62 protein-coding genes, 1 tRNA gene and 2 riboswitches (2 of these 65 only partly in view) are annotated in these 56074 nt (G+C 46.1%); of the genes, 28 read left to right on the top strand and 35 right to left on the bottom strand.

Translation table 11 applies throughout. The features are described 5' to 3' along the window. The 3 genes from KNO87_RS08115 to KNO87_RS08105 form a co-directional block, all read left to right on the top strand. On the top strand, positions 1–384 hold the 3' end of the coding sequence (locus tag KNO87_RS08115; protein ID WP_214794903.1) for a sensor histidine kinase. It extends 963 nt beyond the left edge of the window; the window shows 384 of its 1347 coding nt (coding positions 964–1347); its start codon lies off the left edge, out of view; it ends in the stop codon at positions 382–384. A gap of 68 nt (positions 385–452) precedes the next feature. Further along, complete coding sequence (locus tag KNO87_RS08110; RefSeq protein WP_214794901.1) at positions 453–1466, top strand: FtsX-like permease family protein; 1014 nt, start codon at positions 453–455, stop codon at positions 1464–1466. Beyond that, a complete protein-coding gene (locus tag KNO87_RS08105; RefSeq protein ID WP_214794899.1) occupies positions 1463–2101 on the top strand; it encodes an ABC transporter ATP-binding protein in 639 nt (212 codons plus the stop codon). Before KNO87_RS08110 ends, KNO87_RS08105 begins: the two co-directional genes overlap by 4 nt. On the opposite strand, the gene KNO87_RS08100 is transcribed toward KNO87_RS08105, so the two are convergent. Next, positions 2091–2501, bottom strand: coding sequence for a hypothetical protein (locus tag KNO87_RS08100; protein WP_214794897.1), 411 nt, complete (start codon positions 2499–2501; stop codon positions 2091–2093). The genes KNO87_RS08105 and KNO87_RS08100 overlap by 11 nt on opposite strands. A 178-nt stretch (positions 2502–2679) precedes the next feature. On the opposite strand from KNO87_RS08100, the gene KNO87_RS08095 reads away from it, so the two are divergent. Further along, a complete protein-coding gene (locus KNO87_RS08095) occupies positions 2680–3603 on the top strand; it encodes an alpha/beta hydrolase (RefSeq protein WP_214787893.1) in 924 nt (307 codons plus the stop codon). Here KNO87_RS08095 and KNO87_RS08090 read toward each other — a convergent pair. Continuing rightward, the gene (locus tag KNO87_RS08090) at positions 3536–4231 is read right to left on the bottom strand and encodes a CPBP family intramembrane glutamic endopeptidase (RefSeq protein ID WP_214794895.1); all 696 of its coding nucleotides are present in this window, start codon (positions 4229–4231) and stop codon (positions 3536–3538) included. The genes KNO87_RS08095 and KNO87_RS08090 overlap by 68 nt on opposite strands. 86 nt (positions 4232–4317) lie before the next feature. Between KNO87_RS08090 and KNO87_RS08085 the strand changes: the two genes are divergently transcribed. After that, on the top strand, positions 4318–5001 hold the full coding sequence (locus KNO87_RS08085; protein ID WP_251126120.1) for a lytic transglycosylase domain-containing protein: 684 nt from the start codon (positions 4318–4320) through the stop codon (positions 4999–5001). A 28-nt stretch (positions 5002–5029) separates the two neighbouring features. Continuing rightward, positions 5030–5617: a DUF1643 domain-containing protein gene (locus KNO87_RS08080; RefSeq protein ID WP_214787884.1), complete on the top strand. Its 588-nt coding sequence runs from the start codon at positions 5030–5032 to the stop codon at positions 5615–5617. A gap of 193 nt (positions 5618–5810) precedes the next feature. On the opposite strand, the gene KNO87_RS08075 is transcribed toward KNO87_RS08080, so the two are convergent. From KNO87_RS08075 to KNO87_RS08045, 7 genes are all read right to left on the bottom strand, one after another. After that, on the bottom strand, positions 5811–6545 hold the full coding sequence (locus KNO87_RS08075; RefSeq protein WP_214794893.1) for an energy-coupling factor transporter transmembrane component T family protein: 735 nt from the start codon (positions 6543–6545) through the stop codon (positions 5811–5813). Further along, positions 6527–7870: an ABC transporter ATP-binding protein gene (locus KNO87_RS08070; protein WP_214794891.1), complete on the bottom strand. Its 1344-nt coding sequence runs from the start codon at positions 7868–7870 to the stop codon at positions 6527–6529. Before KNO87_RS08070 ends, KNO87_RS08075 begins: the two co-directional genes overlap by 19 nt. Continuing rightward, the gene (locus KNO87_RS08065) at positions 7863–8438 is read right to left on the bottom strand and encodes an ECF transporter S component (protein ID WP_074034359.1); all 576 of its coding nucleotides are present in this window, start codon (positions 8436–8438) and stop codon (positions 7863–7865) included. Before KNO87_RS08065 ends, KNO87_RS08070 begins: the two co-directional genes overlap by 8 nt. Further along, positions 8431–9021, bottom strand: coding sequence for a YkoF family thiamine/hydroxymethylpyrimidine-binding protein (locus KNO87_RS08060; protein ID WP_214794889.1), 591 nt, complete (start codon positions 9019–9021; stop codon positions 8431–8433). Before KNO87_RS08060 ends, KNO87_RS08065 begins: the two co-directional genes overlap by 8 nt. An 82-nt stretch (positions 9022–9103) precedes the next feature. Then, positions 9104–9204: riboswitch (TPP riboswitch) on the bottom strand. Between the two features lie 59 nt (positions 9205–9263). Then, positions 9264–10463, bottom strand: a complete 1200-nt coding sequence (locus tag KNO87_RS08055) for a GTP-binding protein (RefSeq protein ID WP_214794887.1) — start codon at positions 10461–10463, stop codon at positions 9264–9266. A gap of 108 nt (positions 10464–10571) precedes the next feature. Beyond that, positions 10572–10838 carry a hypothetical protein gene (locus KNO87_RS08050; RefSeq protein ID WP_214787868.1) on the bottom strand — a complete coding sequence of 89 codons (267 nt, stop codon included), beginning with the start codon at positions 10836–10838 and terminating at the stop codon, positions 10572–10574. 12 nt (positions 10839–10850) lie between these two features. Further along, a complete protein-coding gene (locus KNO87_RS08045) occupies positions 10851–11732 on the bottom strand; it encodes an SMP-30/gluconolactonase/LRE family protein (protein ID WP_214794885.1) in 882 nt (293 codons plus the stop codon). A gap of 137 nt (positions 11733–11869) precedes the next feature. Here KNO87_RS08045 and KNO87_RS08040 point away from each other — a divergent pair, with 137 nt between their 5' ends. After that, positions 11870–12478 carry a class I SAM-dependent methyltransferase gene (locus KNO87_RS08040; protein ID WP_353047458.1) on the top strand — a complete coding sequence of 203 codons (609 nt, stop codon included), beginning with the start codon at positions 11870–11872 and terminating at the stop codon, positions 12476–12478. A gap of 35 nt (positions 12479–12513) precedes the next feature. On the opposite strand, the gene rlmN is transcribed toward KNO87_RS08040, so the two are convergent. Both rlmN and KNO87_RS08030 read right to left on the bottom strand, forming a co-directional pair. Continuing rightward, entirely contained in the window at positions 12514–13575 is a 1062-nt protein-coding gene (gene rlmN, locus KNO87_RS08035; RefSeq protein ID WP_214794881.1) for a dual-specificity RNA methyltransferase RlmN, read from the bottom strand. Positions 13576–13640: 65 nt separating this feature from the next. Continuing rightward, positions 13641–15047, bottom strand: a complete 1407-nt coding sequence (locus tag KNO87_RS08030) for an amidase family protein (RefSeq protein WP_214794879.1) — start codon at positions 15045–15047, stop codon at positions 13641–13643. Positions 15048–15160: 113 nt separating this feature from the next. On the opposite strand from KNO87_RS08030, the gene KNO87_RS08025 reads away from it, so the two are divergent. The 4 genes from KNO87_RS08025 (at position 15161) to KNO87_RS08010 (ending at position 17054) form a co-directional block, all read left to right on the top strand. Further along, positions 15161–15322 carry a hypothetical protein gene (locus KNO87_RS08025; protein WP_214794877.1) on the top strand — a complete coding sequence of 54 codons (162 nt, stop codon included), beginning with the start codon at positions 15161–15163 and terminating at the stop codon, positions 15320–15322. 44 nt (positions 15323–15366) lie between these two features. Continuing rightward, positions 15367–15466, top strand: a riboswitch (SAM riboswitch). Positions 15467–15533: 67 nt separating this feature from the next. Continuing rightward, positions 15534–16058, top strand: a complete 525-nt coding sequence (gene msrA, locus KNO87_RS08020) for a peptide-methionine (S)-S-oxide reductase MsrA (RefSeq protein ID WP_214794876.1) — start codon at positions 15534–15536, stop codon at positions 16056–16058. A gap of 101 nt (positions 16059–16159) precedes the next feature. Further along, positions 16160–16684 carry a DM13 domain-containing protein gene (locus KNO87_RS08015; protein ID WP_214794874.1) on the top strand — a complete coding sequence of 175 codons (525 nt, stop codon included), beginning with the start codon at positions 16160–16162 and terminating at the stop codon, positions 16682–16684. Positions 16685–16829: 145 nt separating this feature from the next. Then, positions 16830–17054, top strand: a complete 225-nt coding sequence (locus KNO87_RS08010; protein ID WP_214814650.1) for a hypothetical protein — start codon at positions 16830–16832, stop codon at positions 17052–17054. A gap of 348 nt (positions 17055–17402) precedes the next feature. Here KNO87_RS08010 and KNO87_RS08005 read toward each other — a convergent pair whose 3' ends face one another. Further along, positions 17403–17825: an SRPBCC family protein gene (locus tag KNO87_RS08005; RefSeq protein ID WP_214794871.1), complete on the bottom strand. Its 423-nt coding sequence runs from the start codon at positions 17823–17825 to the stop codon at positions 17403–17405. A gap of 210 nt (positions 17826–18035) precedes the next feature. Continuing rightward, positions 18036–18899, bottom strand: coding sequence for a GRP family sugar transporter (locus KNO87_RS08000; protein WP_214794869.1), 864 nt, complete (start codon positions 18897–18899; stop codon positions 18036–18038). Positions 18900–19022: 123 nt separating this feature from the next. Here KNO87_RS08000 and KNO87_RS07995 point away from each other — a divergent pair. The 3 genes from KNO87_RS07995 to KNO87_RS07985 all read left to right on the top strand — a co-directional run bounded on the left by KNO87_RS07995 (position 19023) and on the right by KNO87_RS07985 (position 20171). After that, a tRNA-Ala gene (locus tag KNO87_RS07995) sits at positions 19023–19095 on the top strand. Positions 19096–19208: 113 nt separating this feature from the next. Further along, the gene (locus tag KNO87_RS07990; protein WP_214787842.1) at positions 19209–19541 is read left to right on the top strand and encodes a four-helix bundle copper-binding protein; all 333 of its coding nucleotides are present in this window, start codon (positions 19209–19211) and stop codon (positions 19539–19541) included. A 63-nt stretch (positions 19542–19604) separates the two neighbouring features. Continuing rightward, positions 19605–20171 (top strand): 3'-5' exonuclease, encoded by a 567-nt coding sequence (locus tag KNO87_RS07985; protein WP_214787840.1) that lies wholly within the window; start codon positions 19605–19607, stop codon positions 20169–20171. A 23-nt stretch (positions 20172–20194) separates the two neighbouring features. Here KNO87_RS07985 and KNO87_RS07980 read toward each other — a convergent pair whose 3' ends face one another. The 5 genes from KNO87_RS07980 to KNO87_RS07960 form a co-directional block, all read right to left on the bottom strand. Beyond that, positions 20195–21256, bottom strand: a complete 1062-nt coding sequence (locus tag KNO87_RS07980; protein WP_214794867.1) for a bifunctional glycosyltransferase family 2/GtrA family protein — start codon at positions 21254–21256, stop codon at positions 20195–20197. 90 nt (positions 21257–21346) lie between these two features. Then, on the bottom strand, positions 21347–22336 hold the full coding sequence (locus tag KNO87_RS07975) for a sodium:calcium antiporter (protein ID WP_214794865.1): 990 nt from the start codon (positions 22334–22336) through the stop codon (positions 21347–21349). A gap of 187 nt (positions 22337–22523) precedes the next feature. After that, positions 22524–23372, bottom strand: coding sequence for an HD domain-containing protein (locus KNO87_RS07970; RefSeq protein ID WP_214794863.1), 849 nt, complete (start codon positions 23370–23372; stop codon positions 22524–22526). Between the two features lie 100 nt (positions 23373–23472). Beyond that, positions 23473–24177 carry an SDR family NAD(P)-dependent oxidoreductase gene (locus KNO87_RS07965; protein WP_214794861.1) on the bottom strand — a complete coding sequence of 235 codons (705 nt, stop codon included), beginning with the start codon at positions 24175–24177 and terminating at the stop codon, positions 23473–23475. A gap of 40 nt (positions 24178–24217) precedes the next feature. Beyond that, positions 24218–24763 (bottom strand): glycerol-3-phosphate responsive antiterminator, encoded by a 546-nt coding sequence (locus KNO87_RS07960; protein ID WP_214794859.1) that lies wholly within the window; start codon positions 24761–24763, stop codon positions 24218–24220. Positions 24764–24879: 116 nt separating this feature from the next. Between KNO87_RS07960 and KNO87_RS07955 the strand changes: the two genes are divergently transcribed. Then, a complete protein-coding gene (locus KNO87_RS07955) occupies positions 24880–25305 on the top strand; it encodes a GNAT family N-acetyltransferase (protein ID WP_214787827.1) in 426 nt (141 codons plus the stop codon). Between the two features lie 25 nt (positions 25306–25330). Further along, positions 25331–26500, top strand: a complete 1170-nt coding sequence (locus KNO87_RS07950; protein ID WP_214787824.1) for a cation:proton antiporter — start codon at positions 25331–25333, stop codon at positions 26498–26500. A 38-nt stretch (positions 26501–26538) separates the two neighbouring features. On the opposite strand, the gene KNO87_RS07945 is transcribed toward KNO87_RS07950, so the two are convergent. After that, positions 26539–27156 (bottom strand): DedA family protein, encoded by a 618-nt coding sequence (locus KNO87_RS07945; RefSeq protein ID WP_214794857.1) that lies wholly within the window; start codon positions 27154–27156, stop codon positions 26539–26541. A 92-nt stretch (positions 27157–27248) separates the two neighbouring features. On the opposite strand from KNO87_RS07945, the gene KNO87_RS07940 reads away from it, so the two are divergent. From KNO87_RS07940 to argH, 5 genes are all read left to right on the top strand, one after another. Next, complete coding sequence (locus KNO87_RS07940) at positions 27249–27806, top strand: DNA-3-methyladenine glycosylase I (protein WP_214787819.1); 558 nt, start codon at positions 27249–27251, stop codon at positions 27804–27806. A 120-nt stretch (positions 27807–27926) separates the two neighbouring features. Beyond that, on the top strand, positions 27927–29414 hold the full coding sequence (gene putP, locus KNO87_RS07935; protein WP_285800645.1) for a sodium/proline symporter PutP: 1488 nt from the start codon (positions 27927–27929) through the stop codon (positions 29412–29414). A gap of 114 nt (positions 29415–29528) precedes the next feature. Beyond that, entirely contained in the window at positions 29529–30671 is a 1143-nt protein-coding gene (locus tag KNO87_RS07930) for a CapA family protein (RefSeq protein ID WP_214794855.1), read from the top strand. A 126-nt stretch (positions 30672–30797) separates the two neighbouring features. Further along, positions 30798–32012, top strand: coding sequence for an argininosuccinate synthase (locus KNO87_RS07925; RefSeq protein WP_214795365.1), 1215 nt, complete (start codon positions 30798–30800; stop codon positions 32010–32012). Then, complete coding sequence (argH, locus tag KNO87_RS07920; protein WP_214794853.1) at positions 32005–33393, top strand: argininosuccinate lyase; 1389 nt, start codon at positions 32005–32007, stop codon at positions 33391–33393. The genes KNO87_RS07925 and argH overlap by 8 nt, the downstream gene beginning before the upstream one ends. Positions 33394–33432: 39 nt before the next feature. Here argH and KNO87_RS07915 read toward each other — a convergent pair whose 3' ends face one another. Continuing rightward, positions 33433–34038 carry a TetR/AcrR family transcriptional regulator gene (locus tag KNO87_RS07915; protein ID WP_251126784.1) on the bottom strand — a complete coding sequence of 202 codons (606 nt, stop codon included), beginning with the start codon at positions 34036–34038 and terminating at the stop codon, positions 33433–33435. Between the two features lie 160 nt (positions 34039–34198). On the opposite strand from KNO87_RS07915, the gene KNO87_RS07910 reads away from it, so the two are divergent. The 4 genes from KNO87_RS07910 (at position 34199) to KNO87_RS07895 (ending at position 36899) form a co-directional block, all read left to right on the top strand. After that, a complete protein-coding gene (locus KNO87_RS07910; protein WP_214794849.1) occupies positions 34199–35017 on the top strand; it encodes a hypothetical protein in 819 nt (272 codons plus the stop codon). Between the two features lie 75 nt (positions 35018–35092). After that, complete coding sequence (locus KNO87_RS07905; protein ID WP_214794847.1) at positions 35093–36034, top strand: DUF5692 family protein; 942 nt, start codon at positions 35093–35095, stop codon at positions 36032–36034. A 73-nt stretch (positions 36035–36107) separates the two neighbouring features. Then, positions 36108–36638: a biotin transporter BioY gene (locus tag KNO87_RS07900; protein WP_214794845.1), complete on the top strand. Its 531-nt coding sequence runs from the start codon at positions 36108–36110 to the stop codon at positions 36636–36638. A gap of 63 nt (positions 36639–36701) precedes the next feature. Further along, positions 36702–36899 carry a hypothetical protein gene (locus KNO87_RS07895; RefSeq protein ID WP_214692645.1) on the top strand — a complete coding sequence of 66 codons (198 nt, stop codon included), beginning with the start codon at positions 36702–36704 and terminating at the stop codon, positions 36897–36899. 21 nt (positions 36900–36920) lie between these two features. On the opposite strand, the gene KNO87_RS07890 is transcribed toward KNO87_RS07895, so the two are convergent. From KNO87_RS07890 to KNO87_RS07870, 5 genes are all read right to left on the bottom strand, one after another. Next, a complete protein-coding gene (locus KNO87_RS07890) occupies positions 36921–37769 on the bottom strand; it encodes a sulfite exporter TauE/SafE family protein (RefSeq protein WP_214794843.1) in 849 nt (282 codons plus the stop codon). Positions 37770–37838: 69 nt separating this feature from the next. Beyond that, complete coding sequence (locus KNO87_RS07885) at positions 37839–38726, bottom strand: alpha/beta hydrolase (RefSeq protein ID WP_214794835.1); 888 nt, start codon at positions 38724–38726, stop codon at positions 37839–37841. 28 nt (positions 38727–38754) lie between these two features. Continuing rightward, a complete protein-coding gene (locus KNO87_RS07880) occupies positions 38755–39528 on the bottom strand; it encodes an AAC(3) family N-acetyltransferase (protein ID WP_214795364.1) in 774 nt (257 codons plus the stop codon). A 15-nt stretch (positions 39529–39543) separates the two neighbouring features. Then, positions 39544–42552: an SbcC/MukB-like Walker B domain-containing protein gene (locus tag KNO87_RS07875; protein ID WP_214794833.1), complete on the bottom strand. Its 3009-nt coding sequence runs from the start codon at positions 42550–42552 to the stop codon at positions 39544–39546. Next, entirely contained in the window at positions 42549–43655 is a 1107-nt protein-coding gene (locus tag KNO87_RS07870) for an exonuclease SbcCD subunit D (protein WP_214787795.1), read from the bottom strand. The genes KNO87_RS07875 and KNO87_RS07870 overlap by 4 nt, the downstream gene beginning before the upstream one ends. A gap of 108 nt (positions 43656–43763) precedes the next feature. On the opposite strand from KNO87_RS07870, the gene KNO87_RS07865 reads away from it, so the two are divergent. Genes KNO87_RS07865 through KNO87_RS07855 form a run of 3 tightly spaced genes read left to right on the top strand, consistent with a single transcriptional unit; the run spans position 43764 to position 46636 of the window. Then, complete coding sequence (locus KNO87_RS07865) at positions 43764–45494, top strand: ABC transporter ATP-binding protein (protein ID WP_214794831.1); 1731 nt, start codon at positions 43764–43766, stop codon at positions 45492–45494. Next, positions 45491–46363 carry an NAD(P)-dependent oxidoreductase gene (locus tag KNO87_RS07860; protein WP_214794829.1) on the top strand — a complete coding sequence of 291 codons (873 nt, stop codon included), beginning with the start codon at positions 45491–45493 and terminating at the stop codon, positions 46361–46363. The genes KNO87_RS07865 and KNO87_RS07860 overlap by 4 nt, the downstream gene beginning before the upstream one ends. 45 nt (positions 46364–46408) lie before the next feature. Then, positions 46409–46636: a DUF2188 domain-containing protein gene (locus tag KNO87_RS07855; protein WP_214787786.1), complete on the top strand. Its 228-nt coding sequence runs from the start codon at positions 46409–46411 to the stop codon at positions 46634–46636. Between the two features lie 19 nt (positions 46637–46655). On the opposite strand, the gene KNO87_RS07850 is transcribed toward KNO87_RS07855, so the two are convergent. The 10 genes from KNO87_RS07850 to KNO87_RS07805 form a co-directional block, all read right to left on the bottom strand. Next, entirely contained in the window at positions 46656–47300 is a 645-nt protein-coding gene (locus KNO87_RS07850; RefSeq protein ID WP_214794827.1) for a DUF975 family protein, read from the bottom strand. Between the two features lie 72 nt (positions 47301–47372). After that, complete coding sequence (locus KNO87_RS07845; protein WP_214794825.1) at positions 47373–48026, bottom strand: copper homeostasis protein CutC; 654 nt, start codon at positions 48024–48026, stop codon at positions 47373–47375. 13 nt (positions 48027–48039) lie between these two features. Then, positions 48040–48810 carry a DeoR/GlpR family DNA-binding transcription regulator gene (locus KNO87_RS07840; RefSeq protein ID WP_214787778.1) on the bottom strand — a complete coding sequence of 257 codons (771 nt, stop codon included), beginning with the start codon at positions 48808–48810 and terminating at the stop codon, positions 48040–48042. 173 nt (positions 48811–48983) lie between these two features. Then, positions 48984–49604 (bottom strand): glycerol-3-phosphate 1-O-acyltransferase PlsY, encoded by a 621-nt coding sequence (gene plsY / locus KNO87_RS07835; protein WP_214794823.1) that lies wholly within the window; start codon positions 49602–49604, stop codon positions 48984–48986. 11 nt (positions 49605–49615) lie between these two features. Next, positions 49616–50494 carry a M15 family metallopeptidase gene (locus KNO87_RS07830; protein WP_214794821.1) on the bottom strand — a complete coding sequence of 293 codons (879 nt, stop codon included), beginning with the start codon at positions 50492–50494 and terminating at the stop codon, positions 49616–49618. Positions 50495–50572: 78 nt separating this feature from the next. Continuing rightward, positions 50573–50989, bottom strand: coding sequence for an acyl-CoA thioesterase (locus KNO87_RS07825; protein WP_214787769.1), 417 nt, complete (start codon positions 50987–50989; stop codon positions 50573–50575). Positions 50990–51020: 31 nt separating this feature from the next. Then, complete coding sequence (locus tag KNO87_RS07820; protein WP_214794819.1) at positions 51021–53279, bottom strand: AAA family ATPase; 2259 nt, start codon at positions 53277–53279, stop codon at positions 51021–51023. A 56-nt stretch (positions 53280–53335) separates the two neighbouring features. Continuing rightward, complete coding sequence (locus tag KNO87_RS07815; protein ID WP_214794818.1) at positions 53336–54013, bottom strand: hypothetical protein; 678 nt, start codon at positions 54011–54013, stop codon at positions 53336–53338. A 102-nt stretch (positions 54014–54115) separates the two neighbouring features. Then, positions 54116–55681, bottom strand: a complete 1566-nt coding sequence (locus tag KNO87_RS07810; RefSeq protein ID WP_214787760.1) for a BCCT family transporter — start codon at positions 55679–55681, stop codon at positions 54116–54118. Between the two features lie 125 nt (positions 55682–55806). After that, positions 55807–56074: the 3' portion of a DUF3939 domain-containing protein gene (locus tag KNO87_RS07805; RefSeq protein WP_214794816.1), read on the bottom strand. The gene runs 227 nt beyond the window's last position; the window shows 268 of its 495 coding nt (coding positions 228–495); its start codon lies off the right edge, out of view — the gene reads right to left on this strand; its stop codon occupies positions 55807–55809.

The following is a 56074-nucleotide window of genomic DNA, read 5'->3' as shown; positions in this document are numbered from 1 at the left end:
TTTCTGCTCGACCAAAAAGGACTCGCCGTCATGACCGATATCCCGACCGACACCATACTAAAAAGTGACCCGGTCCTTCTCGCCCAAGTATGGAACAATCTATTGGTGAATGCCGTTCACGCCTCTCACGAGGGCGGAACGATTCGTATCACCTGCTCCACCGACCCACGTATCACCGTTTCCTTTACCGATGAAGGGATCGGAATGGATGAAGAGACGAAACGACATTTGTTCGACCGATTCTTCAGAGGCGACGTCGCGAGGTCGAGTCAAGGAACCGGTTTAGGTCTTGCCATCACTTCAGACATCATCGCCTTACACGGTGGGCAGATCACGCTCGAATCCACAAAAGGAAAAGGGACGACGATTCATCTTCATTTTTGAAGCTGTTCATATTCTGTTCATATTAAACGATTACACTTCCTTCATAAGAACTTGAAGGAGGTTTTTTTATGCAATTAGGATGGAAAGAGATGTGGAGACAAAAACGAAAGTTTTCCATGCTCTTTGTGATTACACTTTTGATTGTTATGTTGACAACTTTGATCACTGGGCTTGCCGACGGACTCGCATACGATAATGGCTCTGCCCTGCACGAATTAAACGCTTCGACGTATCGATTAGACAAGGATTCGGATGGACAGTTGACGCGGTCCTTCTTAGACGTCCCTGCCGATTCTTCTATCGCGACGATGAGTGTACGTCCCCTCACAATCACGCTGAATGGAAAAAAGGAAGAGGTGACACTGTTTGCTCTTCCAAAAGGAAGCGATATCGGCCCAGTCGATCATCTACAAAAAGGAGAAGTCCTGTACGATTCTAGTCTTTCTGAGAACCTTCGAGCAGGTGATGTTTTGACAGACTTCGTGTCGGAATATGACTTTACAATCGCCGGTGAGTCAATCGGAAGATACAGTCATGGACCTGTTCTCTACACGACGAATGAAACATGGTTCGACTATTTACGATATTCTGAACAACGCCCATATGTATCTGCTGAAATTGGTACAAATCACTCAGCATCCGATACGCTCATGATGAGTCAACAGGAGCTCATCGAGTCCGTTCCTGGCTATAGTGCCGAACAGAGTACCTTTACGATGATGCGAGCATTCCTACTCGTAATCGGTACATTTATTTTGACTGCTTTTTTCTATTTGTTCACCTTACAAAAACTACCGGAACTCGGTATTTTAAAAGCGATTGGTCTGTCACCTCGTATCATCGGGCAAGCTTTGCTCTTTCAGGTCATCGTAATCGTTTCATCCGCTGTTGTTACGTCTATCGGGATTATGTACATCGCTGATATAGTGATTCCGTCGTCCATGCCGTTTATCGTCGACATCGGTCACGTTTTACGATTCGGCTTCATGTTCATCATCTTATCGATTCTTGGCGCGTTGCTCCCCCTTTGGAAACTTCGCCAAGTTGACGCAATTGAAATCATAGGAGGAAAAGCATCATGAGACTACAACACGTATCCCATCAATTCGATGGTCAACTCGTTTTAAACAATATCAATTTAAACGTGTCTCCGGGAGAATGTATCGCCATTGTCGGCCCAAGTGGTAGTGGGAAAAGCACATTGTTATACATTCTCGGACTGCTTCGTAAACCGGAACATGGAACATTCTTGCTGAATGAACGAGACGTGTCTGATTTAGATGAGGAACAACGGCGTCTTCTAAGACTTCATGAGGTCGGGTTCGTATTTCAACAGGCTCATCTCCTTCCCTATTTGACGGTGCTCGAGCAACTCGAACTCATTCAAGAAAACAGAAACGTCGATGCTAAAGAACTGTTACAAGAACTCGGATTAGAACATCGGCTGCATCATCTCCCGATGACACTGTCAGGAGGAGAAAAACAAAGAGTTGCCGTCGCAAGAGCTTTGGTCAATTCTCCACGACTGATTCTGGCAGATGAGCCAACGGCGAGCCTGGATTATGAGAACGGACGTCGAGTGATGGAATTACTGTCACAACAGGCACACCGTAAAGGGCGCAGCGTTGTCGTCATCACGCACGACGAGCGCATGCTTGATGTGTGTGACCGTGTCTTACGCGTCATTGATGGCACGCTGACAGAGATTAGAAACTAAGTATCTTCTCATGCTGACAGATTTGTTGGAGCTGATATGTGAGCCAACCGCCGAAACGTACTGTGACTCCGATTTCTCCGCTTTGAGAGATCATCGCTTCTTCGATCACCATGAACCGCTCCACTATATGATTGGATTCGAGTCGAATCCCCGAGAGACAGGCAAACGCCCGGACGACCTCTTCTGGTCTACATCCGGTTGACATTGCGATTTCCTGTACCTCGGTGGATAGACTCGTTTTGTTGTGTAAAAAATAGCGGTCTAGCAACAAATCAAACACGAGTCCGACGACTCGTATGTTTCCATCGCTTGTCCACTTAAAAGTTACTCCCCGATCAAGTGTGCCGTTTGGATTGCTCAATATGCTTTGAATCATTCGAAAGATATCCGTTCGCTCCATCGTGATTCCCACTCCCTTGTATATTGTTTACTAATCATAGCGTTGGCTCACATCTAAAACGAGTGAATATATGTTATCCAACCTAAGGAGTTATTGTGCGTATGCGTTCTTCTTATGTATGAAAATAGGACGATTTGTCTTCATTTCGGGTACAATAACGGTGAAAGGAGTCGGTATTATGCAACGGAAATGGCAAATCGGATTAGCTTCACTTTTCACAAGTTATTACGCAATCAGCTACTATGCCTTCAAACGGATGACTCGAGGGAAACGGAAAACACCGGAGATGTTACTCGCTCCGTACACAGAAGAGGATCGCGCCTTCTATCATGATGTCCCGTTCGAGCACGTCTCGATTCAGTCGAGGGACGATTATCGACTCTACGGACGGATTTATCGAAATGACGCATCGACGAAGTGGATTGTATTCGTTCATGGGTATACTGCTTCTCATAGTTTCATGGCTCCTCATCTTGCCATGTTCCATCGCCTCGGTTATAACTTGCTCGCTGTCGATTTGAGGTCTCATGGGGAATCCGAAGGTATTTATGCTTCTTACGGATATCATGAAAAAATCGATATGATTGATTGGATCGAATGGTTGAAAATAAATGAATCGGTCGACCAAATTGGTCTTCACGGAGTCTCGATGGGTGCCGCGACGGTCCTTCAGACGACCCCTCTCACAGATGTCGATTTCGTCATCGCGGAATGTCCGTTTGACGATATGGGTCACCTGATGCGATACCAGTTGAAGGAGTTACACCGGATACCGGCAGAACTTTTCCTTCCCGGCATCAATTATTTCCTATGGTCACGTGCCGGGTTCACGATGAAGCAAGTACAACCGAAAAAGGCCGTCACCGAAACGACGACCCCGATCTTATTCGTACACGGATCAAAAGATGATTTCGTCCCAACGTGGATGTCAGTCGAGATGAACGCTCTGAACCGACAAAATGACTTGCTATTGATTGACGGGGCGGAACATACGGATTGTATGATCAAAGACGCGCCTGCATATGAAGACGCGGTTAATCGTTTTTTACGTCGACATGGATTGGTCCAGCAATCAAGTCAAGCAGTACATGCAAGACCATGACCGGCCACAGGACACCAATCCCTAGATATAAGAGACCGAGACCGAAACCGACAATGCCTGTCGTAACGACACCTTTGATCCCTTGATAGGCATGTGCCATACCGAACAGGGCACCTCCGATCAAGGCAATTGTCAGATTCGGTACTTCTATATAGAGGGAGATTGTGTACAAGAGCACTCCTCTGAAAATAAACTCTTCGGTCACGCCGGCCGTGACCGAGACGGCGCTCCATGCCTGCTCCTCATTCTTCGTTCTTGGCAGGAGCAGTTTTTCTAAATCGAGCTCATAATAAGGACGCAATGCTCGACGAAGTTTTGATGAGGTCTTGACCAATAAATAAAAGACGAGCGTAAATGCAACGAGGATACATGATAGGAAAAAGACTTGCCACGCCTGTTCGTTGCCCGTTTCTGGCGCGAATGTTAAACCAACTTCGGATGGCGGTACTTGAAATAAGAATATGAGGGCGACAATCAACAAGGTCAGTCCCCATGCTGATTTTACGGTTTGATCGTACACCCACGCCCGTCCCTTCGTCTCAATCAATGGACGGATCAATTTTGCGTTGAAGATTTGGACAATCAACATGTATCCAATAATTGCCGTAAAAATCAATCGTTCGAGCATCCATATCCACTCCTGTCCTTACTCTTAGCTATATGCTACACTATTCGGGTATTGTCTAAAAGCTAGGAGGCGGTATCTTGAAACGTATGATGCTGCGATTGACCGGTTTTATCATTGTGCTCGTGCTTTTGCTCGGGGCAATCGGCTGGCTCGGTCAACACGATAAAGTAAACAATGGATTGTATCGAACCTATTATGGTGAGCATGGCGTACCGAACGCTCACATCGCTGTCTATCAGGACGCTGCTGACGCATACGATGTGGACTGGCATTTGCTTGCCGCCGTACATCGCGTCGAGACGATTTTCTCTCACAGTTCTTCCATGCGCTCATCCGTTGGTGCGATCGGACCATTCCAATTCATGCCTCGTACTTGGCTCGGTTGGGAATATGATACGGATGACCAAAAAGGTGACGTCCCAGAAGACGAAGTCGATTTGACAGACCTTGCATTGATCGACCAGTACGGTGGTCTCGGTCGTGACGGGAATGGAGACGGGAAAGCAGACCCACATAGTCTTATTGATTCCGCACATACCGCGGCGTATTATTTAAGTGAACACGGTGGGAAGAAAACGGATTCTACCACATCTATTCGAAATGCTATCTTCGAGTACAACCGGAGTGAGCAGTATGTTAACGATGTTATGACATACTATGAAAATTACGAAACAAACGTGACGTACATCCCTGAAGAACGGGATACAATCAGTCAACATGTCGCCTATTATACGATTCGATACATCGAGTGGTTCAAAACACTCGGCTGATGCTTACATGAAAAAGTGAGGAATGGAAATGAATACGCATGTAGAAGAAGTAACCATCCGCGTAAAATCAATCTTCAATGAAGATAAAACAAAACGCTATATGCGAACGTATGAGTTCACGGATGTGGAAGACGGGGTCATTTGTGCCGTCATCATTTATTCACCGCGAATGAGCGATGCTTTCTTATCAGGTACGACAACGCAACGTGCCTATATGTTGATGCAAAATCATTTGTCACAGCCGATTCGGGAGATGCGTGTCATCAGCCTTGTGCCGACACTTGCCATCAATGATAATCTTCCGTATGTGGAATCACAACTCGACGAGACAAACTATCACTATGTCGAAGAGACGTTGCAAGAGGTAGCAGCAAGCAATGGCATGATCATCGTCGGTTGGGGTTCACCTGGTCGATTGATGCACCATGCGACATCCTATAAGTCGCTCTTTGCCGATTACGAGTCAAACATGTACTGCATTGGTACGACGGCCAAAGGTGAACCACAACAGATCCGTATGGCCAACGAGAACACAGTGCTCGAGGCGTTCAACAATGAATCAATCAAACCAAAGTTTCGAATCGTAAAAGAAACAAAAAAAGACGACTCCGAGTGAGTCGTCACAGCTTGTTGACAAATAACATGTTCGTACTCGTCCTTTCGGCGCCCACGCTTTCCGCAGGCAATCCCGGAGCCGCATCGCGACTCAAGTCGCTGCTGGGTCTCCATCGGATTGTTTTCCTGCAGGCGTCGGGGCGCCGTGGGACGAGCCGCACGAATGGCCGCCCCTTGTGGCGGCCATTCGTTTTTTATATTCCTGCCCAGATGGCAAATCCAAACAACGCGAAAAAGACACCTGACCATATAAAATCACTTGATTTGACTTCAACCCTGTCATAAATCGTCCGTTTTCCGCCTGTAAACCCTCTCGCTTCCATCGAGAAGGCGACACGCTCCGCTCTTCGAATCGATCCGGCAAGGAGTGGCAACAGTAATTTCGGCACGTGCCGTAGACGTTCCCATCTCGTATCGAGTGGGACACCCCGTAGGCGATGTGCATATTGAAGTTGTTGCAGTTCCCGTTTTAAAAGAGGAATGAAACGGAACCCGACGAGCGCGCTATATGCGATTGTCGGTGACAACTTCGCCTGTTGCATCAGACTCATGACGAACCGCTTTGAATCCGTCGTCAACATGAAAAGAAGCGAGAGGACCGTGAACGCCAATACGCGAAGGCTGAGGGCAATCGCGACATCCCTCTCCTCAATTGTGACTTCCTGACTCAGAATGGTCACCCATGTCTCTCCCCCGAGGTCTTTTCCGAAAACGAGCGTTGTCCAAAACGTTCCGAGCGCCGTGATGAGAAAAGGGATCAAGAAAAGTAGCCATCTTTTCCATGAGACATTGGTTGCCATCCATTGAATCAGTACCGTCCCTACTATGATCACGAGCGGGGTCCATGGATTGTAAAACAATGCGATACCGAACATGACGAACGTCAATGTCAGAAATTTCACCGTCGGATTCATGTCATGGAGTGACATCGCGCTCTCCTCCCTTGCAACCGATAATGACGAAGTGTCTCCGTGTCCTGCCAGAGTTCATCTTTAAATGGTCCTGAAAGTTCCCCGTCCTTCATCAAATAAAACGTGTTGGCGATGCGGGCGAACGACAAGTCGTGGGTCACGAATAGAATCGTTCGACCCATTTCAGCATGTCGCTTCATCAACAGCTCGAGCGCATGCAATGACGGTTCGTCTTGACCCGCTGTCGGTTCATCGAATGCGAGCAACTGTTTGTTCGTTAGCGACTGGATTGCAACTGCGAGCCTCCGTTTTTGTCCGTGACTGAGAGATAACGGATGGAGATGTCGCTGATCAAGAAGCGACATGTCAGATAAAACGCTCTCAATCGAATCTTCATGACCAAACTGTAACTCACTTTCGACAGAATTCATGAAAAATAAATGTTCCGGCGATTGCGGTACGAGCCCAACCCGTCGGTCATGTTCCGTTAAGCTTCTTAAAAACGTGGACTTCCCGCTCCCATTCGGACCAAGTATGGCAATCACTTCTCCTGCTCGGACATGAAGCTCCGATCTTTTCAGCTGAAATGAATCACGTCTGACCTCTTCGATTGTGTAGTGATAAGGATTTTTTAGCGAAGCGTTTGACTTTATAAATGCAAAGTCATCGACCGGGCAAAAGGATTCATTCCGAACGATACGCCCTCGCTCTAATTCAATATGCCAGTCAAAGTAATCACCCCATAGGTGAGGACGATGTTCAACGACGATGACGTTCAGTCCTGTCACTCGATCGAGCCATTCCACAAATTCGTACGCGGTCACCGGGTCAAGATGAGTCAACGGTTCATCGAGCAGCAGCCATTCAGGTCTTCCGACTAAAGCACATGCGACGGCGATTCGCTGTTTCTCCCCACCTGATAACGAATCGATTTCACGGGTTCGATAGGCACTTAACTGTAATGATTCGAGGATCTCCGTCACGCGTCGTTCGATTTCTGAGATAGGTGTCGACAAGTTCTCAAGCGTGAAGATGAGTTCTTCATCCACACGCTCCATGACAAATTGCGTGTCCGGATCTTGGAACACCGTCCCGACACGTTGATTGATTTCGCCTGGTACATAATCGTCGTGCAACCTCCCGAACAGTTTGAGTCTACCTTGGAGAATGCCGTCACAATTCTCGGGGAAGAGACGGTTGCATAGCGCAAGAAAGGTCGACTTCCCGCTCCCGCTCGCTCCACTTAACATCGTACGACCTGGTCGGATCGATACGGTGACATCTTCAAGAATCGCATCTAAACTCTCTGGGAATTGAAAGTGGAGTGATTCGGTCTCAACCATGGACGTTCCCACTTCGTGAAATCGCATAGCCGCGAAGGGAACCTGTCTTTAGCAACAAATCACTAAGTAACTTTCCTCCGATTCCTGCGATAACCATCCCACTGACAGCTCGAAGTCCGAACATCGTCGCCACATAACCAGGTTCTAGCATCGCGAACCCACTCATGAAATATGTATAGACGAAACTCGTGACGGCGGACCCGAATCCTGCAAGCATGAGTACCCACAGCTCATAGCGGCGGTAACCCGTCATCGCAAAGACAGCTTCCGCTCCTAAACCTTGAACGATTCCGACCAAGATGATGCGCGGTCCAATCGCGTTTCCAATCAACATCTCGATTGTCGCAGCCATCACTTCTGAGATGAAGGCGGCACCAGGCTTCCGGATGATGTACGCCGAGATGATCGACACGATGAACCAGATACCGAAGATCCACTCGTAGGCGATCGGTCCGATCAATCCTGCCCATAAGTTCCCAATATGGACGAACAATAAGTAGACGACGGCAAAGACGACAGACAATACGGAGACGAGGACGACTTCTTTTAATTTCCACGATTTAAGCATGTCGACCTCCGTGTGACGGACTGTTCACGCTGAACGTCACCGTCATGACGACATGTTGATTCTTCTCGCGCGTCCGTTTGAACGCCGCCTCGTAATACGAGAACACATCATCCAAATTCCCATGAATACCTGACGCATAGTGCATAGAGTCATTATAGACACCGACCTGTTTCGCTTGCTCGATTTCCTCGTAGATGAGCTCCATGTAATGTTCAGTACCCATCGGATAAAGTGCGAACTGTGAAGAGACATACTGTTCTCTTGAGGATCCGTTCAGTGGTTGTGGCGGTGCCTCGAGCGCTTCATCCCCAATCGAATCTCCCGGACATCCAACGGAGAACGTTCCGCTCATCGAAACATGCTTTCCTTCCTCTGAGGCAAAACTCAAAACTGTTCGGGCGACGTCAAATACATGCTCGGCTCGCCCACGGATAACCGTCGACACATCGTCCGTATGGCGCCACACGCCTGATAGATCCGTTCGTTTTAGTGCACCTTTGATTGTTCCGACGAAGTCGTCTGTCATCGGGCTCAGTGTGAATCGAAACCCGACGATTGGGCTCGTACCACATGATTCATTCATTTTGTTTCCCCCTCTAAATGTGTTTGCATAAAAAAAGCCGCATTCATGAGAATGCAGCAACAAAATCTATACAAACTTGCATAGAGAAAGTGCCGCACTTCCTCACGCCAGTATTACCTGGATCGAGTTATAAGGGATCGGAGCCATGCTCTCATCTCAGCCGAAGCACCCCTAGTGCAGTCATTGATATGCGGTTACTTATGCAGTCACAGTATAGCGATGTTTCAATCTTTTGTAAACGGTCAATCTGAATATGTGACGAGATGACCTGAACCCGGAAGTGGGTCATGGAACGTATCCCACGATGACGACATCTCTTCGTCCGTCAATAAACAGGCATCAAGCGATTGCTCAACCGCTTCCCGTTCCATTCGTTGACCGATGAGCACCAACTCGTTTTGCCGATCCCCGTATGGCTCGATGTAATCCTCACGAAGCTCAGGTTCAGCTGCAAACATCTCCTCACGTTCACTTGCAGGTAACGTCGCAAGCCAACGACCTGCATGTTCGAGCGTTGATGCATACCCTGCCTGTGAAAACAGACAAGCGAGGTCGTTTCTTGTCGCAATCCATAAAAATCCTTTTGCACGGACGATTTCTTCTGGATAATGTTCCATCCAGTGCATCAAACGTTCAGGGTGGAACGGTCGACGGCGCCGGTAGACAAATGAGCTGATACCATACTCTTCCGTTTCCGGCGTATGTTCTTCCGACTCGAGTTCTTGGATCCACCCTGCAGCGCGCATCGCCTGATCAAAATCGAATAACTGGACGTCTAGAAGGTCTTCTAACGCGACGTTCGAGTATGTCGACGTCAACAATCTCGCACTCGGGTTCAGTGTTTGGAGTAACCCCTTCATCTCCTGTAGTTCCCCTTCGGACACACGGTCCGCCTTATTCAATACGATGATATCCGCAAATTCGACTTGGTCGACGAGCAAATCGACTACTTCACGGACGTCACCGGTGTCGACGGCTTGTTGACGCTCCATGAGCGATTCACCAGAATTGAAATCTTTGAAGAAACGGTACGCATCGACGACCGTGACCATCGCATCGATGTACACACGGCTCGTCAAATCAATCCCAAGAGCGTCATCGGCATACGTGAATGTCTGCGCGACAGGAATCGGTTCAGAGATTCCTGATGACTCGATGATGATCCCGTCGAGCTCACGGTCTTTTGTTAAGTCATAGACAGCCGTCAACAAATCTTCCCGCAGCGTGCAACAGATACACCCGTTCGAGAGTTCGACTAGCTTTTCATCGGTCCGCGAGAACCCGCCCTGATCAATCAGCTTCTCGTCGATATTCAACTCGCTCATATCATTCACGATGACCGCATATTTTTTATGTTCTCGGTTATGTAAGATGTGGTTGAGCAGTGTCGTCTTCCCGCTACCGAGATAACCCGAAAGTACTGTAATTGGAATTCGTTTCATGATGGACCTCCATTAAATCGTAATCATTACTCTTTGTATAATGGAGTCGTTCCTTACTTTTGTCAATAAAAAACACGCCACATGGACGTGTTTTTGAAGAACATACAATTATTCTTCCAATGCTTTTCGTTCTGCCTCCGAGCGTGGATAAGCATTCGCCTGCCATTCAGCCCGATAAATCGAATCGAGTTGAGTCAATCCGACCTCATCCTCATCTTTATCCGAATCAATACTTGGCACTTCATCCCACTTCGGATCGAGATACGAATGATCTTCTTCACGCGTTCGATTTTCTTGTAACTTTTGAATCCCAATCTTGACCGCTGCAGCAACTGCCAACCCAATTCCAGCTCGAACTAACAGTCGTTTCACCATCGTACTTCCTCCTCAGCGACCGAAACGATACAATGGCATCCCTTTCACTTCTGTGTCGATGATAAATACCGATCCCGCTTCCGGATATTCAGAAAGCGCCTCCTCATCCATTCCTTCACGAGCCGTCGTGATAGCTAATCGATTGAGTCCATCTCCGATAAAGGCACATGAAGTGACATTTGGTGCGGGAACATGGACTTCAAGTAACTTTTTGCCTGTTGACGGGTCCCACCGCGATACTCTTCCACCCGCGTAATGCGCAATCCATAGACAACCTTCAGAATCGGACGTCATCCCGTCAGGAAAACCTTCTTCCTCCGAAAAATCGATGACGACCTCTCCGTTCGAAATTGTTCCTGTCTTCAAATCAAAATCATACTTCCGGATTTTTTCAGTCGGTGTATCGATATGATAAAAAACGGAATGGTCAGGAGACCACGTCAATCCGTTCGAAAGCGTCAACTCATCCATCAATGATGTAGTCGTTCCATCACGATCGACCCGATACAATGTCGCTTGATTTTCTTCATCTTCGAGGTGGAGTGTGCCCGCAAAAATACGACCATATGGATCGGCTTTCCCATCATTAAAACGTAATCGACCGTCGGGATCATCCAATTCGACAATTTTATTTAGCTCCCGATTGATTTCATCCCATTCATAAATCCCGTCTTTTAGACCAAGGACGACACCGTCCGTCACTTTTGGAATGACGAAACCGACTTGTTTCCCGACCTCAAAAGAAGAAATTTCATCTTCTTGTTCGTCATACCACCACAACGTATGATCTTCGATATCCACCCAATAAAAACGCTTCAACTCAGCATCCCAACAAGGACCTTCACCAAGCGTATTTCGTACCCGAATCCACAACGACGCATCTACTCTCTCCATTACTTAGCCTCCACTCTATCCATTAGTTCAGAAATCTATTCCCCTCTCCCAACTGGACTAAGCATGAATTCAGAAAATCGTGAAGGATTTCCATCTGAGTCTCATTGTTTTGCTATATTTAAGGAAAAGTGAGAGGAGTGGATGGTTTGTCGAAATGGGATGAACGCTTTAGCTCGGAAGATTATGTGTACGGTACAGCGCCAAACAAGTTTTTACGCGAATGGATCACGTCTTATCCACCTGAAGGAAAGCGTGTGCTGGCGATTGCGGAGGGTGAAGGTCGAAATGCGGTATGGCTCGCTTCGCTTGGCTTCGAAGTCGAGATGTGGGACGCTTCGAAAGTAGGGCTCGAAAAAGCGGAGCGCTTGGCGATTTCGCGAAACGTCTCCCTTCAGACGAAACAGATTGACTTGAATGAAGCGGATTGGTCGCAAGATGCGTATGATGTGGTCATCTGTATCTTCGGTCACTTTCCTCAACATGTCAGAGAAAAGGTGTTCGCCGGAATTCAAAGAACGCTTCGACCTGGTGGTGTATTCCTGACCGAAGTGTACTCTACAAATCAACTCGCTTACGGCACAGGCGGACCACAAGACGTCTCACTTCTCTATTCTGAAGAAATGTTCCACAAACTAGAGGACGATTTCGTACCGCTCATCTTACATGAGGTGGTTGTATGGCGCGAAGAAGGGTCACTCCATCACGGTGACTCTTCCGTCATCGAGTATGTCGGTCAAAAAAGGTAAACAAAAGGCCTCTCCGCTATCGGAGAGGCCTCTCGTCACTTCGCACCCTCGACGTTCATATGCTTACTGCGGAGCTGACCGCAAGCTGCATCGATGTCTGTCCCGTGCTCGAGACGGACACCCGTGTTGACGCCACGTTTCTTCAAGATATCATAGAATGCCATGATATCTTCCGGTGTGCTTCGTTCATATTGAATATGCTCGTTGACCGGGTTATACGGAATCAAGTTGATGTAAGACTTGTCTTTGATGTCTTCAATCAGATCCGCCAATTCTTCCGCATGTTCCGGTAGATCGTTCACTTTCGATAGCAAGATGTACTCGAACGTGATGCGTTTATTCGTCTTCTCGACGTAATAACGAATCGATGGCATGAGTTTATCAAGCGGGAACGCACGGTTGATTTTCATGATGCGAGTCCGAAGCTCATCGTTCGGTGCATGAAGTGAAAGTGCCAAGTTGATCCGCAAGTCGAGGTCTGCGAACTTGTAAATCTTGTCCGCGAGACCACTCGTCGACACGTTGATTTTACGCGGGGCGATCGCAAGACCACGCTCATCTTTGACGACGCGCAAGAAGTCGACCAAGTTGTCAAAGTTATCGAACGGTTCACCGATTCCCATGACGACGATATGACTGACGCGATCCCCTTCTCCTTCTTCATCGAGGAAATGTTGGACGGTCATGATTTGTTCGACGACCTCACCAGCCGTCAAGTCACGCGTCTTCTTCAACAAGCCGCTCGCACAGAAGCTACAGCCGATGTTACAACCGACCTGTGTCGTTACACAGACCGAACGCCCATATTTATGACGCATAAGCACCGTCTCGATGTAGTGCCCGTCATGAAGTTTAAGTAAGAATTTGACCGTTCCATCGCCCGCTTCTTGTTTGACGAACAGTTCTTGTGTCGAGATGACATATTTCTCTGTTAAGTAATCGCGTACCTCGTCACGGACGTTTAGCGCGTCCATCGATTTGACTCGATCGATGTAGAGCGAGTCCCAGACTTGTCGTGCGTGGAAGGCACCATATCCTGCTTCCATGCACTCGTTTGTGAGTTGATTGAACGTCAACCCGTATATAGATGATTTCATTCTAACCTGTCCTTTCTCTAATCCGCATACGTACCATTGTAGCGGACGTCAGAGACGGGTGCAACTTACGAATAATCAGGAGGCGTCGGACGAGTGATGAACTGTTCGAACGCATAGGCGACACGAATCAAATCACGTTCCGAATAGCTCGTCCCCGTGAATGATAGACCGAACGGGGCACCGCTCTCTTTTCGTTTATAGGGTATTGTGATCGTCGGATGCCCTGCTTTCGCTGCCATGTCATAGTTCGCATCATGTGGTAAGACGATCGCATCAAGTTTATGCGACGCAAGCAACGCGTCAATCCCTTCTGTTTTCGCTAAACGAACGTCCTCGATGCGACGGTCGAGATAGCTCGCTTCAATCAGTTTCCCAGATCGGGCGTTCGCTTCTTCAAAAATGGTTTGACCGTGCGGAATCGATTCAGGGTGTTCTGCGTTCCACTCGATCAAGTCAGAAAGCGTCTTAAAAGGCACGGTTGTGTTCGCAAGATACGCCTCGATCCCGAGCTTGAATTCGTCGAACAGAATGTCTGCTTGTTCAAGCCCCGTATGCTTTGGTAGCGTGACCTCGACGAGTTCTACCTCGGCTTGACGCAACAAGCGAAGCGCCTGTTCATACAACCCGACTTCTTCTTCCGAAATGTCCGGTCTGATGAACCCGACACGCATCCCGACCGCCTGCCTCACATCGAGACATGTCACATAAGGCGGTCCGACAGGAGTCTCTAGAGTCGCCGGATCCGATTCATCCTCACTACATATCGTCTGTAAAGCGATGACCGCATCACGGAGTGTCCGCGCCATCGGTCCAGCCGTATCTTGAGAACGTGAAATCGGGATGATTCCCGAGCGGCTGATCAGTCCAACGGTCGGCTTGATTCCGACGATGCCATTATGCACGCTCGGGTGTACGATTGAACCACTCGTCTCAGATCCAACTGCAAGAAGCGTTAAATTTGCCGCAACCGCAGATGCCGACCCTGAACTTGATCCTCCGACATCTAGTTGGTCCCCATACGGATTCATCGTCTGGCCACCGACGGCACTCCAACCGTTCGGCATGTCTTCTGTCAAGAAGTTGGCCCATTCGGACAGGTTTGCTTTACCGAGAATGATGGCCCCGTCAGCCCGTAACCGTTTGACGAGCTCGGCATCCCGACCTGCGAAATGATGTCGCATCGCGGCAGCACCTGCCGTTGTCCGCATCAGTCCGCCCGTTTCGATATTATCTTTGATCAATACGGGAATCCCAAGTAGTGGTTTGCGTACCCCTTTTTTATAGCCCCGGTCTGCCGCCTCTGCCTCGAAAAGTGCGTCCGGATTCACCTGGATCACTGCATGGAGTCGATCATTATATGTCGCAATCCTTTTTAGATAATACGCGGTCACGTCTCTTGCTGTGAATTTCCCTTCTTTATAGCCACGATGCGCGTCTTCGATTGTCAGCTCTAACAATTGTGATTGTTTCATTGTTCATTCCTCCTTTACCTCCCCCCCTTTATTCGTGTTATATGCTTGATTTCCTTTTCTCATCGCCAAGTCGATGTGTTCTTGTTACACTTAAGAAAAAACAGGAGGTTCCTATGACGCGCTCCTACGTATTCGTGTTGCTCGCCGTATTCGGTCTATTTTTCTTGCAATTATATGGTGAGAATGTGCCGTATGGTACGTTCATCTCCATCGCATTGATTGGATTCATCATCGTCTTGACGATTTTTCAGTTAAAACGAAAACCGAATCATTGACGAAAGTATTTTGAGGGTGGTATGATGCTTTCACCAACTACATATCGATATCAAGAGTGAACGAGAGATCTGGCTCCATGACTTCACAGCAACCTGCCTCAGGCAAGGTGCTACGACCAGCAAGGGAAACCTTGGACGATATGACGAGAGCGCTCATGTCATCCGACGTGAGCGCTTTTTTGTTGAAATACGATTTGGAGGGAACGACAAGATGGAAAAAGCAACATTTGCAGGCGGCTGTTTTTGGTGCATGGTGACACCTTTTGAAGAACTACCAGGGATTGAAGGAATCGTGTCCGGCTATATGGGAGGACATATCGACAATCCGACATATGAACAAGTAAAGACTGGGACGACCGGACATCTAGAAGTCGTTCAGATCACATACGATCCAGCTCTTTTCTCATACGAGCGTCTCCTAGAACTCTATTGGATTCAGACAGACCCGACCGATGACGGTGGGCAGTTCCAAGACCGTGGGCCTCAGTATGCCCCAGCCATCTTCTATCACACGGAGGAGCAGCGAATCGCTGCGGAAGCGAGTCGCGATGTGTTAGCGGCAAGTGGACGTTTCACGGCCCCAATCGTCACAAAAATCATTCCGGCGATAACGTTCTTTGCTGCAGAAGACTACCATCAGGACTATCATAAAAAGAATCCAAAACATTACAAGGAAGACCGGGCCATCTCGGGACGCGACGCGTTTATCGAGGAGAACTGGACCGAGACGGTATGATGTTCAATTGACGCGAATGTATTAATTCGCGTCTTTTTATAAGCCCATGATTCGGGAAAAGAAATGTAACGATTCAAACACATGAATAGGAGGATTCACACATGAAAACTCGTTCAAAAATCATCATCGGTGTAATCGGCGTAGCCGTGATCGCCATCGCCTGGTGGCTCATCTCACCACTATTTTTGACTGAGACGGTCGATGAAGGATTGCCGCCGACCGCTGTCGAATCACCAGCTCCAGAGGAAGATGAATCAGAACAAGAGACGGCCGATACAGCGGAAGCACAAACGACTCAAACCGAAGTAGCAGGTGTGTTCATGGACGGGGAGAAAAATTACGAGACGACCGGCACGATTCGCTCAGTTGAAGCAGAAGACGGAACTTACCTGCGATTTGAAGAGTTTGAGACGACGAACGGTCCTGACTTGTTTGTATATTTGACGAAACCAGGCTTGGAAGTGTCTGAAGGGATTCGACTCGGGGCACTTAAGGGGAATACAGGAAATCAAAACTATTTAGTTCCGGCTGATGTCGATTTGACAGAATATAGCAAGGTAGTGATTTGGTGTCGTGCTTTTAGTGCAACGTTCGGGACGGGTGAATTAAGCACATCGAGTGAATAATCAATATTATGCAGCGGGTACATGTAATGCACTCGCTGTTTTTGCATGTAGTAAAAATTGTATAATGCCCAAATTTCAACTATTTGTTCGTAAGATGTTCATGATACAATATGGTAAAGTATGGAGCTGACAGGAGGGGTCACAAGTGATTTCAAATGAGTCATCGTACCGCACGTATTTTTGGAAACGTTTTTGGATCTTCTTTTTGCCGATTGTGACAATCGGTATTTTGTCTGATCCAATGATTATGGAAAATACGTTTAGTAGTTTTGAGGATATTGGAGAGTTTGTCTTCTATTCCGTTTATTATGTCGTCGTCATAGGAGGATTGACTGCCTTTGCCATTTCTTTGAAGTGGAGAAGAAAATGAAGTTCTCACGATTTATGGCAACCTTTATTTTTTCGATTGTTATGATGTTTTCGCTTCCGTTTATGATGCCTGTGTTTGAAGCGTTTGCTTAGTTTCACAATGTATTTATGTATGTACTCTTTGCATCACCTGTCATATTTACTTACGGAATTTCATTATCCAACTTTTCATAGTTTTTGGGTCACTGTATTAGATTTAACGATCTCACTCTGTTGTTCATGATCGATTCTAAAGATAACATCCTCTACATATACATATACAAGCGGTTTTTATTGCTATCATGCCAAACAGCAGTATACATGTAAACTTCATCATATATACTGCTGATTATTAGATTACTCGATCACCTTACTTATTCTTCTCATTCGCATATCGAGTGAAATTGTCGAGGATTGCCTGCCATCCTTGACGTTGCAACTCAACCGGATTCATCGAGTCCGCATCAAACGTTTCAACAATCTTTGTTTGATCACCTTCTGGTACGAATGAAATTCTCACTCTCCGTTCATCATCGAGGCGATATTGAATAAGCTCGTTCACTTGAATTTCCTCATACACGCCTTCAAAATCGAACCCCATACTGTTGTCTTTTGCTTCCATCCGACTGCGAAACTTCCCACCGACGCGTAAGTCATTCTCCGCTTCGGTCGTATGCCAATCTTCAGATGCATGATTCCATTGTTTGATATGATCAGGGGCTGTCCAGAGTTCCCAGACTTTTTCGATTGGTGTATCCACAAGCGTCGAGATCGTCACTACATTTGATTCCATGATTGTTTTCTCCTTTACTCTACATTTTTTTGATTCATCACGAATGCGTTGCACGTCCTATATGACGAACGCAACATGGGATTACTTCCCTATCGATTACGTCATCTCCTGCTATCCTTTTAACGATTAAAATTTACTCAAAAGAAAGACCCTGAATGGCACTCTAGACCGAGTGAACATTCAGGGTTCTTTTCATTTCATCATCGAAATTTAACTCTTGGCAATCCCAAGCATAAATCCAGCGACGACAATGAGACCGATTCCCATAAAGACAAAGACACGTTCTTTTGTCGTCTTCTCTTCTTTCAATAGATAGATTCCACCGAGTGTCGCCACGACGACGTTCAATTGAGATAAAGCGAAGGAAGTGGCAATTCCGACTTCTCCGCTCGAGACGAAGAGACCGAAGTTCCCGATTCCCCAGGCAAGACCTGCCAAGATATTTTTGAACGTACGTGGATCGATTTTCTTCACGTCCTTCTCCCGAAGACTAAAGAGAAGCGCCGCGATGAACATCCCGACTGATTGTGGAAGGATTGCAGTGATTCCGTCCACCTCAAAATAGTTCGTCAAGACAGCATATGTGACGTAACCGATACTTGAGACGAATAGGACCAGTAACCCCTTCTTCAATGCACCGGCGCTGTCTTGGTCTTTCTTCTGTTGATATGAGGTCATTGTCGCCCCGATGATAATCAAGACGAGCGCCGAAAACCCTAACCACAGCTCTGTCGTCGTCTTCCAGTCACCGAGTACGATGACCCCGAAGAGAGACGTCCCGACGAGTTGCATACCGGTACTAATTGGCATCGCCTTTGAGACACTTAAGATTTGGAACGATTGGAACTGTAAATATTGACCGAGCGCCCAAAACGCCCCAGAAATAAACCCGGTCACAATCGCAAGTGTCGTGAACTCTGGTCTGAAAACGAGGGCGATGATTCCTGCCATGATCATGGCTCCGATGGTCGTACCAATCAATTGCTGAATCGGTTTCCCGCCCACTTTCGACACGATGAGCGGGATACTCCCCCACATGAGTGCTGGTAAGAGCGCCAATAAAATCATTTCCATGAAACACACCTACTTTCTTAATATAACGTCTAACATGAAATTCCCATGCTTCCATTTTTATAAACCTAAAATGAAAAAGGGAATTGCCATGTCGAATACTAGGATGATATAATGATTTCGAACGGGGCATTAGCTCAGCTGGGAGAGCGCTACGCTGGCAGCGTAGAGGTCAGGGGTTCGAGCCCCCTATGCTCCATTAATCTGTCACATCTCAAATGAGATGTGACTTTTTTATTGATGTTATGCGATTCAATCCCTTGTTGAACGGGTAAGGTAAGGTAGACTTTTTCATACAAGGGGGACTTTATGATGGAACGCACATCTGTAGAAGAGACATTGACGAGCGTGATTGAATGCATGCGCGCCTGTAATCATTGTTTTTCAAAAAGTTTACAAGAAGAAGATTTGCACATGTTCACCGAATGCATTCGACTGACAAGGGAATGCTCTGACATTTGCACGTTGGCGTTAAACGCCTTAGAAACAGATTCAGCTTTCTCTAAACCAATTGTCGCATTGTGCGCTCAGGTGTGTGATACATGTGCCGTCGAGTGTGGTCGCCACTTGCATGACCACTGCCAAGCTTGCGCGAAAGCATGTGAGCGCTGTGCAGAAGCGTGTCGTACACTCGTCGCTGCTTAACCACGACATTCGTCTAACTTTCTGTTAGACTTTTTTTATTGCAAAGAAAGAAGGTGAAGCACCATGCAACATACCATTCTCGCGCTCGATGTGGAGACCGCAAACCGAGACAGTCGCAGTATCTGTTCTGTCGGATGGAGTATCCTCAAAAACGGAGAAGTCATCGACACTGATCAACGACTTGTCAATCCAGAGGAGGACTTTGATATGGGTAACATCCGTGTCCACGGCATTCGTCCGAGCGACGTGTGGGATGCCCCAGCGTTACCGGAAGTACTTGCCTCTCTTTACCCGATTTTACGAGAAGTCGACCTCGTCATCGCACATAACGCCTCATTTGATATGGGCGCCTTGAGAAAGGCGATCGTGAAATATGACTTGTACGATTTTCCAACGATTGAGTACGGGTGCACTGTCAAACTGTCACGAAAACTCTATCCAGGATTAGCGAACCATAAGTTAAACACGATGGCAGACTACTTGAATGTCCCGTTCATTCACCACGACGCTGCAGAAGATGCGCGGGTCTGTGCGCTCTTAATGCGCGACATGATGCAAAAGACAGGTATTATGAGTCCCCGTGAGTTACATCGCTACACCTCAGTGAAAACAGGTACACTCGCATACTAAACCGGCCACGATTTCGTAGCCGGTTATTTTTTGAAAATCCATCGCTTTTGAACATAATAGCTGACGAAAAAGAGAAAACTGTCGACAATAATTTTTAAGATAACTTCTCCTTGTCTAAATAATAGAAACAGGATATATACCAGTAGTGCCGAGATCGCCATCTGGAGAACGACGAGAGAAAAATATTTGGAAAGTGATCGTCGCGCTTTTGAATGAAAGACGACTTTCCGATTGACGAAATAGTTGAATAAAGAGGAAATGATTCGTGCGAGTACCGTTGCCACGATGACATGGGTTGTATCGAAGTACGGTGACAATAAATAGATAAAGACTGCATACATACCCACGTCGACAAGGAACGATGCGACGGATGATGCCGAATACATCAAAAACATGCGATAGATTAATATCGAATCTAAAATCGGTCTGAAATGGGACGAGTCATTTTCGTTCTCATATACCGTCTGGATGGTCGTCTGTTGAATGGGGACCTGCAAGCGTTTGGTGAACGTCAGCATATTCATCTCGAACTCGTATCGGTTCCCAGGAATGTCGAGCAACTGTCTCACGTATCGCATCGGTATGGCACGTAGACCAGTCTGTGTGTCTTTCAATTTCAATCCGCTCCCGATTAACATGACGAGTCGCGTCGCCTGGTTACCGAAGCGACTTCTAAGGGGGATCTTGTCACCACTGAAATCACGACATCCCATGATTAGATGATGCGGCTTACTTACACCCTCCTCATATACATTGACGACATCCTTAGGAAGATGTTGTCCATCGGCATCTACCGTGATGACACCTAACTTATCAGTATAATTCTCCACAATATAGCGTAAACCAGTCTTTAGTGCTGCTCCTTTTCCTCGATTCTGTTCATGTGCTAACACCACATCGACGATTGAACCTAGCTCCCGAAAAATTGAATCGCATGATGCATCACTTCCATCATTCACGACGATAATTGTCGAGAATCCGTCTGCTCTCAATTTCTCTACAAGTGTGACGAGTGCACCATCAGGGTTATAGGCCGGGATTAGAATTGAATACGCATCACGTACTCCTACTTCATGCATTTGCATCGCCACCCCTCCTCTCCCTTCCTCTATACCCGAAGCGACTGCTTCACATTCCCACAAAAAAATGCATCAGCAAGAAGCTGATGCATCGAATCATCCGATGAAAATCAAATAAGACGAAACAAAGTAAACGACGACGACAAGTAGTGAAGGAATGACGTAGCGTACCTTCGAGGTGACGTTTTGTCGAAGCACGCTGTACATGACAAGGATTGATAGAATCGTGATACCGACCGCTGATACGAGATGTGACGTAGATACGTCTGCCAAAATCGAACCATTGCGATAGAAGACGTCTGACATAGCGATAATGAGCATGTTAAAGATGTTACTTCCGAGAATCGATCCGAACGCCAAGTTGACGTTTCGAAGTTTAAGTGCCATAAACACGGCGACCGCTTCAGGTAAAGACGTTGATGCCGCAATCAAAAAGCTACCGACAAAACTTGAACCGAGTCCTGTGACGACGGCAATCTGGTCACCCGTGATGGAGAGTGCTGTTCCGGCCGCCATGATGACGACGGCAGCAATCAAAAATCCAAATCCAGCTCGTTTCAAGGTGATATCTTCATACTTGCTGACAACAACCTCTTCTTCTACTTCATGTTCAGCGACTGGCTCTTTCGGTTGCTTCCCAATATAGTAAATTCCGACCCCATAAAGAATAGCGATCAAAAGTGCGTCCACACCGATTCCGATAAACGTCATATCGACACGGACAATCAAGGCGACCAAAGTCGTAACGGTCAACAACAAACCAAGTCCCGCCGTATATAAATGATCACGGCTCGCATAATTGAAGAGTTGTTTTTGACGGAAATAAAGATCGAACATTGCCAAAATAACAATGTTGAATAAGTTAGAACCAAGCATGTTTCCGATGGCGATGTCCGGGTTATCAATCATGACGGCCGAGATACTCGTCGTCACTTCAGGTAACGAGGTCGCCCCCGCCAAAAGAACGGTACCAACGAGCATCCCGCCCATTTTTGACTTTTCCGTCATAACATCTGCGTACGTAGACAACTTGATAGCGGCGAAAACCGTGATGGCCGCAGCCAATAAGAAATAAACAAATACCATTTTTTCTCCTCCTTGGGTAAACAAAAAAGACCTTTTTATGGACGACAAAAACGCCCATAAAAAGGTCTTGCGGACTTGTAAAAGCTCGATGGACCGAGTGCATGCGCACTGTAATGACGACCCATCGACCACGATTGTGGTCGCTACTCCCCTTTTTATCTTCCACTTGACTATAGCATGAACCGTCCTAGTTGACAATCGAACGGCGCATGAGTGTGACAAAATCCGGTGCATCCAAAGCAGTTCGATAGCCCAGTTCTTGCATTGCAGCTAATAATGGGGCCGACAAAGGTGTGTTCCAACCAGCTCGCTCGAGTTGTTCACGAAATTCATGTACCTCAGCCTCATCCACCGATGCACGAGCAACAATCTCTTTTAGTTCATATGCAGTTTGACAAAGTGGTGCCGCTTCTTGAACCCATTCATCCTCGATAAAATAGGTAAGAATTGATTCAAAGAGTCTTGCCACTTTCCGATCTTTTTCATTATTTCCGCCATAAAATAAGATATTGAGTTCTTGTTCGTACAGACCAATCAAGTCTGTCGAACTACGAAATGGTTCGAAAGCAAGTAGCAGCTGATGATAATACCAAGATTGATCGCGCATCGGACGTTTAAAGCGTTGCCACACCGTCATCCCTTCCATCTCTAAATCATAGCGGATGGAACGGAGATTATGTAGCTTGTCCGCCACGAGGAGTGCGACCTCATCAAATTGTAGAAAGGAGATGTGTTGCAAAGTCTTTCGTTTTCGTTGTTCCCACGTTTCCTCCCGATTTCTCTCAGAGACGGCAAGTACGAGCCGTAACACGTCTGGACCAAATCTCACTAAAATTTCTTCCGGTTCCGTATTCGTATCTTCAATCAAGTCATGAAGGAGCCCTGCTGCCACGACCGTTGGCGGTTGCTGATCCGTTTCGAGAAGCAATGCAACTGAATATGGATGTGACAAATATGGAATCGATGAACCTTTGCGATGTTGTCCTCCATGACGAATCGATGAAAAGCGGAGTGCTTCTTCTACAAGGGGATTCATAGCACCTTCCTCCTAATCTCGGGTATAAACTCTTCTATTAATTACCCGGATTTAGGTAGAAATAACCTATTTCCTTTCTAAAATTAGGTATATAGTCTTATCATTCTTCATAAATCATTTTTTTCGTCATTCCACCATCTACGACGAGATTATGACCATTGACAAAGTCATTGTTTCGGTCAATCAAATAGCTTACTGCTCGGACGATATCATCCGGTTCCCCGACTCGTCCTGACGGGTGTTGACGATGATCGACTTCACGTAAGCTTTCTTCTGACGTATGAATCCACCCTGGGCTGATTGCATTTACCGTTACGGGTCGTTCACTCAATGAAATGGCAAGTGAGTGAGTCAAACCGACAATTCCACCTTTTGAGGCGCCGTATGCATCCCAGTGAGGTTCATTTTGAGAAGCCCTTGTAGAGGCCATGTTGACGATCCGACCGTACGATTCATCATGATTAAGTTCTAAAAAGTATTTTGCACAAGTAAAAGTGCCGACTAAATTGACGTCGATGACTCGTTTAAACGTATCGACATTCAGTTCGTCGATTGGCTTGACGAGTGAGGCGATTCCACCATTGTTAATCAAAACGTGCGCACGTCCGACACGTGTCTTGATATTTTCAAATACACGTTGTAATTCCTCTGTATTTCCAAGATCAACTTGATAAAAGAGCATCCCTTCAATATGCGGGTCATCCTCGATATCTAAACCAATCACTTCATATTGGTCTACAAACTCATTTGCGAGCGCATATCCAATTCCTTGAGTCACTCCTGTAATAATCATCACGTCTTTCATCTATTCATCCCTCCTAGAAGAATGTATACCCGAATGTAGCTTACTCAGTCCACAGTTTACGATTCGATGTCGTAATGACGCTTGCACCAGCAGCAAGGGCTTCGTTCACTTCTTCTGTCGTCTCAATGAGTCCACCTGCAAATACCGGTATACCGGTCCGCTCCTGCACTCGTCGAATATACTTCGGCACAATTCCTGGAAGCACCTCAATATAGTCTGGTTTTGACCGTTCAATATGTCTGATACTCTTTTCTAAAGATGTCGAGTCAATTAAAAATAAACGTTGTACCGTCATCACATTATTTTGTTTCGCCTTAACGATGACGTTTCCTTTCGTCGAGATGATTCCCAACGGTTTAAACGTTTGGCAGACGTATTCGGTCGCAAATTCATCCGCTTTCATGCCTTGGATTAAATCCATATGAACGAATACCTTTTTTTGATGCTTCTCCAGCAGTTTGAAAATTGACTCTAAACGACTCATATGAACCTCAAGCAATACGCCTAACTCAAGTTCACTTGACAAAAATCGTTCTAGATCGCGCATATCCCTTATCGCGGGCAAGATCGATTGTCCATGTAACATCCGCAATTCCCCCTGTCTCTTCTCTCATTATGCCGATAGCCATTTTCAGAAATCAAGGTTTACTCATTCAATATAGTGGGAAAGTAAAATTAACTTGTGTAGAGGGGGATTTTAGTATGGTCAATGAAGTTACTGTTAAAGTTGAGACACCGACACCGGAACAACATCAGTCGTTACGTGTGAAGGCGGGAATGCCTCGGCGATCGGATGAAAGTACAATAAAAGGTCTTAAAAACACATTATTTGGTGTCTGTTTATATTTAGATGATGAGATCGTCGGAATGGGACGAGTCGTCGGGGACGGCGGGATGGTCTTTCATCTAGTCGACATCGTTGTTGATCCAGAGTGTCAAGGCCTCGGTCTTGGAAAGCTAATTATGGAGAATTTAATGGAGTGGATTTTAAAGGAAGCGGATGAGACGGCTATCATCAGTCTGATCGCAGATATTCCGGCGGATGGATTATATCGACAATTCGGCTTTGACTATTCACGTCCTGAATCAGTTGGCATGGAGTACCAGTGGAATCAATCAGAAAGTTAATACCCCTCAACGAAGGAGATGACTTATGGATGGATTGAACATCATCGTGTTGCTCGGACTGGCGCTCACGCTCATCTCCGTCTTCAGCCTCCTTATTGAACGCCTGTACTTTCCTAGTATTTTAGCGTTTATCGCCATTGGTGTTGGAGTCGGCTTTTTCTGGGACGGAAACGAGGTATTTAAAATTGCGGGTGAAATCGGGATTATTCTGTTATTTTTCCTGCTCGGTTTAAAGTTTCCGTTACGTGAACTTTGGAAACGGATGCGAAGAGTATGGAAGGCGGGCGTTCTGGACATCGTCCTTTCATTTGGTGTCTCATTCGGAATCGCCTTGCTGTTTGGGTTGGACTTTCCACGTGCCTTCCTGATTGGTGCCGTATTGTATGCGACGAGCTCTTCCATCTCGGCGAAACTGCTTGAGCGCCACTCCGAAAAACATGAAGATATTAAAGAATTCGTACTCGCTCTACTTATTTTCGAAGATATTTTTGCACCACTCCTGCTTACAATTGCCCCATTCATTATTCAAGAGGAACCGATAGCCATGACTGACGTTGGCAAAGTGTTTGCCGGATTCCTCATTTTTGGTGTGCTGTTGTTTATTGGTTCAAATTTTGTATCAAAACAACAAAAGTTCTCGAAACATTTGTTGCGTCAGGATGATGCGAGTATCGGTCTTATTGGACTTATCCTCTTCTTCGCTGGGATCGGTATGGTATTTGGGCTTTCTGAGATTTTAGGAGCCTTCATTGCCGGAATCATGCTAGCTGATATCCATGACGTTCGTCCGCTTAAACGTTTGACTGTACCAGTTCGTGATTTGTTTCTCCCCATTTTCTTTATTTCATTTGGGATATCAATCAATTTAGAGAAAGGTGTCATCGTTAACGCACTATTTTTTGTCTTGATTGTTTGGGGTGTTTTGTCGAAATGGATTGTCGGTCGTGTCGGAGGCAGGATCTACGGGCTATCTCGTGTTCAGGCAAATGAAGCCGGCTTCTCTCTCGCTCCTCGTGGAGAGTTCTCCATCTTGTTTACCGCCCTCTCGAACGGTGCAATCAACTTATTTGTTGGTCTCTACATTTTCGTATCAGCCATTGTCGGTATTATCTTATTCCGCTTCTCTGAATACTTGGCTGAGAAGACAGAACGAACACTTACAAAAGTATTACCCGAGAAGAAAAAAGAAGAGTAAGCGGGCGAACCCATTCATAGGTCCACCCGCTTTTTCATTTAGTCTTTTGCTAGTTTTTTGTGCCGTTTTTTACGCCAAACAACATAAGCGATCACCCCAACGAGGAGCAGGCCGTAAATCGTGTAAGAATACGCATCCAGGTAGGCGAGAATATCTTGCCAGTTCTCACCAACCTTCATCCCGACCATGATGAGGATCGTATTCCAAATTGCCGTTCCGGCAGTACTGAGAAGTAAAAACTTCAGAAATGGCATATTTGACATACCAGCCGGGACAGAGATGAGACTTCGAACGACTGGCATCAATCGACCGAAGAAGACCATCCATCCTCCATAGCGATCAAACCAGGCATCCGCTTTTTTAACGTCATCGATATTAAGACGAAGCCACTTCCCATATTTCTTCGTCCACTTTTCAATCTGTTCGACATCAAATAAGAGACCAAGTCCGTACAGTAATACTGCCCCTAAAATAGCTCCAACCGTCGAAGCGACAATCACGAGTATGATTGATAAATCAGTCTTGACTGCAAAAAAACCACCAAAGAGTAATACGACTTCAGAAGGGATGGGCGGAAAGACGTTCTCAATAAAAATCATGAACGCGATTCCTATGTATCCGTATTGTTCGATTATCGAAATCATCCAGTCACTCATTTTGATGCCTCCATTCCCCAACTTTATACCCAACCTTCCAAACGAGTAATCGTTGAGGCATGCTACACTTATATAAAAAGGAGTTGATGGAGATGCAAGAAACACTTCGCTGCCCGTGGTGTGGGAATGACCCGCTCTACGTTCGCTATCATGACGAGGAATGGGGCAATCCAGTTCACGATGACCAAAAACATTTTGAGTGTCTGACACTTGAGAGTGCACAGGCTGGGCTCAGTTGGATCACGATTTTAAGAAAGCGTGAAAACTATCGCTCCGCCTATGCAAATTTCGAGGTGAACGAAGTAGCACGTTTTACAGAAGCAGATATTGAGAGACTCATGGCAGATAGCGGAATTGTCCGGAACCGACGAAAAATTGAAGCATCCATCAATAACGCGAAACAGTTCATCAAACTACAGGAAGAGTTTGGCTCGTTCGATTCATATATTTGGTCGTTCGTTGATCATAAACCGATCATCAATTCGTGGGAGCGACTTGATGAAGTCCCCGCAACGACAGAATTGTCTGAGCGATTGAGTAAAGACCTGAAGCGGCGTGGATTTAAATTTTTAGGACCAACCACGGTTTATGCCCACCTACAAGCGACAGGTCTTGTCAATGACCATCTCGTCTCTTGCACATTTCGATAACTTAAGACCAGATATCAAAAACATCTTTACATCTCCCCCGTTCTTGTGACAATATTTTGACAAAGTGATATTCTATCACTGAAAGCGTTTTCATATTTTATATCTTTCGGGGGGATGTTGATGAACGGAATTTTAGTGTCCATTGTCTTATACATGGCACTGATGGTCTTACTTGGGATCATCGCATATCGAAGAACAAGCAGTATCGGAGATTATATGTTAGGCGGACGGGCACTCGGACCCGGCGTCGCCGCTTTATCTGCTGGCGCGTCTGACATGAGTGGATGGCTCTTGATGGGATTACCTGGTGCGATGTATGCCACGGGAATCTCAAGCGGCTGGATTGTCATCGGGTTGACAATCGGCGCCTACTTGAACTGGTTATTGGTCGCTCCGAGATTGCGCATTTATTCCTACATATCGGATGATGCGATCACAATTCCAGATTTTTTTGAGAAGCGATTCAAAGACTCAAAAGGATTGTTACGTTCCTTTTCTGCTGCTGTCACCCTCATCTTTTTCACGTTGTATGCGACGAGTGGGTTCGTTGCAGGTGGACGACTGTTCAATGCCGTCTTTGACATCAAGTTTGTGACAGGCGTTATCATTCTTGCATCGATTATCATTCTGTATACGTTCATCGGTGGTTTTTTAGCCGTAAGCTGGACGGACTTCGTTCAAGGATTGATTATGCTTTTTGCGCTCATTTTTGTACCGGCGATCGCCATTATGGCAACGGATGGTGTCTCGAACGCATTAGACACGGTTCGGGATATCGATGAAGCGTTACTTGACCCTTGGACGGGACAATCGCTGATTGGTATCATTTCTTTATTCGCGTGGGGCCTTGGATATTTCGGTCAACCTCACATCATCGTACGCTTTATGGCAATTGGAAAACTAGAAGACATTAAAACAGCACGTCGCATTGGAATCTCTTGGATGGTCTTCACTGTCGTCGGGGCGATGGCGACCGGATTGTTTGGTCTTGCCTATTACACGCAACAAGGACTGACAATCGATAATCCTGAAAACATTTTTATTAATCTATCAGACTTATTGTTCCCTGATTTGGTCACCGGTGTGTTATTGGCGGCTCTTCTTGCTGCCATCATGTCGACCATTTCATCACAATTGCTCGTCTCATCAAGTGCAGCGACGACAGACTTTTATCAAAAATTCTTCCGTAAGGACGCAGGTGACCGTGAACTCGTCATGGTCGGTCGTATCACTGTCATTCTCGTCTCTGTCGTATCGATTGTACTCGCGCTCGATGCAGATGACACCATCTTAAATCTTGTCGGTTATGCTTGGGCAGGATTTGGTTCATCATTTGGACCTCTCATACTGTTCAGTCTCTTTTGGAAACGAACAACTCGTCAAGGCGCCCTTGCCGGTATGTTGACTGGTGCATTTGTCGTCATCCTTTGGAAGAATTACGCATCTTCACTTTTTGGCACGTTCGGAACGCTCTATGAGATGATTCCAGCATTCTTCCTGTCTGCACTCGCCATTTATGTCGTTAGTTTAATGACGCCTCCACCAAGTGAGGTCATTCAACGTGAATTCGACCAAATGCGTGACATGGTGAAAGAACATATTAAATAATCTTCTCGGCAGGTCTTCTTGACCTGCCATTTTTATGTACAAGGAGTTTTATAGATTTTTAACGAATACTATATATATATTAAGATTAATTCCATTTTGAAAAGGAGATTTTTGATGAAACCCTTTAAAACCATCTCTCATCTCACATTCGCTTCAAGCCTAATTCTATTATTCGGTTGTGGTCAATCTTCATCGACAAATCAAGAATCCCCAATTGAAACCGAAGAGCCAATCGTCGAACCACCTGTAGAAGAGCCCCCTTCCGAACCTGAGCCAACCGTCACGACGGCATCCATCTATGCTATTGGTGATGTATTGCTACACGATTCGGTTTACAACGCAGCCCGTGTCAATGACGGCTATGATTTTGACACTTCTTTTGAACAAGTCGCGCCGATTTTAGAACGAGCGGATATCGCAATCGCTAACCAAGAGAGTATGATTGGCGGGAGCGAAATTGGGTTGTCGAGCTATCCGGCTTTTAACAGCCCATTTGAGATTGGCGATGCTTTGCAACGTGCCGGGATTGATTTAGTCACGACGGCGAACAATCATACGCTAGATCGCGGCGTTCGTGCGATTGAGAATTCGATTGGTCACTGGAATGAAATCGGAATGCCTTATACCGGTTCGTTCTTATCTGCTGAAGACAAGGCAAACATCCGAACATTGACGGCAAACGAGATTTCCTTCTCCTTTTTAGCCTATACGTATGGAACGAACGGCGTGATTCCGAAACAGCCATACCACGTCAACTATATCGATCTCGAGCAAATGCGCCCTGAAATCGAGAAAGCAGAACAAACTACCGATTTGACCGTCGTATCCTTACATTTTGGAACAGAATACGAAACGATACCGAACGAAAGTCAAACTGAGCTTGCTCAAACTCTTTCAGATCTCGGCGTCGACATCATCATCGGTCACCATCCTCACGTCCTACAACCACCGAAGATGCTTGAGGGAGCTGATGGCAATCAAACATTCGTCGTGTATTCACTCGGTAACTTCCTATCTGGACAACAAGGCGATGATCGCAATACAGGTGGAATCATCGGGATAGACGTTGTCAAAACGACCGAAGACGATGTTTCAACATTCGAATTGAAAAATCCGATGTTTTATCCAACATTTACACAGAAATCATCAGAAGGACATTATGAAGTCGTCCCTTTACAATCAGCAAAATCCGAGCTCTTCTCTCCTGTCAGCGAACATATGTCGCAATGGTTACCAGAGCTTACAATCGAACAATGATGACCACGAATGTTTCGTGGTCATTTTTTTCTTTTCAAAAAAGGGTTGCCACAGTGTTTATTATCCCTTACACTAAGTCGTATATTTATAAACAAAGATTAATAATTATTCATAAGGGGTGCTTACATTTTGAAACAAAAACTCGTATTGGCTTACTCAGGTGGACTTGATACATCGGTTGCAATCAAATGGTTGGATGAACAAGGATATGATGTCATCGCCGTATGTTTAAATGTTGGAGAAGGAAAGGACTTAGAAAAAATTCAACAAAAGGCGATGAAAGTCGGGGCTAAAAAGTCAATCGTCATCGACGCGGTCGATGAATTCGTGAGCGACTTCGCACGCTACTCGATGCAGGCACATACGTTATACGAAGGCGTATACCCACTCGTATCCGCTCTATCACGCCCTCTCATTTCGAAAAAATTGGTTGAAGTTGCTCAAGCAGAAGGTGCAGTTGCCGTGGCACACGGATGTACGGGAAAAGGAAACGACCAAGTTCGTTTTGAAGTGTCCATCCATGCACTCGATCCGTCACTTGAAATCGTTGCACCTGTTCGTGAGTGGAAATGGTCACGTGAAGAAGAGATCGCATACGCAGCGAAACACAATATCCCAATCCCAATCGTTCAAGAAGAACCTTTCTCAATCGACCAAAACATTTGGGGACGTGCGATTGAATGCGGCATTTTAGAGGACCCATGGGCCGCACCACCAGAGAGCGCTTATGAGTTGACGGCGGCTCTTGAAGATACACCGCATGAGCCTACTTATCTTGAGCTCGAGTTCAAGAACGGGGTTCCGGTGGCCATCAATGGTCAAAGCCAATCGTTCACAGATATTCTAAAAGAGTTGAATATTGTCGCAGGTGCACATGGCGTCGGTAAAATCGACCACATTGAGAACCGTGTCGTTGGAATCAAATCACGTGAAGTGTATGAGGCTCCTGGCGCAATGACGTTGATCACAGCTCATAAGGCGCTTGAGGCATTGACGCTTGTGCGTGAAGTTGCGCATTTCAAACCGATTGTCGAGCAAAAGTTGACGGAGACGATTTATAACGGACTTTGGTACTCTCCTCTCACGAAAGCACTACTCGCTTTCATCGACGAGACGCAACAGACCGTCACAGGTACGGTGCGGATGAAACTGTTCAAAGGACAAGCAATTGTAGACGGACGTAAGTCACCAATCTCGCTTTATGACGAGGAACTTGCGACGTATACATCTGCAGACACGTTCGATCAACAAGCAGCCGTTGGATTTATCAAACTATGGGGTCTCCCTACAAAAGTACAGTCAGAGGTATTGATGGAAAAAGGGGCGTTCATTAATGAGTAAATTATGGGGAGGGCGTTTCGAGAAGACAGCTAGCGATTGGGTCGATGCATTTGGTGCCTCGATTGAATTTGATGCTCAACTCGTCCTTGAAGATTTAGAAGGCAGTATGGCGCATGTGACGATGCTCGGGGAGCAACACATCCTCTCCCATGACGAAGTGAAACAACTCATTCAAGGATTACAACAACTTAAACAAAAAGCAATCGCTGGCGAGTTGACGTTCGAGGTATATCATGAAGATATCCATATGAATTTAGAGGCGTTGCTCCATGAAGAGATTGGTCCGATTGCTGGGAAAATGCATACGGCACGTAGTCGTAATGATCAAGTCGCGACGGATATGCACCTTTACTTGAAAGAACGAGTAAAAGAAGTCATTCAATTGATTGAATCTCTTCAACATGAGTTATATGCACACGCCTCAGAAAATGTAGAGACGATTATGCCTGGCTATACGCACCTCCAACGTGCTCAGCCGATTTCTTTGGCACATCATTTGCTCGCCTACTTTTGGATGCTCGAACGAGACAAAGAACGCTTCAATGACAGTTTGAAGCGAATCGACTGGTCACCGCTCGGTGCAGGTGCACTCGCTGGGACAACGTTCCCGATTGACCGTGCTCGTTCGGCTGAATTACTCGGATTTAATCGTGTCTATCCGAACAGTTTAGACGCCGTCAGTGATCGCGATTTCATTCTCGAGTTCTTGTCGAACGCATCGATGCTCATGATGCATCTCTCGCGCTTTTGTGAGGAGTTAATTCTTTGGGCAAGTGAAGAATATCGCTTCATTACCGTGTCTGATACGTTCTCGACCGGTTCAAGCATGATGCCACAGAAGAAAAATCCAGACATGGCCGAGCTCGTACGTGGGAAATCAGGTCGCGTTATCGGAAACTTGATGGGATTGTTGACCCTTATGAAAGGACTTCCTCTCGCGTATAATAAAGATTTGCAAGAGGACAAAGAAGGTATGTTTGACACGGTCAAAACCGTTCAAGGATCGCTAAGTATTATGGCCGGGATGATGAATGAATTGACATTCCACCCGGACACGATGAAGCAAGCAACCGAACACGATTTTTCAAATGCTACCGAGCTTGCTGATTATTTGACGGCAAAAGGCATGCCGTTCCGTGAAGCGCATGAAGTAACTGGGAAACTCGTCAAATACTGCGTCGATGAACGTCTATATTTACGCGAACTACCGATGTCTGTGTTCCAAACACATTCTGCTTTGATTGAAGAAGATGTGTATCACGCCTTGACCCCTGAACAGGCAGTTGCACGTCGTAATAGTTACGGCGGCACAGGATTTGATGCCGTTCGTGAACAGTTAAAAGAAGCTTCGGAATGCATAAATAAGATGACCCATTCATAATAGAATCGAACCCGTCACTATTTTCTGTGACGGGTCATTTTATTTCTCCTGCTCATTCAAACGTTCAACGAAAGAAGAAAGTCCTTCATCCAGAAGGATATCGAACACCTCCATCATCTCATCAATAGAGTTTTCATTGACGTCTAGCAAATATTGCAGGACGACTCCATCGACCGCTGCAATCAACCATGAACTGAATGCTTTGTTTAAACGAGTATTTTCTAGTCCGTACAAATGAATCAGGATTTGTTCAATCTTTTTTATCCATTCTGAGTACTTATTTTTTAATTTTACTTGCGCATCAACGTTCCCCAATAATACTTCATGAGCAAAATGATATTGCAACCTATTCTCTGCATCTTTATGAAACCGTTCAGCCGTGTTTCGAACAATTTCCAATTTAATGTTATCTTTTGAAAAGGATTTGTCTGTCACGTCTTTGGCTATTTGAGAGGAGACCGATAAGCTTTCATTCAATAAATCGTATAATAAATCTTCTTTATTTTTGTAATGATGGTAGATAGCACCTGTCGTCATATCAGCCTCTGTTGCAATTGCTCTAACTGTTGCCCCGTTAACCCCATTGCGTATAATGACATTTCTTGCCGCATCCAAAATTTTATTTTTCCCATCCACGTATACCATCCCCTTTCAAATCCATTTTAGAATAACATAGCCACATAATCGATAGCGCTCAAAACCACATAATGTGAAATTTTTCACATTGACTAATCTAAATAGACGGCGTACACTAAAAACATAACAAACGTTATGTTTGTTAAATTTAAATGAGAAGGTGAATGGAATGAACGTCTGGCCGCATATGATCTCGATGCCACTCTATTTAGGTTTATTATTAGGAATCATCGTTTTTTTCAGGAAGCACTATAAACTGTCCGCCTATTTTTGGCTCGCTTCGTTATTGACCATCCCATTATGGATGATGGGGAATGTCGATGGCTGGTTTCGTTGGGCAAAAATTGTAAGCGTTATCATACCGACAATCATCGTTGGTTTCTCTCGAATCGCTATTTACGAGAACAAGCAAGGACGAATCTGGAACTTCTTAAAGCGTGACGAATTTTTATGGTTCTTCTATGCCATCTTGTTTTTAAATATCGCTGAAGCCACAATTAAAGACGTGACACTCGGCAACTACTTTAATGCCGCCTGTGGATTTTTACTCTGTGTGACGATTCCTTTCGCACCGACATTTTGGACGTTTGCGAAAGAAGGCTATGCCGATCTCGTAGCTTATACGACAGGCTCTTGGAATTTTATCTATACGTCATGGAACGCATGTTTCGTCTATGCGGAGTCTCCTACTTATTTTGCAAGCTCACTCTGTATCTTACTTGCGGCAGAACTATATCCGGTCATCAAAGGACGCCCTGAGCTATACATTACCGCTCGCATTTACACTTTGGCAGCCCATTTATTGATTCGTGCCTGCTATGACATTTTCCCACAAGTTATGAACTCTTCGACGTGGTTTAACCCTGAAGTATTAAAATCATGGGGGGTAATTAATTTTGTGATCATCGTCCCTTATGTCTTTTGGCATATGTGGCAACTTCATCACAATAAGGCCATCATCAGCTTCAAGAGAGTCAAAGTATCATGAAGGAATCGTACATGTGAACGTATGAGCCTAATTGCTCAGTAGTGAACAAATAACCAATGTAAGGAGAAGATGTGAATGGGGATCCTGTATGAACGAATCGATCTCGTCGGATGGGGAATTGGGTTATTTGTCTTGTTTTCCTTGATGGCCTTCAATGAATTCAGCCGCACGACTAAGTGGGGAGGAATAACATTATTCCTGATCGTGCCGACTATACTAACCCTCTATGTTTGGCCGACAACTGCCGCACCAGGGAATGAATATGGCACAGGTACATGGTTCAACTGGGTGAAAACTTATTCTGCTCTCGCCGGCTGTCTCGGTTTTATGGCCATTCGTTATCGCCCCTCACTATTACGAAAGAAATGGATTTTGATTTTTCCACCTGGGATTTTAGCACTAAACATTTTAGAAGCCTGTATCCGAGACTTTCAAGTATATTTCTTTAATGTTCCTGATGGTGCTTATATCGATCACCTTTGGGTCATGTCGGGTCCTTGGAATTTGATGAACGGTTTCGCCGGATTATTAAATATTATCGCCATCTGCGGATGGATTGGAATCAATATTTCTAAAGATCAATCGAAAGACATGATTTGGCCCGATATGATTTGGCCATGGATCATAGCCTATGATCTATGGAATTTCGCTTATGTTTATAATTGTATCTCTGACCATTCGTTCTATGCGGGATTAATTCTGTTGCTTTCATGTACTATCCCTTCTTTCTTTATTAAGAGAGGGGCTTGGTTGCAACATCGTGCGCATACCTTGGCTTTATGGATTATGTTTGTCATGACAGTTCCATCGTTCGCTGACCGGTTAGCTCCCGTTCCTTCGACACATGACCCAAGAGCCTTCTTTATTGTCAGTCTACTCTCACTCTCATTCAACGTGGCTCTTGTTGCCTATCAGTTTTATCGTATCCGTCAACGACATCTCCATCCACTAAAAGATGAACTTTATGTTGAAACGAAAGCATATCAGACAGCTTTGAGTCAAAATGGTTTGTCTTGAAATAATTCTTGCCAACCCATTCTCAAAATGTTAACTTTTATATTGTTAACGTTAACTGAAAAGGGGTTTACATATGAAGATTCAAGACATGACTCAAATTGCCTTCGGGGCAGCACTCATCGCAAGTATCGGTTTCATCGAAATACCAATCGGACCCGTTCCGATTACCCTTCAAACACTGGCCATCATGACAATCGCCGGCGTATTCGGTGCACGAAAAGGATTTTTGGCAGTCATCGTATACCTCCTACTCGGCTTGATCGGCCTTCCCGTACTGAGTGGTCAAGGAGGTCTTGCTCCCTTCGTTGGACCAACCGTCGGATATTTAATTGGATTTCCAATCGCCGCTTTCTTCATTGGCTGGTTCAGCGAGCGCCATCGCTCCATCCCAGCATTGATTGGCTATAACCTTTTATTCGGCCTCGGGCTTGTATACCTACTTGGAAGCATCGGGCTCGAAATCGTTCTCGGTATGTCTTTCATTGATGCGCTAAAAGTGAATATCCCTTTTATTTTTGGAGATTCACTTAAGGCCGTGCTCGCTGCAATATTAGCTGTGAAAATTTCTCAGAATGTTCAAGTTCGTCGTTCCTTAGCATCTTAAACGTTCGAACGTTTCGCCCGTTTCCATATGTGGAATAAATGAAGTATGGAAGGGGGTGTCCCTATGAGCGACTCGACGTTTAAAAAACGCTTACAAAAAGCGACCCACTTTTATCAACGCTCTGACAAAGGGCAACGTCAAGGAGTTGACAAGTCGTCTCATGAGAAACGTGACACAGAAGCATTTGAGCGCAGACTTCGCGAAGCAAAAGCGAAAGTTGGAGAGATTCAAGAAAACATTGACCATATCGCTAGACGTTAAAACCCCGTCCAAAGACGGGGTTTATTTTTTGTGTGGTCGAATGATGAGCGTGATGATAAAGAGAAGCGCTAGTGTGACAAGTAATATAAGTGAGGCTGTATTCCATCCGACTAAATTAAGGGCCACACTAAATGCGACCGTGACATAAAAGCCACCTAATGCTTTTTTGACATGTTGCGAACTGAAACGTTGCAACTGTTTAGCTCCAAACGGAGATCCAATCATCGCACCTGCTATTAATGCGAGTCCATGCCAGTAATTCGTTTCAGCACCTGCCACGGCATAACTGATCACGCCTGATATTACGATGAGGAGAGCTGCTGAAATACTCGTTCCGACCGCTCGCTTCATTTCAGTGTTCAGTAGCTTGATTTGGAGCGGCGTCAATACAAAGCCCCCACTTACCCCCATCAAAGAAGAGATAAATCCTGCAAAGACACCGATAATCCCAAGTCGTGGTACAGAAGCTGTCCCGACACTACCTTCGACATGCTGTTTCGACCGGAAGAATGAAATCGCAAAGTACGTAAGTAACGCGATGTAGACGAGTGAGATGATCAGTGTCGCGCCGTCCACCCCTTCTAAGTAAAAGACGAGAGGTGTGGCAATCCAAGTTCCGACAATCCCGAACACACCAATCCATAGCGCATGTGACACGTTCACGTTCCGTAAACGAATGTGCGAGATTGTTCCTGCCGCCGTCGAACCAAGCGTCAACATGAGACTAAGTGCGATCGCCGCACTCGCTTCATAACCGAAGACGAGAAGGAGTGGCGTGAGCAAGATCCCACCACCGATTCCGAAGAAGCCACTCAATATCCCAATCAATGTACCGAGCAAGAGAAACTGAAATAGTTGTAATAAGTCCATTTTGCACCCTTCTTTCATTGGTCTCGTTTGCAATCATATCAAAAAGGGGCGACAAATGCGCCCCTTTGCTTACAATGACCGTTCTAGAAAATCGAAAATCTGTTGACGATATTCAGTCTGGAATGATTGATACGATCCGACATGTCCATCGTTCTCCGTCACCCATAGCTCGACACCGTCCCGTGCGCTCGCCAGTTTTTCACTTTCTGAGACCGGAATCGCATCGTCACCCGCACTATGAATCAACAAAATCGGCGCCTCAATCGCTTGAATATCTTGAATTGGTGAGACGAGATCCGCATCGAGTCCTGTGAACCAAGGGGTCACTGTCATGATGACAGGCGTGAAAGGAACGTTTGGTAGGTCACTCCACACCGGAAGATTTGTCTCGAGATAATTTCGCAAATCACTAAACGGACTATCTGCGATGACTGCTGCTACTTCAACATCGTCAGCCGTAGAGAGAGCCGTCGCCGCCCCCATGGAAATTCCGTAAAGTACGATTGGGCCGTCTGAGCGACCTTTGGCATATTGGATGGCGGCTTGTAAGTCTGATTGTTCTTTCGCACCGACCGTTACACGGTCTCCTTCAGAAATCCCTGATCCTCGGAAGTCGAACGTTAAAAATTGATATCCTTGTTCATGAAATTCTGGAATCAACTCTTTAAGCGGCAAGTCATCCTGTTCTCTATTCTTTCCATATCCGTGGGCAAAGACGATTGTCGCACGAGGTGTTGGATGTGGAATCCACCATCCATATAAGTCATGTCCTTCTTCAGATTGGATTGTCACATTCTCATACTTCAATCCGAGTGATTTCGGAGTATATGTTAACGTTTCTCGCTCAGGTGACGTCAACTGATCACCGATATGAGCCGAGATTCCACCGATTGCCAACCCCGCCACAATCAAAATCACGACTACAGCAACACTCACTATTTTCATCCAACGATTCATTTATTTCTTCCCCTCGATTCTGCATTCATTATCTCAACCAGCTACGGAGTGCAATTAAAGCGTGTTGAACCGGCTCCCACGTATTAGCTGGAATCAGATAGCACGTCGCTTCGTTGATGGAAAACATCTGAACGTCTTTTTGTTTGACGATATTTTCTCCGATTGCTCCAAAGGGATCGCTGTTCACGTCGGTATGATCAAACGTCCGCCATTCGCGTTTACCATCTTCGAGAACGGCACAACCGAAAGTTTTTGTCGGGCCATCAATCCCATACTCGGCATAGTGCCAAAGCGTCGTCGCATCGAGTGGCGACCCTAGATGGAGGACTCGAGCATTTCGTTCAATCATACGTTCGATTGGAGAGCCTGGACCGAATCCGACATCAATCGTATGATCAGAAACGATTGCTGCTGCATCTTTTCCCCATGCAGCAACAGACCACATCGGATGTGCACTTCGATAAACGTTCGGATAATTCCGAAACAGCTCTGGGACACGTCCCATTCCGCGAGTTGATGTCTTTTCTTGGTCATAAGGTGGCATTTCGGCGCGAATCGTCTGCCACCACTCAACCGGGACAGGTGGCGCCTCCCATTCAGCCGGATCTGAATTGTCTCCTGTCTGAGTCGCCATCATGATTAGTCCTGATGCTCCCACTACTTCTTGCAACGCTTCAATCACGGTCTGCGCACCGCCACATACCCATCCGAGTTTAGAGAGCGAGGTATGCACGAACAAGGATTCTCCTGGTCGGATTCCCGCTTCTTTCAAATGATTGATGAGACTTGATTTCGTCACCATCTGTTTCACAATCTATCACTCCACAATCAGCTGGATCGTTGACCCGCTTCTAGATTTTTTCACTTCGATTCGGGCATCGACGCGATCTTTCAATTCCTGGACATGACTGATGACCCCGACAAGGCGTCCGGTCGCCTGTAAAGACATCAATAATTCAATCGCTTGGTCTAAAGATTCGGCATCGAGCGTCCCGAATCCTTCATCGATGAGCATCGTTTCGAGACTGACGCCCCCGCTCAATTGTTGCACCACTTCCGCAAGTCCGAGTGCGAGTGAGAGAGACGCTTTAAACCCTTCTCCTCCAGAAAGATTTTGAACGCGCCGTGATTGACCGGTATATGCATCAAACACAAGGAGTTCCAGTCCAGATTTTGCGTTTCCTTTCGCCGTCTCTACTTTACGTTCGAGTCGGAACTGACCACTTGTCATCTGGTCTAAATGAATATTTGCAGCATGTAAGATTTGGTCAAAAAAGGCCGTTTGTACGTACGTCTCAAACGTCATCTTTTGAGGATTAATTCCCTTTCCGGTTTCAGCAATCAACTTGATGGTCTCTAGCTTCTGTTCTTCGCGCGCTGTTTCCTCACGAAGTGCATGCCACTCTGATACGATTTGACGATGTCTAACTAAAGCATCTTGTGAGGAAATGAAATGTTCTGACGCTCGTTCGTATAACGATTTGGCCTCATTGACCTTCATTTCAATAGACTGCAAGTCAGGTCGTTCTACGGTTCCTAGTTTCTCCTCAATCATTTGAATACGATGTCGAAGCCGGACCCCTTCTTCTTCTTCACGTTGCAAGTCTTCCTGCATCTTTGTCCGCTGGTCGATTCGACTGGCAAGTTGTTCGTATCGCTCCTGAGTCAATCGAGCGGCTTCTAACTGCTCACTCCATATCGTTCTTTGTATATCAAATTGCCCTCTCGCCTCTACGAGTTGTTGACGTAGCAAAGTGAGCCGTTCTTCCTCTTTCCACGTTTCTTTTTTGACGATTTCGAAGTCATGATTGAACGACTCGACTTTTTTAGTCAGTGCCGTGAGAAGATTTTGTCGCTCCGTCCGTTCGGTTTGTAATCCTTCTAACGTCGCTTCCTCTGTTTGACCGAGCGCGTTCAACTTTTGTTGTGTTGCTTCAAGTTCTGCGAGGACACGTTGACGCTCTTCGAACTGGTTACGTCGCTCTTCTTCGAGTTGTCTCATTTCGCCGGTTAGTTGACGCAACGTCCGTTCATTCTCGAGACGAGTCCGCTCCTCACGTTGTAGACGATTCGTATGCGTTTGCCATTTTTTGATTTCTTCTGTCAATGACGATTCCACTTGAACGTCCTTTAACCCTTCGTCAAATTCTCTTCGAACCGTTTCAAGCTGTTGATGAAGTGAACGATAATCGGCTCTCGCTTCAATCAGACGTGTTGATAGTTCTTCAAGTCGCGTCATAGCGGATTCTCTTTCATCCAAATACTCGACTGCTTCTTCGAACTGTGGAACATCATGATGACGCGAACCACATACTGGGCACGGTTCGCCATCTTCCAACGCTTCACTTAGTTGTCTTGCCATATTCATCTGTTCTTGTTGTTTATATTTATTCATTAATTCTTGCTGAATGGCATGCTGTCGCTGTACTTCTTTTCCGTCCCGCTCACAAGCGGCGAGTTGATCCGATAACTCGTTCATCTTTGTTTCAAGTTTATCCAAATACAATAATCGGTCGACATATCGCTCTGCATCAACCGCACGTTCTTCTGGTTCAATTGCCAACGTTTCAACGAATTGTCGCTCACGCTCTTGTAGTTCTTGAAGTCGCGCTTCTTTAGGGAAAGTACTTAAATCCTTCGCACGCTTCGTCAGTTGCTCACGACGAGTTACGTGTTCGGCTCGCTCTTTCATTCGAGGTAACATCTCATCAATTAGACGGAGTCGCTCTTGAAGGGATAAGATTTTTTGTTTGTTCTCTTCAATCGCAACTTGTTGCTCCGATAAAGAAGATTGTTTTTGTTGTAATTGTTCGAGCTTTTTAGAAGATGCTTCGTCCTCTATCGTCATACGGAGAACATGTTTCTCCATTTCTAATAGTCGATCATGGACTGGACGAATAGTTGCGGCTGCTTCTAAATGCCGCAACAGCTCGTGTCGTTCGTTTCGTTCTGTCTCCCCTTTTAGAAATTGATTGAGGGCTTGCACGGTTTCTTGTTGTTCTTGAAATAAACTGACAAGTGCTCTCGCTTGTTCTAATTCGGTACGAGCCTGTTCAAAGGTTTTCGAATGAACTTGTTTTTGGTCTGCTGCCATCTCAGCTGTTGTGATCAAGTGTAGTTCGCGTTCATTCAGCCAGTGATGGATCACATCAATCGATTTTGTCGAAACATCCTCTATCGCTTCGTCTTCGAGCTCGAGTAACTTGAGTCGTGTTCGTTCGACCGCCCATTCAACTTGTTTCCGATAACTACTGAAACGTTCTGCCCATCGCTCTTGGAAAGCACGATACGCCTCTGTTTTGAATATAGATTGCAAGATTTGTTGCTTCTCATTTGAGTTCGAGTCGAGCAATTGTCTAAATTGGTTTTGAGGGAGTAACAAGATCTGGCTAAATTGTTCATACGATAATTGTAGGATCGACTCAATTTGTTCTTGAACCTCGTTCACTTTTGTTGCTACCGGCTTCCAACCGTCCTCCCATTCATACAGAACGGCCTCATGCGGGATGGGTGTTTTGTTTTTAGGGTGAGGTTGTTGTGGTTGTCGCACAATCCGATAGCGATCACCACGAATTGTGAACGAGAAGTCGACCTCCGTCTTCATTTCAGCTTGAGCGTATTGACTTCTGAAATCACTCGCATTTCGAAGCGCACCACTCGCTCGACCATATAGGGCGAATGTCATTGCATCAAAGATAGTAGTCTTCCCTGCTCCCGTGCGACCACTTACGACAAACATCGATCTGCCCACTAATTGCGTAAAATCAATCGTTTCACGTTCTGCATACGGTCCGAATGCTTGAATCTTCAATTCAACCGGTCTCATCTGACATCACCTTCTTCAATCATTTGTTTCAAGGCATCCGAGGCCGTGCGATCATGCACGGCTTCAAAGAACTGTAAATACACCTCTTCGACCGATTGTCGCTCGAGCGTTTCCCGTTCAAATGTGGATGTTTGTTCTTGTCGTCGCAACAGTTCCAATTCGAGATGGAGAATGTTCGGGTAGACAGTGCGAAGCTTCGCCATCGGGTCAAAAAGTGCTTTATCATCGGTCAGCACAATCTTTAAATAATCATCTGTCTGTTGTTGCTGATAAAATGACGGCGCGAGAAGCTCGTGTAACGTTCCCGTGAGTTGTCTCATATCACGTTCAGGTGTCAACGTTCGACGTCGTCGCTTCCATTGCCCGTCCCATTCTACGATATCCACTGATTTTTCATGGTTGACCTCAGAGAATGAATATTTCATGAGAGAACCACTATACGCAATCCGTTCTGCTTGAATCGCATCACGATTATGTAGATGACCGAGAGCCGTATACGAAAAGGGGTCATACAACCCTTTCGCGACCTGCCCGGCAGTACCAATCGATAATTGACGCTCCGAATCGGTTTCAAGTCCACCTGCGACAAAACTATGTCCGACTGAGACCGCATTCTTTTCAATCAAACCAAATGCTTCTATGACGGCTTTTAGTGCGTCATGATGTGTACGAATCGTATCGATTCCCAAAACGTGTCGAACCCGAGCCGGCTCAAGGAACGGGATTGGGTAAAACGGGATTCCGGCTACTTCAAGCGGACCCGCATCTGGGTCTAGTTTACCGACGATATGTAGCCCTACTTGTCTCAATAGTTTTGAACTATATTCGAGCCGCTCAGCAGAATCATGGTTTCCGGCGATGGCGACGACCGGAATCTCTCGTTTTAATACCAATTCCCGCCACATCTCATCTAGCAAATCGACAGCCTCGACTGGCGGTACGGCACGGTCATACAAGTCTCCCGCGATGACGACCGCATCAGGTTTTTCCTCATCGACGATTTGTAAAAACGAATGGAATAAAATATTTCGTTGATCTTCTGTCATATGACGACCATGGACAATCTTACCTAGATGCCAATCGGCCGTGTGAATCCATTTCATCACGTATCACCTCTCCTTTTTATTCTAGCATGACTCATTCGTTCGATTCGACGTCTTGACACCCGATTTTGAAACAGCGAAAGTAAGAAGGGAGGAGGATTGTTCAAAATGAAATCATCAACGTGGAAGACGTTTTTCCAGCTGTTTAAAATCGCGAACCCTCCTAAAGGATTGTTTGTCGGAGCCATTCTGATTTCGCTCCTCCAAGCCGTTGCATCGCTAGCGATTCCACTCATCCTGCAACGCGTCGTCGACCGTTGGAGTAGCGACCTGTTGACACCCGAATGGCTCGCATACTTTATCATTGCGTTTCTCGTCCAGGTCATCACGAGTGCGTTATCGATCTACTGGCTACATATCGTCGGTCAACGTGTCGTCGCCAATCTTCGTACGACATTGTGGGACCATCTCATCAAACTACCTATCCCGTTTTACGATGGAATCAAATCGGGTGAACTCGTCTCTCGTTTAAACAATGATACGACGACACTGCAACAGTTGTTATCCGAACAAAGTGTCCGATTGTTGACCTCCTTCGTCTCGGTCATCGGTGCCGTCGCCATCTTGTTCACGCTCGATTGGCAAATGACGCTCGTCATCTTGTTTTCAGTGCCGACCACGCTTGTCATCGTTATACCACTCGGTCGAAAACTTCGAATCATCGCGAAAGAAACGCAACAGGAGCTCGGAAACTTGTCTGGATTCTTTGCGGAACTACTCAGTGAAATTCGACTCGTCAAGTCACAGGCGACAGAACAAATGGAAGTGAGTACAGGTAAAGTAAAAATCGAGACGTTATTCGATTACGGAGTGAAAGAAGGGCGAATCCAAGCCATTCTCATCCCTCTCCTGAACGTCACGTTGACGGGGATGTTGATTGCTATTCTCGGGTTTGGTGCCTATCGTGTTTCGACAGGAGCCTTATCGACTGGTGAACTGCTCGCCTTCATGTTGTATGTGTTCCAGATTATCACGCCACTTATCACGATGAGTGAATTTCTAACAAGACTTCAAAAAGCTCGTGGCGCAACTGAACGGATTGCCGAATTACTCGACGTTGTTCCAGAACCATACAGCACACGTCAAGAATCCATCGAACAGGCTGATCTATTCTTCGAGGATGTAACGTTTCATTATGGGACAGAGCCTGTTCTACAAGGGCTATCCCTTCACGTTTCGCCAGGTGCGACGACCGCTATCGTTGGTCGAAGCGGCGCAGGTAAAACGACACTTTTTTCGCTTGTTGAACAGTTTTATACCCCGACGGGAGGACTGATCCGGTACGGCAATCATGACATTCAGACATACGGTCGTGACACGTGGCGTCAAATCGTCGGTTATGTCGCCCAAGACTCTCCTGTCCTGTCGGGTTCTGTTCGGACAAACATCATCTACGGCCTTCAGCATGAAGTAAGTGATGAGAAAATTAAAGAAGCGTGTGAGATGGCCAATGCGTGGTCTTTCATTGAAGCGATGCCCGAGCAACTCGAGACGGAGATTGGAGAACGTGGTATTCGCTTGTCAGGAGGGCAACGACAACGTCTTGCAATTGCCAGAGCATTGTTACGCAACCCACAAATTCTATTGCTTGATGAAGCGACATCAAGTCTTGACTCAGAATCGGAACGCGTCGTCCAAGAAGCGCTCGATCGGCTTATGGTCGGAAGAACCACGCTCGTGATCGCCCATCGCTTATCGACCGTCAGACATGCCGACCAAATCGTCGTGTTAGAAGACGGACGCATCAGCGGGATTGGAAAACATGAGCAACTTTTAAACGAGAACGCTCTTTATCAGCGACTCGTCTCACAACAATTATTAGGGGGACAATCAACATGAAAACAATCGGATTTATCGGTCTCGGGGTAATGGGCCAATCCATGGTACGAAATTTGATGAAACATGGCTTTGACGTAAAAGCTTATACACGCACGAAGGAGAAGGCCACTTCTCTACTCGAAGAAGGTGTGACATGGTGTGAATCGATTCGAGACGTCTGCGAAGATGCTGATGCCGTCATCACCATCGTCGGTTACCCGTCAGATGTCGAATCTATCTATTTTGGGGACGGAAACATCCTCGATTCTGCGGAACCGGGGACACTGTTGATCGACATGACCACCTCCTCTCCCAAGCTTGCCGAACGCATCGCAGAAACGGCGATCGAACGGAGTCTTCTCCCACTTGATGCACCGGTCACAGGCGGTGACATCGGCGCAAAAAATGGAACGTTATCCATTTTGGTTGGAGGCGGGGAATTTGCCTTCAACAAGGCGAAACCTTTATTTGAAGCAATGGGACAGTCTATTGAGCGGATGGGGTATGCTGGGAGCGGTCAATACGCGAAACTCGCCAACCAAATCGCAATTGCCGGTACGATGATGGGAAATGCAGAAATGCTCGCGTTCAGCAAACGAGCAGGTCTTGACCCGGAAGCACTCATCCGTACGATTCGCGGAGGGGCAGCGGGTAGCTGGACACTGGAAAATTTAGTTCCACGTATGATCGTCGAAGATTATGCTCCTGGTTTCTTTATCAAACATTTTATAAAAGACATGACGCTCGCCATTGAAAGTGCGAACGAGCTCCACGTAACATTACCTGGACTTGAACTGGCTCATCGTCTTTACTCGATTCTCGAAGAAAATGGATACGGGGAGAACGGGACGCAAGCGCTCATCGAGTATTATCTCAACCAAGACGTTTGAATCATCCCGTTTGTGGAATTAGTAGGAGTGAAGGAGGCGATTTTCGTGCCATGGAACATGAGAGACTATCCGGAATCACTGAAAAACTTCGATCCACTTGTAAAAAAGAAAGCCATCGATATTGCGAACGCATTGCTCGCACAAGGCTATTCTGAGACGAAAGCGATACCGATTGCCACCGAACAAGCGAAAAAGTGGCATGCGGATGCGTCAGAACAAGAAAAGCAAGATTTTGAAGACGCCCCTAACCCGAAAAAGACAGATCAGCATTAAACGTATTCAACCGGTCGGATTACCCGACCGGTTGTTTTGCGAGATAAGATGCCTTCATTTCTAAGTAAAGTCCTGAAATTGCTGTTTGAAGATAAGGCGTGACAAAGATATAAGCGAGTCCGCCAGTGAGAAGAACGAGCGCGTACCATCCGATAAAACTTGCGAACAGTTTTAACAGCGTCTGTTTGTGCCCTTTCATCATTAACCGACTCTTTCGCATTGCCTGGAATGCCGAAAGATCTGGTTCGTCACGCATAATGAATGGCGCGATTCGATACGTCAAATAAAACCATACGCCAGGCACAATCAAGAATAACATCAACACGTTTAACCCTAAATAGAACACCGCATAATAAACCACTGCACGCAAATAGTCTTTTAGTGACCCGAACGCTTCAATCAATAATCCAAACTTGGGCTTTTCGTCCTTAGCAACTTGAAGAAACACCCAATTTTTCCCGAGTTCAATCGGCGCGAGCAATACGGTCGCTCCATACAACAACGCCACTGAAGTCATGAGAACTTCTGGATCATTTGTGGAAAGGTCGAGACGCGTCGTAATCATCGCTTGTATGACCATAACAGTCAAGACGACGAGCAAAGATATGCCCCACTTTCCAGAGAGCATTCGAAGCGCATATTGTTTGTAAACAGAAGATTGCATGAGTTCACCTACACTTATCATTTTCTTTCATTATAGCAAAAAAACAGTCATACGACTGTTTTCCGCTTTGACTTATCCTCGAAGTTGTTTGAACTTAGACTCATCGAACTGGCCATCTGTCCGTACACCATTGCCGACGTGTACCATGTCTACTCCAAGTCGAGCTTTTAAGGTAGGTAACGTCTCTGTTGTGATGCCAGCTCCCGGTAGGATTGTCATCTCTGCTTGTTCTTTAAGCCGCTCTAACGTCTCGATTCCTTCGAGTGCTGTGTTCGCACCGCCTGACGTCAATAAAAGATCGACTTCCGGAAAGTCATTTAAGACATCAATCGATTCAAATACATCACGAGATGCATCGAAAGCACGATGGAATGTGAGTGTCATTTCCCCTTTATGCTTAATGACCTCTCCTAAAATCCGTTCATCGATTGCCCCGTCCTGTGTCAATGCACCAAAGACGATTCCATCAACTCCGAGTTCACGGCATAAACCGATATCGGCGAGCATCGTTTCGATGTCATCCTCGTTAAAATGGAACGAACGTGTATGCGGTCGAATCATAACGTGTACCGGGACTGAGACGTGTTCAACTACATTCCGAATCGTCCCAAAACTTGGTGTGATGCCACCCTTTTCCATATCCGCTATCAGCTCGAGTCGATCCGCCCCGAGTTGTTCCGCTTGGATTGCTTCAGATAACGTTGTGACTATTACTTCTATTTTCATGTAATCGCTCCTTTTACGGTGCGAATTTCCAATCCACACCATGTTCGGCTAAGACGCCTTTAAATTCTTGAGGTTCCGGAAAATCAGAGATGATGGCCGTTACCTTCGAAAAATCACAGACTCGATACCGTTTTTGTTGGTTCAACTGTGTATGGTCTGTCAATAAGAACGTTTCGCGACTTTGAGACATCACAGCCTGCGTAATACTGGTGAGCCCATAAGCATCGCACGTTAGACCAAGAGTCGCATCGACCCCCTCAACAGACAAGATGGCAAGATCGAACATATATGTTTGAAGTTGTGCAAGGACTTGCTCTCCCGTCGTCACGAGATGTTTCGGGTCGATTGTACCACCTAACAACTGTATTTCGCCACCGAGCACTCCTTTCGCTCGCTGCTCAAATAGCGCTTTCGCGACCGTTAGAGATGGGGTGACCACTGTTACGTTACGTCCGCGTAGGCGTGACGCTACTTGTTCGGCCGCGACACCGTGACCGATATAGACTAACGTATCGTCCGGAATTAATTGGAATGCCGTATATGCGATGCGTCGGATTCCATCCATGTTGGCAATCACGATTGGCTGAAAGGACATGCTCTGATGGAGGACGGCACCCCCATAAACACGTTTGATACGGTGTTCTTTCTCTAGTTCTTCTAAATAGCGTCGAATCGATTCTCCTGACACGTTCAAGCGTTCGATCAATTCGCTCGTTTTCACTTTTCCTTCTCGTTCGATCCATTCGACAATTTTCTGTTTACGTTCTTCACCGATTAAAGACACGTCCCTGCCTCCTCCACTAAAATCTTTCCTTTTCTAGTGTAACGAACGGATGTAAATTTATCGTAAATTGAAAGTAAAGAACGAGCAAATCCAACATGTTTTTGTTTCTTCTTTATGTAAATCAACAACAATGCACAAAAAAGGCACGTCTGAATTAGACGCACCTAGATGAATTAAGATTTATGCTTGTTTTGAAAAAGAGGCACTTTCGGTTCATTCCCCGCTCGTATGCGTTGCCAATTGGTGCGATGTTTGATGATGATAAACAAGGCGAGTGGTACGATGACGATCAGCGGCAACCAATCCTTTGTCACTAAACTATACGCTGTGGCCGTCACAAGACCGACTACAGCCGCAGCCATGGAAGAAAGAGAGACCATCCGTGAAATGAGAAGTGTCACAATAAATGTTCCGACGACGACAAAGAAGAACCATGGGAACGCCGCTAAGAGAACGCCACCGCTTGTCGCGACCGATTTTCCACCTTTAAATTTTGCAAAAATCGGATATGAATGTCCAATCACTGCCGGAATTCCCGCAAGTAATAGACTCATCTCACTTCCAAACAAGAGAGGCAGTAGCGCAGCGACCAATCCTTTCCCCATGTCACCAAGCAGAACAAGGATACCAGCCTTTTTACCGAGAACACGGAACGTATTCGTCGTGCCTAGGTTTCCACTCCCATGTTCTCGAACATCTACTCGATAACCGAGCTTACCGATGATGAGCGCAAACGGAATTGCACCGAGTAAATAGCTTAAAATAATTATGATGATTTCTGTCACATATGGCATCGCAATTCCCCTTACTTCATATATTCCTCAATATATCGATCATATGGCTGATTCAATGTATGCACTTCTTTGGCATGTTCAGTCCCAATATAACGTAAGTGCCAAGGTTCATACATATAGCCCGTCTCTTTCTCAAACGCTTTTTGGTAGCGAACGATAAAGCCATACTCGTGTGCATGGTCTGCCAACCATTTTCCTTCAACGGTTTCACCAAGGCTTTGTGTGAGTTGATAATTGACAGAAGCACTTGATACGTCGATTGCAAGACCGGTCTGGTGCTCAGAATGACCAGGTGGTGCGGAATACTTCATCGCTTGCTCCTTACCATCTCGTTCGACGTAAGCATTGAATAGTGTCACTTGATAACCATATGAACGAAAGGCACTCGTTCCTTTTAAATCAATTCCAGCCGCTTTGGCGTCACTCATTAAACTTTCAATCGCACGTGCTGCTTCTTTTCGCATCATCCGTCGCTCACCGACCGCCGAATCGACAAAGTCGATTTTTGCCTCAACCAAGTCGCTCGGTTGATAATTGGCAGGCAACGCAATTTGTTTATTAACGAGAATCAATTCTTCTAGATTTAAGTTTGCCACACCATCCATTTCAATCGGTTGAACAGGTGTTGTCGGTTCTTCCGTTGTTGGTTGTGATGGCTCAGCTGGCTCTTCTTCGACTTCCGGTTCAGATTCCGTCGTCTCCTCGTCTGTCGGAGACTCGGTCTCAACCTTTTCTTGGTCCGAGGTTGGTTCATTTGGCTCTGTTTGTGGTTCATCTATTGTTGATGACTGTGTCGTTGGTTCTTTCGGTTCAACTTGCTCGTTTGTCGTACAACCGGCTAACATGAACGTCAAGGCGCCGCAAACCATCAAGATTGATGGATAACGCATGCGATCTTCCCCTTTCTAGATAACAAAAAGTACCGTCAAGATATGATACCATACTGACGGTACGAAGACAGAAGATTCTTAGACAGGATTCATGACGTTCATATACATGTCATGCCATTTTGGGAATTCCCGATCAAGGCGAATCGGTTTAAAATCTCCCCGTTTGACGACCACATGAGTTGTCTTGGCGGTGCCAACGAGTTCCCCGGCTTGGTTCGTTAACTCGTACCCATAAATCGTTCTGATTTTCGAGTACTGATCAACCCAGACACGGACATGAACCGTATCACCAAATGTGACGCTTCGCTTGTAGTCCATAGAAACGTTCGTCACGGGTGAAACGAATCCTGCCTCTTCCATGTCTTTGTATTCGACACCGAGTTGACGCAACAGTTCGGTGCGAGCTATTTCTAAATAAACTAAATAGTTGGCATGATAGACGATTCCCATCATGTCCGTTTCTTGATATCTTACTGGGATTTGAATCGTGTGCATTGAATCATCCTTCTTTCCTACCAATAGTGTATTATAGTTTACTCTTAATATCTACTACTAATAATTGTTGGAGTGACGTCTCGTTCTCTTCCTCCGACATGAGTCGATATGATTGACGAGCAATTGACTCATCAATGACGGACAAGGCAGTCCGTGCATTCGCGTGTTTGATTTCACCTAATCGTGTCGATAACGCATCCATCGCTTCCTCATCTATGACGTAGCCAAATTGATTTGCGTAGTTCGTTGCGATTTCCACTAACTGTTCTTGCGAATAATCCTCAAAATGAATCGTGCGTTTCATACGACTACTTAATCCTGGATTGGACTCAATCAACCGTCGCATTGGGCCTTCATATCCCGCAAGGACGACAACAAGATTCTCTCCATGTTTTGGCATCTCATCCACAAGTGTATCGATCGCTTCTCTGCCGTAGTCGTTCGCTCCCCCATTCAGGCTATACGCTTCGTCAATGAGCAGTACACCACCGAGTGCGTCACGAATCGCCGCTTTGGTTTTTTGAGCGGTCTGCCCCACATAACCACTGACTAGATCTGCTCGGCTGACGACGTTGACATGCCCACGCTTCAAATAACCTGTACGCTTCAGCATTTGGGCGTACAAATATGCAAAAGTTGTTTTTCCTGTACCACTATTTCCAGTGAGTGTCATATGGAGCTGGACCGGCGCCGTCTTCAAACCGAGCGCTTTACGTTTCTTTTGCACATTTACGAGTGCTTCAATCTCCGCTAACTGTGCTTTAGCTTCTTCCATACCAACCAAATCGTCTAGCGATACTGAGTGTGAATCATCTATCGGTTGATCAAAGTCTTCTTCGTTCAAGAGCGCCATTTCATCTAAAGGAGCATCCGCACCAAAACGAGAACCCTTCTTAAACATCGCATCGAGTAAAATGTTATGAACCGTTCGCGCGTTCCCAAACGTCGAATCGACTCGTTCGCGGTCAATCCGCGTTAGAAGTGCACGTTTCGCCTCTTCCGTTAACACGTAATTGTTTTCCTGTGCCACCTTTTCTCCAATAGCAACTAATTCCTCATCCCGATAGTTTGGTAGCTCATAATGATTTGATTCTGGGAATCGTGAGCGTAAACCTGGGTTTGCGAGTAGGAAATGGCGCATTTCTTCTGGATAACCGGCAAGGATGACGACAAACTTCCCAGCATATTCGCCACTTGTCATCGCTGCGACGAGCGTATCGATTGCCGCTTGTCCGTAATCGCTTCCGCTCGCATCTTGGCGTTTTAACGCGTATGCCTCGTCGATGAACAAAACGCCACCTTCTGCCTCTTTCACCTTATTCATCACTTGTTCTTCCGTTTGCCCGACGTACGCCCCGACGAGGCTCGAGCGATCTGCCTCGACGAGATCCGGACGACTAAGCAAACCAAGCTCGAAATAGATTTCTGCCATAAGTCGAGCAAGCGTCGTCTTCCCGGTCCCAGGATTACCCGTGAACACGAGATGGAGGGAGGGTTGGTGCTTTGATGAGAACCCTGCTTTTTCACGTTCCTTTTGGAAGAGAAGGAAACGATACCACGCCTTTACACGATCTTTTATATCGTCAAGACCGATCATTTCCTCGAGTGATTCGATTGCGCTCGAACGCGTCTCGCTCTTACGCTCCGGCAACAACTGACAGATTGTATCGAGTCGCTCCTTGACGAGCACAACACGTTCACCGAAGCGACGAAACGCTTCTCGACTGAAGTAATTTCCTTGCATCGATGCGAGCAGAGATGCCGTATCATCTTCTAAAGACGCGACCTCCTGCATCGCCTCGATGATGGCTTCAAAGATTTTCTCGAGTTGCCCCCGCCATTCAGAGTCACGTAAATCAGACTTCGCCGCTTCCACCTCATCATGCAGTTGGTCAAGTTGGTCGAGTAACGCAGATGTTTTGGACTCGTACTCTGTCAAAATTTGTACTTTCATCGAGGCATAATCCGCTTCGCGAAGTGTCGGCCAATCGATTTGAAGTGCTTGCTTCGAACGCCGCAATTGCTCATTCAATTGAAATAGACGTAATTCAGGGGGCAACGCATTCATCGACTCCAACTCTTTTACCCAGCGGTTCAATAACGGGTCCATCGATTCCTTCTGCTCGAGTCGATGCGTAGCGAGCAAGGTCAATGAACGAATCAACTCCTCCTCATGTCCAGTCGCACGTGACCAGTGCGCGTAGGATAAGAGCGCCGCCTCATTGATCTTTTCTCCAGCTTCCCAGTTCGTCAAATCCGTTTGAACTTGTTCAACTTGAATTTGTTTCATCCTGTTCTCCCTTTCAGACGACAAGGGAGCCGACATGACGTCTGCTCCCCATCGGATTATCTTGATTCAAAAGATGTCATCCGAATCGAATGGAACAACTTCCCGTTATTCCGCGATTCTGCCGCTAGCAAAATCCGTTCGTTCGCATCAACATAATATGTGACTGTCTCTTTATTCTCTTCTTCACTGAAAATAGATGGATAATTTTCAACCCATTCTTCCGGAACCGTTTCAGCCGATTCAGATTTTACATACGCTTGTGCGGTTCGACCGACCAAGTTCGTCTCACCTTCACTCGATCCGAGCGTGCCATCATCTAACCATTTACGAATCTGTTCGTTCGTGGCACGTGACAAGAACGGATGTGGTGCGACTGCTCCAGAATTGGTCTCTTGTCGCAGGACTTCTTCTCCATCTGGATTAAACTCCAAATACGTCTCTCCGTCCCATTCCGCTTTTGCGCCCACGTTTGGGCCCGTCACGACTTCAGAGACGAAATGTCCGTTTTCATCATACGTGACGAGATATTCTCGTTCTTCGAGTGTTTCTCCTTCTTTCGGAAGTTTACGCTCTTGGTACCCAATTACGACATTCGAGTAGAAAGGCTCAACCTGTTCTGTCTCTTCACCATTCAAATTCATGAGTACGTAAAAATTATAAGCGAGCAATGCTCCGACAATGAGGATGCCGGCCAAAATGACCCAGCTCAACCGTTTTTTTATCTGTTGTTTCATCGCCTATCCTCCTCGTTTCTTCACTTACTATCCTACACTAGCTAAGAGGACAAGCAAAATATTTTTGACTGAAAAAAGGGTCTCGTATGAGACCCTTCCGGATTATCCTAATTTATCTTCATCTTTCTTTTGTGCCTCTAACCATTTATCTCGCTCATCTGGTTCATCGGCCAAGTCTTTGAACAAGGCGACAATCATAAAGACGAGAACGAAGATGAATGGGAAGGCTGCGAGAATTGCTACGGCTTGCAGGGCATCTAGTCCACCTGCGTATAGAAGCACAGCTGCGATTGATGATTGAATGACACCCCACGTCATTTTAATGCCCATCGGAGGAACGAGCTTCCCATTCGATGTGAGCATCCCGAGTACGTATGTCGCAGAGTCGGCAGACGTAATAAAGAATGTCGAGATCAAGAAGATGGCAACAATACTAAGTACTGTCCCAAAACCACCGAACGTATCAAACAATGCGAAGAGTCCGACCTCTGTCCCGATTTCGTTCACTTGACCAATCAAGTCGTATCCACCGAACAAGTCAGCCCAGATTGCTGAACCGCCGAAAACGGAGAACCATAAGAGCCCGAATGATGTTGGGACGAGCAGGATTCCGATGATAAACTCACGAATTGTCCGACCTTTCGATACGCGTGCGATAAATGTTCCGACGAATGGTGACCAAGAAATCCACCAAGCCCAATAGAAAATTGTCCAGCCGTTGATCCATTCACGTTCAACCGGTTCGAACGCAGCTGTACGGAAACTCATACCAGGAAGTTGTTGCAAGTATGTTCCGACGGTTTGTGTGAATAAGTCGAAAATGAATGCTGTCGGTCCGGCGAACATCGTCGCGACGAGTAAAACGATTGCCAAGAAAATGTTCGTATTACTCAAGATACGAATCCCTTTATCAAGGCCGGTAGAAGCACTGATCATATAAAGCACCGTTACGACGGCGATGATGATCAACTGTGTCACGAAGGCGTTCGGCACCCCAGGGATGAGATAATGAAGACCACCGGCAATCTGTTGAGCACCAAAACCGAGTGAAGTCGCCACCCCAAATGCCGTCGCAATGACTGCAAGAATATCGACCGTTTGTTTCACAGGTTTTTCGTAGCGGTTGTGGACGAGCGAACCGATTGTTTCCCCAATCGTCGCAGGGCGTCCTTTTCTGAATGTTGAGTAAGCGATGGCAAGTGCGATCATGGCATAGATTGCCCACGGGTGGAAGCCCCAGTGGAAGAAGGCATAGCGCATCGCTGTCCGTGCGTCTCCTTCAGGTGTCAATGAAGAGAAAGGTGGCGAATGGAAGTGGAGCAATGGCTCTGCTGCTCCCCAGAAGATGAGCCCAATCCCCATTCCCGCACTGAATAACATGGCGAACCATGACATGTAACTAAACTCAGGTCGGTCCGTATCTTTACCAAGACGAATCGAACCGTATCGAGAGAAGATTAAAAAGATGGCAACGAGTAAGAATCCGGTCGCACTTAATAAGTAGAACCAGCCCATCCCGTTCGATAGCCAACCTTGTAACGTGCTCGTCACGTTCAATAAACTAGCATTTCCGAGAAGACTTTCGGGAAATAATCCCCAGATTGTGAATAATCCCGTTATGATTGCAGATATGACGAATACAGGCGTCACACGGCTTTTCCGTTCCATAAAAATCACTCCTATTTAATTTTCTATTTTCATATACGTTTTCCACCCTAACATACTTTTTAAACAAGTCTCAACCCTAACTGTCCATAAATGTGTCATTTACCGCAAAATAGATAGGTGTCTTGTCAAGAAGTCGTCTCTTTTGGTTCAAGTGAGACAATCAACGTTTCATCCACCACATAGTACGGTCTTTTTGGCAATGTCTTAAGGTAGCCGCCATCACGGAGCCGGGTCAAATCTAATTGCAATGCGTCTTGAAATTTACGAAGTGGTAGTTTCTTTTCTTGGTCCATGTAAAGGTCTAGAGCACGTTGCACTTGGTCCATCTCATAAATGACATCACGTTCTTCTTCCGGAACGATATGAAACGTCTCCTTAGACATATAGAAGCGT

Source organism: Exiguobacterium sp. s34, from assembly GCF_018617435.1.
In the GTDB taxonomy this organism is placed as follows: Bacteria; Bacillota; Bacilli; order Exiguobacteriales; family Exiguobacteriaceae; genus Exiguobacterium; species Exiguobacterium aestuarii.
Note: the sequence above shows the minus strand (reverse complement) of the source record. Positions and strands in the feature narration are given on the sequence as shown.

What these genes read in the sequence shown, in the direction of transcription:
- KNO87_RS08110 (WP_214794901.1), top strand. Translation starts at nt 453, where the DNA reads ATGCAATTAGGATGGAAAGAGATGTGGAGACAAAAACGAAAGTTTTCC.
- KNO87_RS08105 (WP_214794899.1), top strand. Translation starts at nt 1,463, where the DNA reads ATGAGACTACAACACGTATCCCATCAATTCGATGGTCAACTCGTTTTA.
- KNO87_RS08100 (WP_214794897.1), bottom strand. Translation starts at nt 2,501, where the DNA reads ATGGAGCGAACGGATATCTTTCGAATGATTCAAAGCATATTGAGCAAT.
- KNO87_RS08095 (WP_214787893.1), top strand. Translation starts at nt 2,680, where the DNA reads ATGCAACGGAAATGGCAAATCGGATTAGCTTCACTTTTCACAAGTTAT.
- KNO87_RS08090 (WP_214794895.1), bottom strand. Translation starts at nt 4,231, where the DNA reads ATGCTCGAACGATTGATTTTTACGGCAATTATTGGATACATGTTGATT.
- KNO87_RS08085 (WP_251126120.1), top strand. Translation starts at nt 4,318, where the DNA reads ATGATGCTGCGATTGACCGGTTTTATCATTGTGCTCGTGCTTTTGCTC.
- KNO87_RS08080 (WP_214787884.1), top strand. Translation starts at nt 5,030, where the DNA reads ATGAATACGCATGTAGAAGAAGTAACCATCCGCGTAAAATCAATCTTC.
- KNO87_RS08075 (WP_214794893.1), bottom strand. Translation starts at nt 6,545, where the DNA reads ATGTCACTCCATGACATGAATCCGACGGTGAAATTTCTGACATTGACG.
- KNO87_RS08070 (WP_214794891.1), bottom strand. Translation starts at nt 7,870, where the DNA reads ATGGTTGAGACCGAATCACTCCACTTTCAATTCCCAGAGAGTTTAGAT.
- KNO87_RS08065 (WP_074034359.1), bottom strand. Translation starts at nt 8,438, where the DNA reads ATGCTTAAATCGTGGAAATTAAAAGAAGTCGTCCTCGTCTCCGTATTG.
- KNO87_RS08060 (WP_214794889.1), bottom strand. Translation starts at nt 9,021, where the DNA reads ATGAATGAATCATGTGGTACGAGCCCAATCGTCGGGTTTCGATTCACA.
- KNO87_RS08055 (WP_214794887.1), bottom strand. Translation starts at nt 10,463, where the DNA reads ATGAAACGAATTCCAATTACAGTACTTTCGGGTTATCTCGGTAGCGGG.
- KNO87_RS08050 (WP_214787868.1), bottom strand. Translation starts at nt 10,838, where the DNA reads ATGGTGAAACGACTGTTAGTTCGAGCTGGAATTGGGTTGGCAGTTGCT.
- KNO87_RS08045 (WP_214794885.1), bottom strand. Translation starts at nt 11,732, where the DNA reads ATGGAGAGAGTAGATGCGTCGTTGTGGATTCGGGTACGAAATACGCTT.
- rlmN (WP_214794881.1), bottom strand. Translation starts at nt 13,575, where the DNA reads ATGAAATCATCTATATACGGGTTGACGTTCAATCAACTCACAAACGAG.
- KNO87_RS08030 (WP_214794879.1), bottom strand. Translation starts at nt 15,047, where the DNA reads ATGAAACAATCACAATTGTTAGAGCTGACAATCGAAGACGCGCATCGT.
- KNO87_RS08025 (WP_214794877.1), top strand. Translation starts at nt 15,161, where the DNA reads ATGACGCGCTCCTACGTATTCGTGTTGCTCGCCGTATTCGGTCTATTT.
- msrA (WP_214794876.1), top strand. Translation starts at nt 15,534, where the DNA reads ATGGAAAAAGCAACATTTGCAGGCGGCTGTTTTTGGTGCATGGTGACA.
- KNO87_RS08015 (WP_214794874.1), top strand. Translation starts at nt 16,160, where the DNA reads ATGAAAACTCGTTCAAAAATCATCATCGGTGTAATCGGCGTAGCCGTG.
- KNO87_RS08005 (WP_214794871.1), bottom strand. Translation starts at nt 17,825, where the DNA reads ATGGAATCAAATGTAGTGACGATCTCGACGCTTGTGGATACACCAATC.
- KNO87_RS08000 (WP_214794869.1), bottom strand. Translation starts at nt 18,899, where the DNA reads ATGGAAATGATTTTATTGGCGCTCTTACCAGCACTCATGTGGGGGAGT.
- KNO87_RS07990 (WP_214787842.1), top strand. Translation starts at nt 19,209, where the DNA reads ATGGAACGCACATCTGTAGAAGAGACATTGACGAGCGTGATTGAATGC.
- KNO87_RS07985 (WP_214787840.1), top strand. Translation starts at nt 19,605, where the DNA reads ATGCAACATACCATTCTCGCGCTCGATGTGGAGACCGCAAACCGAGAC.
- KNO87_RS07980 (WP_214794867.1), bottom strand. Translation starts at nt 21,256, where the DNA reads ATGCAAATGCATGAAGTAGGAGTACGTGATGCGTATTCAATTCTAATC.
- KNO87_RS07975 (WP_214794865.1), bottom strand. Translation starts at nt 22,336, where the DNA reads ATGGTATTTGTTTATTTCTTATTGGCTGCGGCCATCACGGTTTTCGCC.
- KNO87_RS07970 (WP_214794863.1), bottom strand. Translation starts at nt 23,372, where the DNA reads ATGAATCCCCTTGTAGAAGAAGCACTCCGCTTTTCATCGATTCGTCAT.
- KNO87_RS07965 (WP_214794861.1), bottom strand. Translation starts at nt 24,177, where the DNA reads ATGAAAGACGTGATGATTATTACAGGAGTGACTCAAGGAATTGGATAT.
- KNO87_RS07960 (WP_214794859.1), bottom strand. Translation starts at nt 24,763, where the DNA reads ATGTTACATGGACAATCGATCTTGCCCGCGATAAGGGATATGCGCGAT.
- KNO87_RS07955 (WP_214787827.1), top strand. Translation starts at nt 24,880, where the DNA reads ATGGTCAATGAAGTTACTGTTAAAGTTGAGACACCGACACCGGAACAA.
- KNO87_RS07950 (WP_214787824.1), top strand. Translation starts at nt 25,331, where the DNA reads ATGGATGGATTGAACATCATCGTGTTGCTCGGACTGGCGCTCACGCTC.
- KNO87_RS07945 (WP_214794857.1), bottom strand. Translation starts at nt 27,156, where the DNA reads ATGAGTGACTGGATGATTTCGATAATCGAACAATACGGATACATAGGA.
- KNO87_RS07940 (WP_214787819.1), top strand. Translation starts at nt 27,249, where the DNA reads ATGCAAGAAACACTTCGCTGCCCGTGGTGTGGGAATGACCCGCTCTAC.
- putP (WP_285800645.1), top strand. Translation starts at nt 27,927, where the DNA reads ATGAACGGAATTTTAGTGTCCATTGTCTTATACATGGCACTGATGGTC.
- KNO87_RS07930 (WP_214794855.1), top strand. Translation starts at nt 29,529, where the DNA reads ATGAAACCCTTTAAAACCATCTCTCATCTCACATTCGCTTCAAGCCTA.
- argH (WP_214794853.1), top strand. Translation starts at nt 32,005, where the DNA reads ATGAGTAAATTATGGGGAGGGCGTTTCGAGAAGACAGCTAGCGATTGG.
- KNO87_RS07915 (WP_251126784.1), bottom strand. Translation starts at nt 34,038, where the DNA reads ATGGTATACGTGGATGGGAAAAATAAAATTTTGGATGCGGCAAGAAAT.
- KNO87_RS07910 (WP_214794849.1), top strand. Translation starts at nt 34,199, where the DNA reads ATGAACGTCTGGCCGCATATGATCTCGATGCCACTCTATTTAGGTTTA.
- KNO87_RS07905 (WP_214794847.1), top strand. Translation starts at nt 35,093, where the DNA reads ATGGGGATCCTGTATGAACGAATCGATCTCGTCGGATGGGGAATTGGG.
- KNO87_RS07900 (WP_214794845.1), top strand. Translation starts at nt 36,108, where the DNA reads ATGAAGATTCAAGACATGACTCAAATTGCCTTCGGGGCAGCACTCATC.
- KNO87_RS07895 (WP_214692645.1), top strand. Translation starts at nt 36,702, where the DNA reads ATGAGCGACTCGACGTTTAAAAAACGCTTACAAAAAGCGACCCACTTT.
- KNO87_RS07890 (WP_214794843.1), bottom strand. Translation starts at nt 37,769, where the DNA reads ATGGACTTATTACAACTATTTCAGTTTCTCTTGCTCGGTACATTGATT.
- KNO87_RS07885 (WP_214794835.1), bottom strand. Translation starts at nt 38,726, where the DNA reads ATGAATCGTTGGATGAAAATAGTGAGTGTTGCTGTAGTCGTGATTTTG.
- KNO87_RS07880 (WP_214795364.1), bottom strand. Translation starts at nt 39,528, where the DNA reads ATGGTGACGAAATCAAGTCTCATCAATCATTTGAAAGAAGCGGGAATC.
- KNO87_RS07875 (WP_214794833.1), bottom strand. Translation starts at nt 42,552, where the DNA reads ATGAGACCGGTTGAATTGAAGATTCAAGCATTCGGACCGTATGCAGAA.
- KNO87_RS07870 (WP_214787795.1), bottom strand. Translation starts at nt 43,655, where the DNA reads ATGAAATGGATTCACACGGCCGATTGGCATCTAGGTAAGATTGTCCAT.
- KNO87_RS07865 (WP_214794831.1), top strand. Translation starts at nt 43,764, where the DNA reads ATGAAATCATCAACGTGGAAGACGTTTTTCCAGCTGTTTAAAATCGCG.
- KNO87_RS07860 (WP_214794829.1), top strand. Translation starts at nt 45,491, where the DNA reads ATGAAAACAATCGGATTTATCGGTCTCGGGGTAATGGGCCAATCCATG.
- KNO87_RS07850 (WP_214794827.1), bottom strand. Translation starts at nt 47,300, where the DNA reads ATGCAATCTTCTGTTTACAAACAATATGCGCTTCGAATGCTCTCTGGA.
- KNO87_RS07845 (WP_214794825.1), bottom strand. Translation starts at nt 48,026, where the DNA reads ATGAAAATAGAAGTAATAGTCACAACGTTATCTGAAGCAATCCAAGCG.
- plsY (WP_214794823.1), bottom strand. Translation starts at nt 49,604, where the DNA reads ATGCCATATGTGACAGAAATCATCATAATTATTTTAAGCTATTTACTC.
- KNO87_RS07830 (WP_214794821.1), bottom strand. Translation starts at nt 50,494, where the DNA reads ATGCGTTATCCATCAATCTTGATGGTTTGCGGCGCCTTGACGTTCATG.
- KNO87_RS07825 (WP_214787769.1), bottom strand. Translation starts at nt 50,989, where the DNA reads ATGCACACGATTCAAATCCCAGTAAGATATCAAGAAACGGACATGATG.
- KNO87_RS07820 (WP_214794819.1), bottom strand. Translation starts at nt 53,279, where the DNA reads ATGAAACAAATTCAAGTTGAACAAGTTCAAACGGATTTGACGAACTGG.
- KNO87_RS07815 (WP_214794818.1), bottom strand. Translation starts at nt 54,013, where the DNA reads ATGAAACAACAGATAAAAAAACGGTTGAGCTGGGTCATTTTGGCCGGC.
- KNO87_RS07810 (WP_214787760.1), bottom strand. Translation starts at nt 55,681, where the DNA reads ATGGAACGGAAAAGCCGTGTGACGCCTGTATTCGTCATATCTGCAATC.